Here is a 57,671-nt window from a genome sequence, read left to right as displayed (position 1 = left end):
AAACCTCCTTTGGTTGAGGCAAGCAAATTTCCTGAGAAAACCCTCTCCAAATCTCCTGTAGCCCTACTCCCTCTAAACTATTCACTTCCAGAAATCCCAAGAGAATTTCGGGGCGTTTGGATCGCCACAGTGGTCAATATTGATTGGCCAGAAGCAGGCACAGACCCCTGGCCAAAGCAAAAGAGCGATTTTATAGCGCTCTTGGATCATTACAAAAAGCTCAATTTCAATGCTGTCATCGTCCAAGTTCGGACTGCGGGAGATGCTTTTTATCCCAGTCGCTATGCCCCATGGTCTCGCTATTTGACCGGTAAGGAGGGAAAAGCTCCAAATACTACAGAAAACCCTCTCACTTGGATGATCAAGCAAGCCCATGACCGGGGCTTAGAATTTCATGCTTGGCTCAACCCCTATAGAGCCACCTTCGATGACAAAACCAATCTACTCAGTTCGGAGCATGATTTCAACCTCCACAGAGACTGGATGCTTAAATACGGAAGCAAATACTATTATGATCCGGGAATGCCTGCTGTCAAGGAAAAATTGGTAGCCGTCATCAAAGAGTTGGTGGAAAATTACAGCATCGACGCTATTCATTTTGACGATTATTTTTATCCCTATAAAATCGGAAATCAGGTTTTTCCAGACCAGAAAAGTTATACTCAATACAAAAAACCTGGACAATCCCTTGAGGACTGGCGCAGGCAAAATGTCAATGAACTGATTCGGGCTGCCCATGAGGTAATCAAAAACACCAAGCCTTGGGTACAGTTTGGCATTTCCCCATTTGGAGTATGGAGAAATAGCGACAAAGACCCCAAGGGCTCCTCTACTCGGGCAGGACAAACCAACTTTGATGATCTCTATGCCGACCCACTGGCTTGGATGCAAAACGGCTGGATCGACTACCTCATCCCTCAAATCTATTGGAGCATGGACTACGATCTTGCGAGCTATCAGAAGCTCAATGACTGGTGGTCAGCCAACAGTTTTGGCACCAATGTCTACATCGGAAATGGTCCCTACAAGATTCGCGATAATGCCGACAAAGCCTGGGAAAATCCCCGGGAGATCAACAATCAGGTTAACTACACTCGCACACTCCCCACTATTCAAGGAAATGCCTTTTTCTCTGCCAAATCTCTCTTTTCCAAAAATCAGGACGTGGCCAATCTACTTCAGGAGGAACTGTACGATAGACCCACTTTACCTCCGGCTTTTGAGCCAAAGATGACCTCAATCATCGAAACACCCTCTGTATTTCAAGTGGAAGCTACTCAAGATTGGACTAGAATCACGTTGGAAAAACCACTGGACCCGGCCATTCGCTATGCCATGATTCAGGGTGCAGATGAGTTGACCGATTTATCCGATGCAGAAATCCACACCGTCTGGGTCGGTGGCACACGTGCCCGTCAGCTTGAGGTAAGTAGTTTGCATACCAATTATTTGGCCGTAAGATGGATCGATCATTACGGTCGCATAGTACAAACACAGGTTTTTCAAACTCCAAAAAAGACTCGTCCATGAAAGACATGCTTGTGAGGCTTTTGAATCTTCCCGATTGTAGTGAAGAAGCTCATAAACTCCTCAAAAAGGAAAACATACATTTTCGCAAAGCAATTGCGCCCGAAAAACACCTGGTCTGCACTTGGGTACTCGAGCAATTTGGGGAGTATTGGAAATCCGAAGTCGAAGTGGCCTTTTCCCGCCAACCGGTCTCCTGCTGGATTGCTCAGCGTGAAAATGAGATTTTGGGTTTTGCCTGCTATGAAAGTACCGCTCGAAATTTCTTTGGTCCTACCGGCACCTTAGAATCGGAGCGTGGAAAAGGAATCGGTAAAATCCTTCTGATCAAATCCCTAATGTCACTCAGAGAAATGGGCTATGCCTATGCCATCATCGGTGGGGTGGGGCCTGCCGAATTTTACACCAAAGCTGTGGGAGCCAAGCTGATTGAAGGATCAGAAATCAGCCTCTACCAGCATTTACTACGAAAATCATGATCCAAAAATCCCCTAAAAACCCATGGATCTGGGTTCCATCCCTTTATCTCACCGAGTCTTTACCCTATGTCATTATCATCACGGTTTCGGTAGTGATGTATAAAAGTCTGGGCGTTTCCAATGCAGACATCGGTCTTTATACCTCATTTCTCTATTTACCCTGGGTGATCAAACCGATCTGGAGCCCGATTCTGGAGCTTTTTGGAAATAAAAAACAATGGTTTTTAAGTATGCAGCTGATCCTTTCTCTTGTCTTTCTGGCGGTAGGGCTGACAACGGGAGTCAATCAGTTTTTCCTGATTACACTTGCTTTTTTTTGGATGGGAGCCTTTGCCTCCGCCACTAATGATATTGCCTCAGATGGATTGTATCTGATTGCATTAAAACCCGATCAACAAAGCTTTTTCGTAGGAATGCGAAGTACTTTTTATCGAGTGGGAATGATCACTGGACAAGGCTTGATCGTAATATTTGCAGGCTATCTGGAGGAGGAATTTGGAAATCCAGCCCAAGCCTGGTCCTGGACCATGATAGCGGTATCAGGACTCATGCTCCTGCTTACAGGGATCAATTACCTCGCCACTCCGAAAGTGATCGAAGCGCGAATCGCAAAAGTAGACCGACCTAGCTTTGGAAAGGTGTTCGAGACTTTTTTCACTAAGAAAAATATCGGTTTGTCGCTAGCATTTGTACTTCTCTACCGATTGGGTGAGTCTCAGCTGGTCAAAATGGCCTCTCCCTTCTTTCTGGACACAAGAGAAGTCGGCGGCTTGGGACTTAGTGTGACTGAAGTCGGTTATTTGTATGGAACTTTAGGCGTGATAGCCTTATTGGCAGGAGGTATTATTGGGGGAATTTTGATTTCCAGAGATGGTCTAGGCAAATGGATGATTCCTATGGTCATTGCTATCAATGCCCCCAATCTCGGCTATGTGCTGCTCTCTTGGGTTCAGCCAGAATCCTTTATTTTCCCAGCCACTGTAGTTCTTATCGAGCAACTCGGTTATGGGTTTGGCTTTGCAGCCTATATGGTATTCCTCATTTATTTGGCCGAAGGACTATTCAAAACTGCGCATTACGCTTTAGCTACGGGTTTTATGGCATTGGGAATGATGTTGCCAGGAATGATTTCTGGCTACATGCAAGAGTGGTTGGGCTATCCTGGCTTCTTTGTCTGGGTGGTGATAGCCACGATTCCCAGCTTTGTGATGGCTTTTGCGGCGAAATACCCAAGGGAGTTTGGGAAAAAGGTTTCTTGATTTACGAATTACGATTTACGAGGTACGATTGCTTGTCAGGCTGAGCGGAGTCGAAGCCAATTAAACTTAGATTCATTTGCTATATTTAGGCGGGAGTGCAGACACTCCCTTAGGCCTTATTACACCATGAATAAATCCCAAAAAATCGCCCAATGCTTTTCTCCTGCAGCTTTCATCCATGATTCAGAAGAGAATTATCAGGCTATAGAAAAATTGATTCAAGAGCAGGAAATCGGCGGCTTGACTTTTTTCCATAGCCGATATTCTGCAGCGGCTAATTTTGAAAAACGAGCAGAATCACTGAAAACCGAAGGTACTTTCGAGAAACTCGTAGAGCTGATCAATCGCTATCAAGCCCATTCCAAAATACCATTGTTGATCAGCATTGACGGGGAATATGGTCTCGCAATGCGGATCGAAAAAACACCTCAATATCCTTTTGCAATTACATTGGGAGCGTTGAAAAAAGATCCTGAAAAATGGGTGAAAGAAGTCGGCTATCGAATGGGCATGGATATGAAGCGGTCCGGAATTCACTTGAACTTGGCTCCCTGCGCTGATGTGAATACCAATCCGGAAAATCCCGTAATTGGCTATCGCTCCTTTGGAGATGATGTAGAGAAAGCCGCCAAACTTTCCTTTGCAACTTATTCTGGAATGAAAAAAGCGGGGATTGGAGCCTGTTTGAAGCATTTCCCCGGACATGGGGACACAGCTGTGGACTCGCATTTAGGATTGCCGATTTTACAAAAATCTAAAGAGGAACTCAAGGCAGAAGAACTCTTGCCCTTTCAATATGGAATTGATCGCGGCATAGAAATGATCATGGTGGGCCACTTAGCCGTACCTGCGCTGACTGGAGGAAAAGACATTCCTGCCAGCATCAGTCGCGAACTGATCACCAATTTGCTCAAAAATGAAATGGGATTTAAAGGGCTCGTGATCTCCGATGCGCTAAATATGAAAGCTGTGGCCAATCTCTACCCCAAGCCTGGAGAGCTTGAATGGCAGGCCTTTCATGCCGGAAATGATATTTTGTGTTTTTCTGATCATGTAAAGGAAGGGATTGAAAAAATCGGCCAAATGGCTTCAGATGCGGAAGTCGATGAGGTTTTTGGAAAAGTGATGGACTTGAAAAAGCGATTGGGTGTGATGGAAAGCAAGTCTATTGAAGTTCCTGCCTTCGATTGGGAAAGTCATTCCCAACTCCAAAAGGATCTGGCAGAAAACTATGTGTCGGTGATTTCAGGGGAAATTAATCCCGCTGAACTTAAGACTTTGGCAGAAGGCGGAAAGCTGGGTTACCGGGAATTTTTCACCCAAAGCCCAAGTCACTTTTCGCAAGAGCTCAATTTATCATCCTTGCCAATCGACCAAGCTGAAAAAGTAATTTTAGGCGTTTTTGTCCCAAGTCACAAGCCTCTAAATCAGTTTGGAATGGATCAGGCTGTACTGGACGAAATCAAGGCATTGGAAAAAAGTAAGCCTTGTATTTTGGTTCATTTTGGAAATCCTTTGGCCTTAAAGCACCTAGGAAAATTGGAAGATTTTCAAGCGGTGATTTGCGGATATCAGGCCTTTGAGGAGGTGCAAAAAGTGGTAGTCCAAACCCTCCAAGGGCTTTAGATCCCTTGGAGGGTTGGAGAGTTTTGTTTTAAAATTCCCCCATTCTTGTAGGACTTTGCTCCAGGGAATTGTAATTTGAAAATCAACTCTTTGAACACATTTTTATGAGCAAAAAATTCCGAAGGCCAGGAGTTTACATCAAGGAAATCAGCACCTTGCCTAAGACAATCATTCAAGTCCCTACTGCCCTACCTGCCTTTATTGGCTACACAGAAATAGCGATTCACGAGGGACAATCAGCCTTAAACACACCAGTTAGGGTAAATTCCCTCGCAGAATATAAAGCTAAGTTTGGTGAAAATTACCAACCGATTTTCGAACTCCTTCCGGCAATAGCTGATGATCCTCACCCGATCATTATTGATGGGGTATCAAAATCTATCATCCTAAAAGCCAATCAAAAAGCCTACCTGTACCTCAGCGTACGGGATTTCTTTTACAACGGAGGTGGGAGCTGCTACATCATTTCCGTCGGAACCTATGCTGATCAGAATGAAGTCTTGATCAAACGAGAAGAACTCTTGGGAACAGCTTCGTCAACTCCAGCAGGGATAAAGGCATTAGGAGCTGAAAAAGAACCCAGTTTGGTATTGATTCCAGATGCTGTCGAGCTTGGAAATGAGGCTTTCCCGGTATATCAAGAAATGTTAAGAACATGCGAACAAGACCAAAAACGATTCGCCATCATGGATATTCCTGATGGGTTTTTAGAGCGGACAGCTGAGAGGGATATCATCGAAGAGTTCCGGACAGGGATCGGAAATCAGCATTTGAGTTTTGGAGCGGCCTATTATCCTTGGCTAAATAGACCTGCAAGTGATTTTAACCTTAGCTACAAAAATTTAGACTCCTCGATCGCCTTAGATGAGATTTTACTTGAACCAGCAGCGCAGCAATTTTTGAGTAGCAATACTAAAACTGACCCAAATTTTCACAGATCCTTGGAAATCCTGAGCCCCACCTATAAATCAATCCTTCAAGGAATGGCAAAAAAATTAAGTGCTTTCCCCAGTTCAGGAGCCGTTTCCGGAGCCTACAGCATGACGGATACTAGCCGGGGCATATGGAAAGCGCCCGCCAATGTTTCTCTATCAGGTTTTACAGAACCCTCTATTACAATCAATTCTTCTCAACAGGAAGATTTAAACGCAGGTGGTTTATCGGGGAAATCCATTAACGCCATCCGACTTTTTACAGGAAGAGGAGTCCTAATCTGGGGAGCCAGAACTCTCGCAGGAAATGACAATGAGTGGCGCTATGTGCCGGTCCGTAGAACAGCCATCATGATTGAGCAATCCATCAAAAAAGCTTTAGGAGATTGGAGCGTCGAAGCCAATAATTCCAGCACTTGGAACGCCGTGAAAATGAGTTGTGAAAATTTTATGGTAGCACTCTGGAGACAAGGAGGACTCGCCGGAGCCAAAGCCGAGGATGCCTTCTTTGTGCGTGTTGGATTAGGTCAGACCATGAGTCCACAAGATATCTTAGATAATCTATTAAAAGTAGAAATTGGTATAGCCATGATTCGTCCTGCTGAATTTATTGTCATTAGGATTAGTCAAGTGATGGATTAGGTTATTTTAATTGGGTTTCGATGTAAAAAATTATGCTCTTATTCGAAACTTCCTCGAATTAACTCCCTAAAAAATGACAAAACCCTCCAAAGAATTACATCCTTGGAGGGTTCTATTTTTTACTCCTCTACCGAAAATCTATACTCAATCTGATGCTCGTATTTTTCGCCTGGATTTAAAACTGGGCTGGGAAAGTTTTCATGATTGATCGCATCGGGCCAGTTTTGAGAAAATACCTTTTCCCATTTGCTAATTGGAAAAGTTTAAATCAATTACTTTGAGAAATGTATCCAAGTGATTACATTTACGTATGTTTCTTCTGGAGAAAACCCCGGAATTCGATAAATGGCTTAAAAAACTAAAGGATAGAAAAGCCAAGGCTAAAATCCTCTTGAGACTACAACGAGTGGAAGCGGGGAACTTAGGAGACATTTCCGCTGTGGGTGAAGGAATAGAAGAATTTCGGGTCCACTATGGTCCGGGATACAGAATTTATTTTAGAAGACAGGGAGAAAGAATTATACTCTTACTTATTGGCGGTGATAAGAGTTCTCAAGAATTTGACATCAAAAAAGCGAAGTCCCTCTGGAATCAATAAAAGGAAAACTAATATGAACACCACAAAATTTGAAATTGCAGAGTACCTCCATGATGAAGAAATTGTCCATGAGTACCTGAATACCGTGCTCGAAGAAGGAAATGCTCAAGAAATTGTCGTCGCATTGGGGCATATTGCTAAAGCCATAGGAATGACCCAAATTGCTGAACGAACCGGACTTAGTCGACCAAGTCTCTACAAGGCCCTTTCTCCTAATTCCAAACCTCAGTTTGATACAATTTTAAAAGTAATTCGAGCAATTAGGGAGAAATTGCAATTGAAGACAAGTCTGTGATTTTTTCAAACTTAATTCGGAATATGCCCGAATTTTCACCTATAAGAACAAAAGCCTCTCAGGGATTTTACACCTTAGAGGCTTCTTTTCTTTACTCCTCTACCGAAAATCTATACTCAATCTGATGCTCGTATTTTTCGCCTGGATTTAAAACTGGGCTGGGAAAGTTTTTATGATTGATCGCATCGGGCCAGTTTTGGGACTCAAGACAAAATCCCCAATGCTTATCATAGATTTTGCCGTCCGCACCTGCAAAGTCAGACAGAAAGTTTCCCGTGTAAAACTGCACTCCCAAATTGTTTGAATACATATCCAGCACCCGGCCGGATTCAGGATGACGAACGCGCACGAAGTGTTTCATTTCATCTGATTTTTCCATTTTCATCACCATGTTGTGATCAAACCCTTCTCCATTGGTAGCAATCTGATCCCCCAGAATTTTGGGACTACGAAAGTCAAAAGCGGTACCTGTTACATCTTTTACTTCGCCCGTGGGAATCAACCCTTCATCGACAGGGGTATAGGCATCTGCCCAAAACTGGAATTCATGATCCAGAACATCCCTTTTCACTCCACCTAAGTTAAAGTAAGTGTGATTGGTCAGATTGACTATCGTTTTTTGATCTGTCGTCGCTTCAAAGCGAATTCGAAGGGTATTATCATGGGTCAACTCAATCCACTGCGTAGTCTGCAAAGTCCCAGGATACCCTTCCTCACCGTCAGGACTAGTATAGCTCATTTTTACTCCAATTACTTTCTCATCAGAATAAGGCTCGGACTGCCATACTTTCTTATTAAACCCTTCTGATCCTCCATGTAGATGATTTTCTCCGTTGTTTTGTGCCAAAGTGTAAGTTTGATCATCCAGTTCAAACTCTCCCTTGGCAATTCGGTTGGCCACCCGTCCAGCTGTAGCACCGAAAAATGGATTTTCCTTGGTCAAAAATTCCTCTACCGTATCAAAGGTTAAGGTGATATTCTCTTGATTTCCGTCTTTGTCCGGGGTGATGATTTTGGTGATTACCCCTCCATAATTAGTGAGCTCCACCTGCATGTTACCGTTATCCAATAGGTATTTGGAAACAGATTCACCTTGGTGCTCCGTGACTTTTTCTGCTTTGATCATAAGTTTGATTTCTTCTTTAATAGGTTCTTGTGTAGGTTTCTGAGTACAGGACCAAGCCAGTAAAAGCAAAAGACCTGTATTAACAATTAATTTGATTTTCATAGGGTTTTGGGTTATTTACAGCTTCGTATTTAAAAAAAAACAGCAAGTCGGTTTTTCTAAATTCTATTGTCAATCTTACAGCTTTTCATTAGCCAAGCAGCTTTGAGTTTTACACTTCTCCAGCCGGGTGTCATCAGGTACAGCATTTAGAAAAACCTTATTTCCGTTCATGATTTTTTTCAATTCGATCCAGTTCTTCCTGTAGCTTTTCCCCAGTGATCCATTTTCCCCCTATGGCCAACCCCAGTGGTTTTTGCATGGTCTTGAGATTCTCTAATGGGTTTTCCTTCACCATCACAAAGTCGGCAGACATCCCTTCCTTGATCATTCCCCAATTTGCCTCCGCATTCATGTACTTGGCGGGCTCTACTGAACCTGTCTTCAAAATTTCATAATTTGACATTCCTGCCTCAGACATCAACTCGATCTCATGATGAATAGAGAAGCCGGGCACATTGAATACTTGAGGTGAATCCGAGGCCATGATCATCGGCACACCAGCTCGATGAAGCTCCATGAATAGACGATTTCGGAAAGCCAAATAAGGCGCTACAAATTCCCGGTCCAGCATCCCTGCCCGTTCCAATTGTTTTTTGGTATTTACCCATTGCTGAATCAGCGGACCTGGCAAATATTTCATCTCGGGAGCCAGACGAAATTCATCTGCTGGAATGTAACCGAAATATCGATCAAAAAGCGTCAGCGTTGGCGCAATATAGGTTCCCTGCTGAAGGGTTTTAACGATCAAATCGGGAAGTTTTTCCATCAGCACTTGATCGGCTAGTTTTAAATTAAACGGTCCTGAAGTAGTCGGATCGATCTCCAAATCATCAGGTAAAAGTCCCTCGAGGTAGCCGTCCATGTGTTCCACAGATTTAAACCCCGATCCCAGGGCATTTTCAATTCCCACCGCCAATGGAACGTGACCACCGAATGGAATATTTTCTTCTTTGGCCGTTTTTGCGATTTCCCACATCTCATCCAATTCCACACCGGGATGGATTTTCAAATGATCGTATCCTGCTTTCTTTTGATCGATCACCATCTGAGCAGCTTGCTCTGGACTGCTGACCGAGTTGCCATTAAAAGATGGTCCAGCTATATAAACCCTTGGCCCTTCCGTTTCCCCTGATTGTACCATCCTTTTCAGTTCCAAATGGCTGGGGTGGCCTAGCATACTCCGAATCCGCAATACTCCATTAGCCAAGTACAACCACATGGATTCTTCCTGAAGCTGGGTACTTCCATCATTGGCAACTGGTAGATGTGCATGAAACTCTGCCAAGCCGGGAAAAATGTAAGCTCCGTTTCCATCGATTACCTGATCGGCACTCATTCGGGGAGTCTGAGCGGTAAGCGGGATGATTTTTTGAATTTTCCCTTCTGAAATATAGAGCGCTTGATCCTTCAATACCTGATCATTTTCCATGCTGATCACATGGACATTGGTTACCAAAAGATCTTGAGCTTCCACAGCAAAAGCCGAATAGAAAATCAACAAAAGAGAAATTACATAGTATCGCATAGTTAGGTGATATTGGGTGCGCAATGAATTTCGCCCTTTCATTTTTCGAAACCAATCCGGTGGTGGAATTTTTTGAATGGAAAGAAAAAGATCAACAGTAGCTGAGATATTTACGCCTCCTTCGAATCCCACTGAGTATGGTAAAACTTCCCACTTGGATCATCCTTGCGCTTATAAGTATGCGCCCCGAAATAATCCCGCTGAGCTTGAATCATGGAGGCACTCGATTCGGCAGTAATTCTACCCAAAATATAATTGATCCCGGCACTCATCACCGGCAGGGCAAATCCATGTGAAATACCCAAACCAACGAGTTCAGCCAAAGCTTTTCTGTCCAAGATCACAGAATCTTTGATTCCTTCGATTTCAAAAAAGGAATCAATATAGTTTTCAGAAATCTGCTCCATCAAACCTGATCGGATAATACAGCCATTCGTCCAAATCCTGGCGATTTCGTGAAAATTAAGTCCCCAATTTTTTTCCTCGGATACACTTTTCATCAAACGAAACCCCACTTCATGATTGATAATTCTAGCCAATGAATAGGCTTTTTTAATTTTGGGGAGCCAAGCCTCCAAAGAGTCCTTGATCGGTAAAAAATCATGTTGCAGCGTTTCAGCAAGCGCCATTCGCAAGGCCTTAGATCCAGAGACTCCTCGTGCATTTACGGCCTCGGATAAGGGACTGTAAGGGATCCCAAACTCCAAAGCTGTCGTGATTGACCAGCCTCCCGTTCCTTTTTGGCCCGCCTGATCCAAAATTTGATCCAAAACCAATTCTTCATTTTCCTTAAAAAGTAAAATATCAGCAGTGATTTCCAGCAAATAAGATTTCAAATCACCTTTATTCCAATCCGAATAAATCGCCGAAACTTCTTCCGGAGTACACCCAAAACCAAATCGAAGGATATGGGTCAATTCTGCTAAAACCTGCATCTCTCCATATTCGATAGAGTTATGCACCATTTTGATAAAATGTCCCGATCCACCAGGACCGACATAAGTGACACAGGGTTTACCCTTTTTATCCTTTGCTGAAATCCTTCCCAAAAAATCCTCCACCATGGCATAGCCTTCAGCATTTCCTCCCGGCATGATCGAAGGCCCTCTTCTAGCTCCCTCCTCACCTCCAGACACTCCCATAGGGAGAAAGTGCATTCCTGCTTCCTGTAGCCTTTGGACTCTTCGCTCAGAATCTTTATAAAAAGAATTCCCGCCGTCTATCATGAGGTCACCTTTATCAAGTTTGGACAAAAGCACATCCAATTGATGGTCTATTGCTGTCCCTGCAGGTATCATCATCAATATTTTTCGAGGTTTTTCCAAGGAGCCCAAGAAAGCTTCTAAATTCTCAAAAGCACGCATATTCGAAAACTCCGGATGCTCTTCAAGAACTTTCTGGGCCACTCCTTCTTCTTTGCCTTCTACATAGCGATTATAGACGGAGACAGGGACTCCCTTTTCCGCCAAATTTAAAGCTAGACTTTTTCCCATCACCCCCATTCCAATCACCCCTATTTTCATATGCATAGGATTTGATAGTAGGTAGTGAATGGCTGATGAAAGCATTTCCTCTGGAGACTGATCGATCGAAAGATGAAAACCATAAGCGGGATTCTCCCAAGTAGCCAATTGGGAATCCAGCATCTCTGCTTTCATGTAGTGATTCTTTCTTGCCAGCATCCTAGCCCATATCAGCTCTCTATCACCTTTCAGATGAATCCATCTCAAATTTTCTGAAGCAGACAAAAGCTTCCTGTAAGATTCTTTGAGGGCAGAGCAAGCCAATACAGCGCCTCCAGTTTTCTCAGATTCCTCTAGTTTTTTGGCTAATGCCAAAAGCCACGGCCTACGATCCTCATCATTCAGAGGCGTACCCTGACTCATTTTTGCGATGTTTTCGGCCGGATGAAAATCATCCGCATCAAAAAATGGAAGATGAAAACGCTCAGAAAGTGCTGTTCCAAGGGTAGTTTTTCCGGTACCGGATACCCCGGTGACGATGATTATCATGATTAGGCTGGGTTAGGATAGGTTGAGATTTTAAAGATATACTGTCCAATGGTAATGAAAAAATCACAAGGGATAATTGTAAGATTCTGTAATTTAGGCAGGATGAAACAGGAGACAGTATTCCTATCGGATCAATTTTATTCCAAACAGGTCAGAGAATTGCATTTTCGGCATTTGCGCTTTGAAAATTCAAGCGCCTCTATCCGATCTTGCGCGGAGCGTATGGCTCGCGAGCAAGTCAGTTGTCTTTTCATAGGAGAGTCTTCCCAGCAAATCCAAGGATACATCACCGACATTACACTCCGAGACCGGGTGTTGGCAGGGGGAATTTCTCCCGAAACACCCGTATCTCAAATTATGGAATACAACATGGTGTCTATTCACCCTGACTCCAGCTTGGTGGAAGCATTGATGCTCATGTTTCGAACCAAATCCCGCTATCTTTTGGTCAGAGAAAATGAGCAGTTTATAGGTTGGATTAGCCGAACCAAAGTATTGACCGAGCAAAGCCAAGGACCTTTCATGTTTATCCAATCAGTCAAAGAAGCCCGTCAAATCCCCGAGCTGAAAGGAAAATGGGATCGTATGCCCGAAATCATCGACTTGCTACTCAGTAGAGGTATGAGGGCCGGTATCGTGAACCAGATAATTAGTACCGTTGCAGACACTATCACTCAGCGGGTAATCGAAAGAGTGATCAAGGAAATCGGCCCTGCTCCAGCGAAATTTGTCTTTTTTGTGCTCGGCAGTGAAGGAAGAGGAGAACTCACACTCAAGACTGATCAGGACAATGCCATCATCTATGAAGACAAGGCCAACGAGCAGCGGGAGATGGTTCGGGCCTATTTTTTGGATTTTGCCACTCGGGTATCCACCGCACTTGACCAAATCGGAATCGATTTTTGCGAGGGAGAATTGATGGCCATGAATCCCAAGTGGACCCATTCGCTTTCTCACTGGAAGCGGAACTATGAGCAGTGGATTTCAGATGCTTCACAAGAAACCGCTATGAACTACACGACTTTTTTTGATTGCAGGGCGATTTATGGAGAAGCGGATCTCCTCGAAGAACTCCAGATCCATATGGGCAAGCTATTGGAAAAGGCCTCGGAGCGCTTTTATATCAATCTAGGACATAATGCATTACAGTTTGAGCCTCCCCTCACCTTTTTTAGAAATATTAAAAGCGAAAAAATCGATGGTGAAAATCAAATTAACATCAAACAAATCATGAGGCCTATCGTGGATTTGGCTCGCGTCTATGCCTTGAAATATCAAATATTTGAAACGAATACAGTAAAAAGAATAGAACTGCTTCGTCAGCGAGGTGTATTTTCGGATTCGGAAAGTCAGGAGTTGATTCATGCCTTCAACTACCTGATGTCGCTTCGCTTAGAAAACCAATCCCAATTGATTTTGACAGAAAATAGTAAACCCAAAAACTACCTCAAACTCTCAAGTCTTACCAAAGTACAATCGGTCACACTTACTGAGATTTTTAAAGTTATCCGGGATTTCCAAGCTCGGATCAAGTTAACCTTTACCAGAAGTCTATAAATTTTAGAGATAGACGGTACTTTATTAAATTTTTTATAAAAGTTGTTTTTTATTACGTAAAGTTTTTTAATTTTGTTAGAACAAATAAATTGCAAAAAAGCAGGTTGTTTTCAATAGATAATTTTACAAATAGTCTTATTGTAAGTCAAATGTTAGATTTTAACCGATTGCTTGATTCTTTTTATTTGGTAAATGCTCAAAAAAATAGTAAATCTTACAAACCTTAAACTGTCGATCCAGTATGCTCAGTAAGTATCCGCTCTCGGAAGTAGAACATAATTTCCTTCAGGAATCTGGCGTTGAGAAAATCAGCACCAAGATTCCCTACCTTATGGTGGACAATTTTCCCAAGCTTGGACTCCTGACCGCCTGTCGGTTTCTAGAATGGGCTGCCGCCAATCCGGAGGGAGTAATCAGCTTACCTACTGGTAAGACTCCCGAGTTTTTCATCAAGTGGACGCAATACCTACTGGAAAACTGGGATAGCAAAAAAGGAAAAGATATCCGGGAGAAATACGGAATGGGGTCAATCAAAAAACCGGTACTCAAAGACTTGACTTTTGTACAGATTGATGAGTTTTATCCAATTTCTTCTCAGCAGCACAATAGTTTCTTCGACTACGTCAATAAGTTTTACATTCAGGGATTTGGCTTATCCAAGGAAAAAGCCATCCTGATCAATTCTGATGAAATTCCTTTGGCCGAAGGCAAGCATTACAGCGAGATTTTCCCTGACTTGAAGGTAGATTTATCCTTAAGATTCAGAGAGCCGCAAAATGAACTGGAGAAACTACAACAAGACTCCATTTACAAAATCGATCAATGGTGTGCCGATTACGAGAAAAAAATCCGTGATCTGGGCGGAATTGGTTTTTTCCTTGGCGGAATCGGACCTGATGGTCACATCGCTTTTAACACCCGAGGCTCACACATTTATTCTGTGACCCGCCTGACTGAGACAAATTTTGAAACTCAGGCAGTAGCTGCCGGTGATTTGGGTGGTATTGAAGTTTCAGCCAACCGACTCGTCATCACCATAGGACTTGACACTATCGTGTACAATCCCGATGCAGTAGCCATCATTATAGCTGCAGGAGAGGCCAAAGCAGGGATTGTCAAAGACTCCCTAGAGACTTCTCTAAACAATGTCTATCCTGCCACCGTCCTACAAAAACTGAAAAATGGTAGATTCTACCTAACTAAAGGCGCTGCGGTAAAATTGACCGATTCGATGGACTCTTACTATCAAAAGGGGGAGTGGTCCTTTGAAAAAACCGAGCGGGCGGTCATTGATCTTTGCAAGAAGCTCAACAAATATGGGCATCGACTGAAGCTAGAGGATTTAAAAAAAGATCGCTATTGTAAACTGATCCCCGATCTCTCCGAAGAGACGGTCAATCAAGTCATCCAAAGCGTAGACAGTAAACTCGCCAAAGGTTTGGAGCCCGAGCGAAATGAGGTTCTGCTCCATACAGGACCCCATCACGATGATATTTCATTGGGGATTTTACCCCATATCACCAATCAACTCAATGAGCCATCTAACGAAGCCCATTTTAGTGTCTTGACCTCTGGCTTTACCGCAGTCACCAATACCTTTGTGATTGATACCTTGCAGCACACCAAGAAGCTACTGGATGACAATAAAATCCAGATGGTCAATTACGAGGATTTCTTTAGCGTAGGCTATGGTCTTAAAACCGACAAAGACGTCTATCATTACCTGACAAATGTGGCCTCTGAAAATGCAGGTGCACGGAAGCGGGGACTCTGTCACCGGGTGGTACGGGCCTTGGTGATCATCTACGAAATCAAAAACAAAACCCAGCTTCGCGAGACGATCAACGATGTGATCAGTATCCTACGAAGAAGCTATGATGGTGAGAAAAACCCTGCCAAAATCCAGAAGCTCAAAGGTATGATCCGAGAGTTTGAGGAGGAGTTGGTTTGGGCGCACTTCGGAGTACAGGTCAAAAATGTGCACCACCTACGATTGGGCTTTTACACAGGAGATATTTTTACTGAGCAGCCTGACAAAAAAAGAGATGTGGAACCGATCGTGGAAATGTTTAGAAAAATTAAACCTACAAAGATTAGTTTAACGCTGGATCCAGAAGGTTCGGGACCCGATACCCATTACAAAGTATTGCAGGCGACGGCCGAAGCAGTCCGAAAGTGGAGTGAAGAACATGATACGAGCAAACTCCGAATCATAGGATATCGAAATGTGTGGTTTAAATTTGAACCCCATGAAGCCAATGTCATCGTCCCTGTTTCACTCGGAGACATGTCAGTGATGGAGGATTCCTTTGCCAACTGCTATCTCAGCCAGGTCAATGCTTCATTCCCAAGTTATTCGCACAATGGGAAGTTTAGCACAGTAGCCAAGAGAACTTGGGTCGGTCAATTAAATGATATTCAGCTTTTGCTAGGTAAAAACTACTTCTACCTTCATGAGCGCGCAAAAGTTCGCTCTAGTCATGGCTTGATTTTCTTCCGAGACATGAATGTAGATGAGTTTTTGGCCACAGCCCGTGAATTAGAAAAATCTATAGAAGGAATGCTCTAAGGCAAAAACAAGATTACAAAAGATCGGGAAACCTTTAATTGAGGTTTTTTGGTTTTGCTCTCAAACCTATTTAACAACAACCAACCTAACCGACGCGAATGGAAAAGGCCATTTTGGGAATTGACATCGGTGGTACCGGCATCAAAGGCGGAGTACTCATCAAAGGCCATTTGGAGGATATCCGGTCTATTCCTACCCCGGCCCATGAAGACAAGGAACATATTCTAGAAACGATAGCCATTTTTATCGAGTCTTACCTAGACTATGATCTTGCCGGCATTGGTGTGGGTATTCCTGGATTGGTCAATGTGGAAGAAGGCATCGTTTTAGGCCTTTCAAATATCCCTGCCTTCCAACATGTAGAGCTGGGAAAATTTCTTAAAGAGCGATTTGCGAAACCTGTATTTATCAACAATGACGCGAATTGCTTTGCACTTGGAGTTCATAAGTTTGGGGTAGGACGAAAATTCAAAAATCTCATCGGAATCACCTTAGGTACGGGGCTTGGCGGGGGAATAGTCATCAATGGACACCTCTATTCTGGGGTAAACTCAGCCGCTGGAGAATGGTGCAGTGTACCCTACTTAGGTCACAATTTTGAGCATTATTGCAGTGGTAAATTCTTCCTAAACTATTATCAAAGCAAACCTAAATCCCTAGCAAAAAAAGCCCTCGCAGGGGATGTCTATGCTCAAAAAGCTTTTGACGAATTTGGACATCACCTGGGAGAGCTCTTCAAGCATATTCTCTACACGATTGCGCCAGAGGCCATTATTCTAGGCGGATCGATCCGGAAGACCTTCCCACTATTTAAGGGAGCTCTTTATAAAAATCTTTCCACTTTTGGCTATCCAACCGTGTTGGAAAATTTTAAAATATTGATCTCAGAACTTGACGAAACGGCTATTCACGGTGCTGTAGCCCTTGTTGAAATCGAAGAAGAAACAGTTAATAGTTAAGAATAAAGTTGGTTTAGTAGATTCAAAAAGGCGATCCAAAATCTGGGTCGCTTTTTTAGTGCTCTTCTTGCATCTTTTCTAAAAAGCCCTTCTTCAACAGCATCTCGCGATCAAAAAGTAAAGGATAATTTGTCCTTCCCCTAACAGGCCAATTATTCAACCAAGTGCTACCATCATGCAAACCCCAAAAAGTGACCCTGCTGATTTTGTCCGAATGCTTTTTGAATAGCTTAAATAGGGAGGCGTATCGGCTGACTAATTGGTCCTCTATCTCTGCAGGTAAGGCATCCACATAGGAGTTCCACCCAGGAGAATCCGCATAGGAAATTTCCAAATCCGCCCCCTCAAAATCACTAGGTCGCGGCAACACATCCACATCGAGCTCCGTAATCATGACCTGAAATCCCGCCTGATGGATTTCCTCGATGGCTGCTTCGATCTGATCAAGGCTTGGAAAGTCCAATCGATAATGTCCCTGCATCCCGATCCCGTCAATCCGGATCCCCTGACTTCTGAGCATTTGAGCCATATTGAGTATGGCTTTTCGTTTTTCTGGTTTCCATACATTGTAGTCATTATAATATAATTCAGCTTGTGGATCCACAGCATAAGCTTTTTTAAAAGCATGAGAGATATATTCTTCCCCCATGAGTAAGTACCAATGCGTTTTGCGCCAGCTCCCGTCATCTTCAAAGGCCTCATTGACCACATCCCAACCGTCGATTTGGCCTTTGTATCTACCGACCACCTCTTGGATATGACTTTCCATTCGTGCTTTTAGTGCCTCCTTGGAAAGGAAAGTTCCTTCCTGATTCCTAAACACCCAATCCGGTACCTGCTGATGCCAGACCAAGGTATGCCCGACAATAAACGCTCCCATTTCCTCCCCTTTTTTCACATAATTATCCCCGAACTCAAAGGCAAATTCCTCCTCCTGAGGATGCACATTAATCCACTTGAGTCCATTTTCGGAAGTAAGGGAGTTAAAATGAAGACCTAGCAGAGAATCAGCTGAAGCCATACTCCCATCGACTTGCCGTGCATTGACTGCCGCTCCGATAAAAAAATCAGATTGAAATTCATCCTTTAGTCCCTGCTCCCTAGGAGCTTGGAAGGCAACTGCACCTAGGAATATAAAGGCGATTAAAAATCTAGAATGGTTCATTTTTAGGATTTTATAGGTTTGAATAAAGATAAAAAGACATGGCTTTATTCCCTATATTTTTTGATTAAAGGACCTTTACTTAATTTGAGCATCAATCCACCCTTGAAACCCAATTCTCTCATGAACCCAAACCAATTAACGGTAGCTCTTGCCCAAATCCCATCTGTATGGGCCAATAAGAAAGCCACTTTGCAACTGGCCAAAGAGCGTATCACTGAGGCGGCAGCAAAAGGGGCAGAATTGGTGATATTTGGGGAAGGCTTTGTTCCAGGTTATCCTTGGTGGCTTTCTATCACACATGCCAGCGCTTGGGACGAACCCATCCAAAAAGAGATTTTTGCCCACTATGCCAGTCAGGCCATACAGATCGAAAAAGGAGACCTGAAAGAAATCCAGCAGCTCGCCAAAGAAAAAAGTATCGCCATCTACCTCGGGATCATCGAGCGACCTACCGATCGTGGCGGACATAGTTTGTACTGCACCTTAGTTTATATCGATCCAAAAGGAGAGATTCAGTCGGTCCACCGCAAACTACAGCCTACTTACGACGAGCGATTAGTTTGGGCGCCAGGTGACGGTAATGGCCTACAAGTTCATCCACTCAAAGCCTTTATTCTAGGAGGTTTAAATTGCTGGGAAAACTGGATGCCACTTGCCCGCACGGCACTTTATGGCTTGGGTGAAAACCTCCACATCGCAGTTTGGCCCGGAGCAGTTAGAAATACCGAGCTGATCACCCGGATGATTGCTCAAGAGAGTCGGTCATTTGTGATTTCTGTTTCCAGCTTAATGCGAAAGTCTGATTTCCCAGCAGACACACCACATTTGGAGTATATTTTAAAGGAATCCCCAGAGCTATTGGGGAACGGAGGCAGCTGCATCGCGGGTCCGGATGGCAAGTGGATTTTGGAGCCAGTTGCTGAGCAAGAAGGACTCTTGATAGAAACCCTAGATTTCAACCGAGTCCTGGAAGAGCGTCAGAACTTTGATCCTGTGGGACATTATTCCCGGCCAGATGTATTGCAGCTTCGGGTTAATAGGGAAAGGCAGGGAAGTGTCCAGTTTGAACTGTAATAAATGCTTGATTAATTTACGTAGCTATCAACTTTCTCCTTTACACCTTTCTGAAGCAATTATATTTAAACGGCCTTTCCTCTTCCCCTATCCTTCAATTCGATATCTGTCAAATCAGCTATTTTAATCTTCTTTCCTTGCTCGATACTGTTGCGGGCTGCTATTCCAACCAAAATCGACATGGCGCCATCTCGACTTCCTGCAGATTGACGCCAGGGATCTGCCATCTCAGGGTCCTTAAAGAGCTTGTCCTTTAGCCGGGTATCTCCCCCACCATGTCCTCCTCCGCCATGCGGAATAACGATCTCCTCCCGTTTTCCAAAATTCTTAGTCAGGTGAATTACATCTTCCCTAGCTTCCTCCCAGGGTTGGCGCTCCTTGATCCAGGCTTCTAGTCGGCCCTTGGTTCCATTGAAAGCTATCCTATATCCTTCATAAGGCGAATAAGTAGTCAAAGAATAACTCACCTGTACATCATTTTTATACTTTATTTGCACGGCCATTTTATCGTAGATATCCACATCCTCACGAAAAACACAGCCATCTCGATCGTAGCCATCGTATTCCCGATTGTCTACATAGAGTTTTCTCAAGTGCTCGTTTTTGGTAATATCCCAGAAGAAATCACAAGAAGAGGTATGAGAACATTCCCTGCAATTAGTGGCTCGAAAAGGTCCATTTTTCCCATAAAACTCAAGTTTACCATGCGCAAAAACCTCCTCTGGATCGGAATCAATCCACCAATTGAGCAAGTCAAAATGATGCGTGGATTTATGGACTAAAAGCGTACCTCCATACTCTTTTTTGCGATGCCAGCGACGAAAATAATCCGCTCCATGATAGACATCGAGATACCAGTGAAAATCCACTGAGGTCAATTCCCCGATTTCTCCCGCTCTCAAAAGTTCATACAATCGCTGCCGATGAGGAGAGTAACGATAGTTAAAAGTCACAATGAGCTTTTTTTCACTTTCCCGCTCTGCATCCAAAATGGCTTGACACTTGACTTCGTCTGTGGTCATAGGCTTTTCTGAAATTACGTTCATTCCAGCCTTTAATCCTGCTATAATATACTCATGATGCGTACTGTCCATCGTCGTCACGATCAGCACATCTGCGCCAGATTCCTGAATCATTTGCTGCCCATCAACATATAGTGGACAGTCTACTCCGATAAATTCTTTAGCATAATTCAACCTACCCGCATTGGTATCCGCTAATCCCACAAACTCCACTTGCTCGGAATACTCCCGCACTACATCCCTTCCAAACATGGTCGTCCCACGAATTCCCGTTCCGATCAAGGCAACTTTCATTTTTTCTCCAGGTTTATTAAAAATAGAAAGTGCTTCAGCCACAGGGTGGATAAAAAAACTACCTGCCAAAAGGCTTCCAGAAAGTGCTATAAAATCTCTTCGTGATTGCGCTTCTTTTGAATTCATTGTTTTTTGGGTTTGAAAGGTTTGATTATCAAGATAATGAATTCATCCAAAAATCAGGACAGAAATTACGGAATCGATTTTTGAGAGTATTTCAAAGAAATCAATATTATACCCGCATTTGGCGTATTTTTGATCCATGAGTCAACCAAATCAAGCGCGAACCATATCCCTGAGTGGATTATTCCGGATTAGCCGTCCGGTTAATTTACTTTTAGTGGCGTTTACGCAACTGATGACTGCTTTCTTTTTGATCGAAACCAGTCGGGGAGGAGTCCCCGTACTTGAAGATTTTCGACTTTATTTATTGGTGCTTTCCACCGTCATGATCACAGCCGCCGGCTATATGATCAACGACTATTACGATGTCAAAATTGACTATGTCAACCGTCCCGAAGAGGTCATCATCGGAAAAGGAATCAAGCGTAGAGTGGTGATTTTTCTTCATACAATCCTCAATTTCTCGGCGATCGGACTAGGCTATTTAGTTGCTCCTAGAATCGCTATGGTCAATTTCTTTGCCGCATTTTTGCTTTGGCTCTACAGCAATCGCCTCAAAAGGGAGCCCTTTATCGGGAATCTCAGCGTAGCCTTTTTGACGGGATTATCTGTCTACCTAGTCGCTATGTATTATCAAAAAAATGAGCTTTTGGTGATTACTTATGCCATTTTCGCCTTTTTCCTCAACCTCATCCGCGAAATCATCAAAGACATCGAAGACCGGGACGGAGATCGTAAACACGGCTGCAGAACCCTACCCATTGTCATCGGATTTCGTAAAACCAAGCAAGTCGTATTTGTGGTTGCGATCTGTTTTGTTTCAGCTATTTTAATTATCACTTTCGAAATCAATAAACCGGAGCTCTTCTACTATTTTGGTGGTTTAGGCTTGTTTTTCCTGTGGTTTATGAGAAAAGTCTATGTTGCCGACCGCAAATCTCATTTCAGTCAACTCAGTACTTTTGCTAAGCTTTTGATGTTAGTGGGTACGCTCAGCATGGGATTTCTGTAAATCAATAAAAAACCAAAGAAACAGGCTGTTTTTTAGAAATACGATTCCATTATTCTACTTTTGTTAGAATAATTTGAAAATTTATGCTTCCTAGCAAAACAATCGTTATCAAAATCGGATCTAATGTCCTAACCCAATCCGACGGACTCCCTGACATCAACCGAATGGAGCACCTTGTCGATCAGGTGATGCGATTGAAAAAAGCTGGAAAAAAGGTTGTCCTCGTCAGTTCAGGGGCTGTAGCCTTTGGACGCCAAAAAGCAATACTGCCCGAAAAACTGAATCCTGTTTTCAAAAAACAGATTTGGGCCTCCACGGGACAGATTCACTTGATCAACCAATACCAACATCTTTTTGAAAAGTCCAGGCAAACCATCGCGCAGATTCTCGTGACTAAGGAGGATTTCAGAGATCGAAAGCATTTTCTCAATATGAAAAACTGCATTGAAGCCTTGCTACAGCAGGATATCCTCCCCATTGTCAATGAAAATGACACCGTCACCATCACCGAGCTGATGTTTACCGACAATGACGAACTTGCCGGTCTGACCGCTGCGATGATCAATGCAGACACCTTGATAATTTTAAGTAACGTGGACGGGATCTTTACTGGAAATCCAGAAAACTCCGCCTCCCAACTCATCGAAAAAATACAGGCAAATATGCCCGAGATCAACCAATACATTGCTGCCAGCAAGTCCTCCTTTGGCAGGGGAGGCATGCTGACCAAATATGCTATGGCAAAGAAGTCCGCTGATTTGGGGATTCAGGTGCTAATCGCCAATGGAAAAAGGGATGGAGTACTCGACGCCTTTCTGGATAAGAGTTTGCGCTGCACTTGGTTTGAGCCCAAAAAACAGAAACAAGCGCCCAAGAAATGGTTGGCCCATGGGAGTCACTATTACAAGGGAGAAGTTTTTATCAATTCAGGAGCAAAAGAGTCGCTCACCTCTACGGTAATCCGAAGTCTTCTCCCTATTGGGATTTTTCGAATCGAAGGCGAGTTTTCCAAAGGAGACATTCTACTGATTCGCGATGAAAAGGGCGAAAAAATCGGACTTGGCAGGGCTGAATATTCTTCTAAATCTGCCTTGGAAAAAATCGGAGAGCGCCAGCAAAAAGCCCTCATTCACTACAATTACCTTTACCTATTCGATCATGAATAACTATAGTCAACTCTTTAAGCGGACCAAGGAAGCTGCCCGGAAACTCATTCGAGTCAGCGAAGATCAGATTGGGGAGGTATTGGCTCGTTTGGCGGAACTACTGGAGGAAAAAACCTGGTACTTGCTTGAGGAAAATCAAAAAGACCTGGATCGCATGGATGTAGATAATCCCATGTATGATCGCTTGGCTTTGACGGAGCAGCGCATCCGAGGTATCGCTGATGAGATTCGTGCTGTAGGACAACTTCCTAATCCTTTGGGAATTCGTCTCGAAGAAAAAGTCCTTTCCAATGGGCTCTATCTCGAGAAAATCACCGTGCCGCTAGGTGTCTTGGGAGTCATTTATGAGGCCCGGCCCAATGTCACACTCGATGTCTTTTCATTGGCACTAAAATCAGGCAATGGACTGATTCTAAAGGGAGGTTCGGACGCTGAGTTTTCTAACAGAGCCATCATTCAGCTCATTCATCAGGTCTTGAGGGAGTTTGAATTTCCAGAACAGGCTTTCCTTCTGCTTCCTCCGGATCGGGAGGCTACCAAAGCCCTTTTGGAGGCAGTAGATGTTGTAGATGTCATCATTCCTAGAGGATCTCAGGGGTTGATTGATTTTGTACGGCAAAATGCCAAAGTTCCTGTCATCGAAACCGGGGCTGGGATCGTACATACTTATGTCGACGAGTCCGCGGATTTAGAAAAAGCCCAAGCCATCCTCCTCAATGCCAAAACCCGCCGGCCTAGTGTTTGTAATTCCTTGGATTGCCTGATTATTCATTCAGCTCATTTGCCGAATTTGGAGCAACTCATTTCGCCCTTACTTGAGGCAGGAGTTGAAATTTTTGCAGACTCAGTAGCTTTCGAGGTATTGAAATCCCACCCAGAAATCTCCCTAGCTACTGCAGATCACTTTGGGACTGAATTTCTAAGCCTTAGGCTTTCCATCAAAACCGTAAAAATTCTGGAGGAAGCATTGGATCATATTTCCCGCTATTCATCCAAACATTCCGAAGCCGTCATAGCAGAAAATCAAGGCGTGATCGACCGATTCTTACTGGAAGTGGATGCTGCTGCAGTGTATGCAAATTCCTCTACTGCCTTTACCGATGGGGCACAGTTTGGACTCGGTGCTGAGATCGGAATCAGCACTCAGAAGCTCCATGCCCGTGGCCCGATGGGATTGCGAGAACTGTGCAGTTACAAATGGTTGATCCGAGGAAATGGACAAATCAGAGGCTGATTTGACCGCCATCAAAAAGAAAAACAAATCTTTTTATTAACATAAAAGAAAACATGAGCTTGCCTGATTTTTCTTATTTTCGCCAATTAAGAAACTGAAAATATCCCTTGAAACGACTCGCAATTCTAGCTTCCGGCAGCGGCTCCAATGCCGAAAAAATCATGGAATATTTCCGAAATTCTCCTAAGGGAAAAGTTGCTCTGATCGCTTCCAATAAATCGGATGCTTTCGTGCTTGAGCGAGCCAAAAAATTTAGCGTACCCACTTTTACTTTTACAAAAAAGGAAATGGAAGACGGAGACTTGCTCCGGAAGCTTCAGTCCGAAAAAATCGACTGGGTGATTCTCGCGGGTTTTTTATTAAAAATACCGGTAGCATTGATCCGAGCTTTTCCCGACAGAATGGTCAATATTCATCCTGCCCTTTTGCCGAATTATGGTGGCAAGGGAATGTATGGTATGAAAGTTCACGAGGCCGTAAAGGCCGCAGGAGATACCCAAACTGGGATTACAATTCATTTGGTGAATGAGAATTACGATGAGGGAAGAATAATTTTTCAGGCAGCTACACCAATTTTGCCGGAGGATAGTCCGGAGGATATTGCAAATAAAGTCCATGCACTGGAGCACAGGTATTTTCCAGAGGTGATCGAGAGTATGATTTAAAAATCTCATTCCCATTTCTAGGCAGTTACTTGTGTGGATAATTTGAGGCGCTTCGAGTCATTTTTCCTACCTTTGCACCTTCTTAGAACTTCACACCAATCCATTCCAATAATGGCTGTCAAAAAAATTCAATCTGCCCTAGTATCAGTCTTTTACAAAGACAATCTCGAACCTATCATCGCCTTGCTTAAAAAGCACGGGGTAAAAATTTATTCCACCGGAGGCACCCAAAAATTCATCGAAGAACAAGGTGCTGAAGTCATCCCAGTAGAAGAATTGACTTCTTATCCTTCCATTTTTGGAGGAAGAGTCAAAACCCTTCATCCCAAAGTTTTTGGAGGAATTCTTTACCGAAGAGAAAATGAAGGAGATGTATCTCAGGCAGCTGAATTTGATATTCCGGCCATTGACTTGGTGATTGTGGATTTATATCCTTTTGAGGAAACAGTTGCCTCTGGGGCTTCAGAGGCTGAGATCATTGAGAAAATTGATATCGGAGGGATTTCTTTGATCCGTGCCGCTGCCAAAAACTTCAAAGATGTCACCATCATCGCTTCCAAAAATCAGTATGCGGAATTAGAGGCTAAATTGGAAGCACAGGATGGCGGTACTACTTTGGAAGATAGAAGATACTTCGCCGCACAGGCTTTCCAAGTTTCTTCCAATTACGATACCCATATTTTCAACTACTTCAATCAGGCAGAAAGTATCCCTGCACTGAAAGTTTCGGAAAGCAGAGCCAAAGCGCTTCGCTATGGAGAAAACCCCCATCAGTCTGCACATTTCTACGGGGACTTGCAAGGGCTTTTTGACCAATTGAATGGCAAGGAACTTTCCTATAATAATCTGGTGGATGTGGATGCGGCTGTTAATCTTATTGCCGAGTTTCCAGATCAGACCGCTTTTGCGATTCTGAAGCATACTAATGCTTGTGGCTGTGCTACAGCTGATTCGGTAAAAGAAGCCTATCAAAAAGCATTTGCCGCAGATACGCTTTCTGCATTTGGGGGAGTTTTGGTAACCAATCAAACAGTAGACAAAGCTGCTGCCGAAGAGATGCATTCTTTGTTTTTCGAAGTGTTGATTGCACCGGATTTTACCGAAGAAGCTTTGGAGGTTTTGAAAGGTAAAAAGAACAGAATCCTGCTTCGCCAGAAAATGGCCTTGCCAGGTACTAAAATGATCAAAACCCTATTAAACGGAGTGATCGAGCAGGATAAAGATTTGGCTACCGAAACCAAAGAAGATTTCAAAGTAGCCACCAAAAAAGCTCCAAGCGAAAAAGAAATGGATGCTTTGGTCTTCGCTGCCAAAGTCTGTAAGCATACCAAGTCCAACACAATCGTATTAAGCAACGACAACCAATTGTTTGCCTCCGGCGTAGGACAGACTTCCCGAGTGGATGCCTTGAAGCAGGCGATTATCAAGGCCAAGGAATTTGGCTTTGACTTGAAAGGTGCCGTCATGGCATCCGATGCATTCTTCCCCTTTCCTGACTGTGTAGAAATTGCTGATCAAGAAGGAATCACCTCGGTCGTTCAGCCGGGTGGGTCGATCAAAGATCAGGACAGTATTGACTATTGCGATGCCCATGGCATGAGCATGGTCATGACGGGTGTGAGACACTTTAAGCACTGATTGACTGACCTTTGAGGTTTCAATAACCTCGAAGGTTTTATCTCATAATTTCAAAAACCTCCGGTTCCATTGGGATCGGAGGTTTTTTTTTGGAAAAACTGGATAAATCGGGACTGTAAAATCATCCTTCTATACTTTTTTAACAGAGTGATCGTTTTTGATCTGATTTCATTATTTTTATTCACTGCCTTGTCTTTCAGGAAATCAAATGAAAACACAACAACTTTACCTTCTCTTTTTACTAGTGCTTTGTTCTTGCTCTATCACCGGAGAAGAGGAACCAGAAGAATTCGTAGAAATCCTTCCCGAAATCTCTGTTTCCCAACTTCAGAAATTAGCGGTCAATTTTGATAGTAAGGCAACTCGCATTACCAAATATCAAGGAAGTAGCCTAATTTCCATTCATGACAAATATTACGATGCTTCCGGCAAGGACTTATTTGATATCTACCTAAATAACCCGTCTTCGGACACTTCTAGCCTTGTACTGTATACTTACGAGAATAATCGGCTGCTCAAAAAAGAGGTATTTCCATTTGACGGAGAAAAATATATTTTTGGAGATGTTTTTACCTTCCACTATGACTCCTCAGATAAATTAATCCAACAAAAGCGGGGTAACACAATTTATTTCAACTACGAGTACAACGAGCAAGATCAAATGGAAAAGATAATTTTCGGTCCGCAGATTTCTTTTCAGGAGGGATATCAATTCTTTTATGATGATCAAAACCGCATCCAGCGCCAAGTATGGATGGTTTTCACACAGCCAGAATCCCCTATTCGAGATTGGCACTATGTCTATGATGAGGCAGAAAAATTGATCTACAAATCAATTCCCACAGCCCCAGATGGTGAGTTGACCCCCATGTTTGAGTACAGCTATGATGCTCAGGGCAGGTTGATCAAGGAGCTGGAACGATATCCAGAATTTGGTTTTCAGGAACACTTTTCGACTATTTACCAATATCAAGAGTAAGGCCTTGGACTCTTAATTTTCTCTGAAATTACCCCACACAATTTGATCAAAATTGGCAGCATCCTCAGTTTCAAACTTCCATCTCCCCTATTTTCGTCCTATTTTGCGAATTCGTTGAAACCAGATTGTCCACAAATCGTATTTCGTCATTCGTAATTAGTACTTTTGAAGACTTATGAAGTCGCAAAACCTCAAACTTTACAATACCCTATCGCGGGAAAAGGAAGAATTTCAAGCCATCAACCCACCATTTGTCGGCATGTATGTCTGTGGGCCCACGGTCTATGGAGATGCTCATTTGGGGCACGGTCGACCGGCTGTCACCTTTGACACGGTCAATCGATACTTGACCCATCTTGGCTTCCGCGTCCGCTATGTCCGAAACATTACCGATGTGGGGCACCTTACTGGAGATGCTGATGAGGGCGAGGACAAAATCGCTAAAAAAGCCAAACTCGAGCAGCTCGAACCCATGGAAGTAGCCCAGCAATACACGGACACCTACCATCGAGATATGGCTCTACTCAATACTTGGAAACCCAGCATCGAGCCCCGCGCTACCGGCCATATTCCGGAGCAAATCGCATTAGTAGAAGCTATTCTAGCCGAAGGACTAGCCTATGAAGTAGATGGCTCGGTTTACTTTGATGTACTCAAGTACAACGAATCCTACAAATATGGAAAACTCTCCGGTAGGGTTCTCGAAGACCTAATGAGCGGCACCCGTGATCTTGACGGTCAGGGTGAAAAGCGAAATGCTGCTGACTTTGCCCTCTGGAAAAAGGCGGCTCCAGAACACTTGATGAAGTGGAATTCTCCTTGGGGGATGGGCTTTCCCGGCTGGCACCTTGAGTGTACAGCCATGAGCTCCAAGTATCTGGGCAATCAATTTGATATTCACGGAGGAGGTATGGATTTAATGTTTCCCCATCATGAATGTGAAATTGCCCAAGGGAATGCCTGCAATCATCAAGACCCCGCCAAATACTGGATGCACAATAACATGATCACCATCAATGGACAGAAGATGGGTAAATCATTGGGCAATTTCATTACGCTCCAAGAGCTATTCACCGGAAAGCATGATCTGTTGGAGCAGGCTTACAGCCCCATGACCATCCGTTATTTTATGCTGACAGCCCATTACCGATCCACTTTGGACTTTTCCAATGAAGCCTTGAAAGCCGCACAAAAAGGTTATAAGAAGATTATCAATGGACTTCGCATTGCAAAAGCTTTGGATTATCAAGAAGATCAATCGGTAGAACTGGATCAGACTCAAATTGAGCAAATCGAGTCTGGTATCAGCAATGCTTATCGAGCTATGGACGATGACTTCAATACCGCACAAGCAATCGGTCATTTGTTTAATCTCCTAAAAAAAATCAACTCTATTTTCACAGGTCAGCTTAAATCGGCGGCCTTGGGTCAAGATGTTTTTGGAAAGCTAAAGAATACTTACATCACCTTTGTGACCGATATTTTAGGATTGGTAGAGGAGAAAAACGATGTCCAAAATGAGATGCTCGATCTGATGCTAAAGCTCTATGCTGAAGCCAAAACTGCCAGAAATTATGTCAAAGTGGATGAAATCAGGGCTGGCTTGAAGGAGATGGGATTTGTAGTAAAGGACATGAAAGATAAAATAGACTGGGCTTATGAAGAATAGTGCTTTTGGCTTGCTGCTTTTGATTGTTCTTTTTTGGGCTTGCTCAGGAGAAAAAACCTCTGAATCTCCCGAAATAGAAATCAAACCTTTTCCTGAATTCAAGGCAGACTCAGCCTATGCCTTTGTCCAACAACAAGTAGCTTTCGGACCAAGAGTTCCGGGCACCCAAGGGCATCAGGATACGAAAGACTGGATTATTTCCCAGTTGGAAAAATGGAACTGGGAAGTTCAAACCCAAGACTTCCAAACCAAAACTTACGATGGTCTCAATTGGGACTTAAGTAATATTATAGCGAGCTATAATCCACAGGCAAGTAAAAGGATACTTTTGGCAGCCCACTGGGATACGAGAAGAATAGCCGACAAAGATACCGAGCGGATCGACGAACCCATCGATGGGGCCAATGATGGGGGATCCGGTGTAGGAGTAATGATGGAAATCGCACGTGTAATTGGTTCGCAAAATATCAAACCGGATGTAGGGATAGACATTATTCTTTTTGATGGCGAAGACGACGGAGAACCAGAAAATGCTCGAGTCAGAGATAACTCCCGAATTTGGTGGTGTCTTGGTTCTCAGCATTGGTCCAAAAACAAGCATATTCCGAATTATACGGCGTATTATGGGATTTTGGTGGATTTGGTGGGAGCTAAAGGCGCTCGATTCTACAGAGAGGGATATTCAAGAAATTTCGCTTCCGGGATTGTCAAAAAAGTATGGGACAATGCCAATCAACTCGGTCACTCCGATTATTTTATATATAAGGATTCTCCAGAAATCATCGATGACCATTTCTTTGTCAATCGGGATGCAGGTATTCCTATGATTGACATTATTGAGTTTTCACCTGACCTTGGATTTGGGCGATATCATCACACACATATGGATAATATGGAACTGATTGACCGCCGATCCTTGCAAGCTGTCGGAGAAACTGTTTTATTTACAGTATATCAGGAATAAAAATTTTCATATTTAATTGCATTTCAAACAAAAAGTGAGGCTTGCGATTATCAATTTGAAAATAAATCTTCACTGTAATTGAAAAAATCATGAAGAAAGGGCATCAGGTCACCATGAAGGAAATTGCTAAAAAACTGGGCGTATCAGTTTCCACGATTTCCCGTGCATTGAAAGATTCTCCAGAGCTCCACCCTGAGACGAAGCGTAAAATAGTAGAGATGGCCAAGGAGATGAATTATCAGCCCAATCTGCTGGCCCAAAGTCTCCGAATCAGTCGAACCAAAACCCTGGGTGTCATCGTTCCTGAAATCACCTCCCATTTCTTTGCTTCTTGCATCAGCGGCATTCAGGACCACGCCAACAAGCGCGGCTACAATGTTATGATTTGTCAATCTAATGAATCCATTGATCAGGAGATTGCCAATATTAAGACCTTGGTGGCATCTCAGGTAGATGCTTTACTCATTTCGCTAAGTCGAGAAACCAATCATTACGAGCATCTGTATGAATTGTACAGCAGGGAAATCCCTTTTGTGCTTTTTGACCGAGTACATGAGGAGATCCCCGTTTCCAAAGTAACCTTTAATGATGCCGGGGGAGCGTATCAGGTTACCCATCATCTTTTGGAAATGGGCTGTAGAAATATTGTCTACGTTTCAGGTCCTGAGGATCTTTATATTTCTAAAAAACGAAAAGAAGGTTATCTCAAAGCTTTGGATGAATATGGCATAAAAGAGAACCCCGAATTGATCAAAATATCAGATTTGACAGAGGAAGGAAATATTAGAGTCGCACAGGAAATTCTCATGATGGAGCCTAAACCTGACGGAGTTTTTTGTATGATCGACCCCGTAGCAGTCGATGTACTGACATACTGGAAATCAAAAGGGGTAAAAGTCCCTGAAGAATTTGCCCTAGCTGGATTTACCAACAACCCCACCTCAGCGGTCGTAGAGCCTCCACTGACGACTGTATCTCAACCTGGATATGAAATGGGAAAACTTGCAGTAAGCCATCTTCTCGATCAGCTCGACGGACTTGCTTCTGATGACCCGATTTCCATTGTCCTCGACACCACTTTGGTCCCTAGAAAATCATCACAAAAAACCATCTAAACTTGAAAACAAAGCTATTCGAGCTTTTTCTAAAGACTTTTGAAAGTGCCCCTATCATTGCTTTTGCACCCGGAAGAATCAATTTGATCGGAGAGCACACCGACTATCAAGAGGGATTTGTATTTCCGGCTGCTGTTCAGTTTGGAATTTGGGTCGGGATTCAAAAAAACAATCTCCCCTTTTCTCGATTGTATTCTTTGGATTTCGATGAGGAGTTCACCTTTGACTGGAAAAGCTTTTCTCCCAAAAAAGGGCATTGGAGCACCTATGTCATGGGTTTTTTAGCTCAACTGAAGCAGGCAGGTTATCCTTTCGAGGGATTTGATATGATGATTGGTGGAGATATTCCCGTCGGTGCGGGACTTTCATCCTCTGCGGCCTTATCGGTATCTATAGGAACAGCTCTTTCGGAGCTTTTTGATTTGAATTTGAGTCCCCTCTCCATTTCTAAGTACGCCCAAAATTCAGAACATCAATACGCCGGAGTCAATTGCGGCATCATGGACCCCTATGCTTCAGCCTTTGGAAAAATAAACCAAGCCCTTCTCTTGGACTGCCGAAGCAATCAACATCAGGAAATCCCTGTGGATCTTGGTGAATACTCCTTACTCTTGGTTAATTCTAATGTTAAGCATTCCCTTGCGGATTCGGCTTACAATCATAGGAGAGCTGCCTGTGAGGAAAGTGTTGAGATTTTAAAAGAGTCCTTTCCGGGTATTCAGTCACTACGGGATTTAAAAAATTTGGACTTGGAGAAAGTAGAGGAATTGCTCACAAGCTCCCTTTTCCCTAAAGCCAAGCATATCATCACTGAATGCGAACGTGTTCACACTGCCGCTCATGCGCTGGAATCCGGAAATTTAATTGAGTTTGGAAAGCTCCTGAATGCATCCCATCAGAGTCTTAGCGAGGAGTATGAAGTCAGCTGTGCTGAGTTGGATTTTTTAGCCGAAAAAGCCCAAATCTTCCCCGGAGTTTTAGGCTCCCGAATGATGGGTGGGGGATTTGGAGGCTGTACCATTAATTTGATAAAAACTACTGTCATCTCCGATTTCGAAGAAAAAATCAAAACCTCCTATTGTGATCAATTTGGAATGGAGCCAACCCTCATCCAGGTTTCTATCAGCGAGGGAGCGAAAATAGTTACTTAAAAAGTACTGCTTTAAAAAAAGAAAAGTCCAACCCTGACGCCTAATTCAGAGTTGGACTTTTTTTTTAAAAAAAAGGTTTAGTCTTTCTTAAATCTTGCTACCCTCTCGTCTGCAATCTTCCCTGACCAATTCATTCCAAAGGCAAAATCATAGGCATTTCCCGCTTCATCTATATGAACTTCCATGTCATGCGGCATATCTTCCAGCTGGGTTTCTACCGTAGCCATAGAAGCAGGTAACTGAATCGGCAACAAAGCAGAGGGCTCGTATTTTCCTGTCAAAAGCTCAAAAATCACCTGATCTTGTACTCCAAAATGGAAGAAGATACCATCCACTTCTGACTCAAATTCACTCATCACCATCGGGTTTGCGGCCGTTATCACCACGATAACGGGTTTACCATCCAGCTGAGCTTTGGTATCTAATATCGACTTTAAATCCTGAGCATTTGCCGTTTCGACTGTCTTTCCTCGATAGCTTCTATTGGTGATAGTTGGATCCACGACAGGATCGCCTGCCGCCAAGCTTTTCTCCCTTGCGAGTTCAGCAGTGTAAGGTTCATATTGAAGCGAAATTGGCACATACCCATTTCCTCCATTTGCTCTATCTTCCGGGGCGTAGCCAGTTCCTGACTCAGGGCTACTCGCAAAAACAATGGCTAAGTCAGCCTCCTGGGGAGTATCCACCAATTCTACGTAGTTAGAAGCTATACTAAGGTTGACCGGATCTACCCACTTTGCCTCACTTTTCACTCCCCACCAATTGGTGGTAGAGGGAATGTATTTCTTGGGAATGAAAACTTTTTTCTTCTCTTGAAGAGGGAGTACTTTACTTTCATTTTTTAACAAAACCACCGATTTGATCTGCGCCTCAAAACCTTCTTTCATCAGATCGGGATTCCCTACAAATTCCTGACTAATCTGTGCATCCAAATAGGGGTTTTCAAAAAGTCCCGCATTGAAGATGTTTCGAAGTAGGCGAACGGCTGATTGCTCGATATGAGCTCTAGCAGCCTCTTTCCCCATTTCTTTTTCCATCATTTCGAAAGCTTCCAAAACAGGAATTTTATCATTATTCCCTCCAAACTGATCTACTCCTGCCATCAGGGATTGATAGTGACGCTCTACAATGGTTTTTGCCTCTAGCCCCCATGGTTTGCCTGCAAAAACCTCCACGCTCGGTCCTTCATTACCTGTCACGCCCCAGTCGGTGCATACCACTCCATCATAGCCATAGGTAGTTCGCAGTAAGTCAGTGATTAGGTACTTGGAGTATCCATTGGCAACAGAGTCTTGTCCTACCGATATGGTATAATATGGCATCACCGCCGCAGCAGTTTTGGTAGGGCCTTCCAGTTTGAAAGCACCTTCGGTAAAGGGAACAAGGTGCTCCTCAAAATTATCCCCAGGATAAACCGCAAACTTTCCATAGGCAAAATGCCCATCGCGGCCACCTTCTTCAGGCCCACCACTAGGCCAGTGCTTTACCATGGCATTGACACTGTGAAATCCCCATCCATTGGCGATCTCTGAATCTCCCTTGGAAGTCTGAAAACCATCTACATACGCTCTTGCAAGAGCTGCCGAAAGCTGGGAATCCTCTCCAAAGGTACCTTTAATGCGGTTCCAGCGAGGCTCAGTCCCCAAGTCAATCTGAGGAGAAAGTGCTGTAGAAATCCCCAATGCTCGGTACTCCATAGAAGCTACTGCTCCAAAGCGCTCCACCAAAACTGGGTCAAAAGTTGCCGCTAATCCAAGCGACTCCGGCCACATGGAAATCTGTCCTCCAGCACCCGCATTATATTCTGTACTGGCAACAGGCCCATGCCGGGGATCAGAACTATTATTGGCAGGAATACCCAGCCCAAGACCTTCGACAAAGGCCTGAACACGGTTATTCCACTCAGCAGCTACTTGCGGACTCTCCACCCGAGTGAGTAATACATGGCGTAAATTATCTTCTTCAAGAAATTTCTTTTGCTGATCGGAAATACTCGATGAGGGCATCCCACTTTCGCTTAGGGGTTTCCCTCCGTAGGTACCCGCTCCAAAACCTACCGGATTGGCAGGGATCGATTGATGAGAACTATACAGCATCAAACCGGCGATTTGCTCTTTGGTCATTTGAGAGGCCAAGTTTCTAGCTCTATCTTCAGTAGAAACTCTCCAGTCTTCATAAATATCCAGCTGACTATTTTGATTCAAGTCTTTAAAGAAAAGTCCCTGATCCTCGATGAGCTGTAAGCCTGATTTGGGAGAGTAACCTAAGGTGGCTCCCGCTGACTGAGTTAAAATTATTGTCCCGTCATTAAGCACTGTTTCATCAAGTTGATTTTGGGTGCAGCTCAGCATTAAAATCAACAAAAACAGGACGTTGGTATAGGTAAGAAATGCTTTCATAATCGGATAAAATGATAGGTGTCCAAATGTTCTCTTCACAATATTGAACAATTATTGTTTCATTTTGAAAAAATAGAGCGCTTTATCATTAAAAATTACCGAATTTCAGTTACTTAGCGCTGCAATTTTAATAAATGACTAATTTGTCAAAAAATTACCATAGTATGAATTTCTTCAAAAACCTAAAAAACCTATCCTTCCTGCTGATCATCACAATGGTCTTTGGGGTTTTGGTTTCTTCTTGCTCAAACAAGCGAGAAGGTGATCCAAAAGTCCTCGTTTTCCATAAGACAGCAGGATTCTATCATGAATCCATTCCACAAGGAATCGCAGCTATCGAAAAGCTCGGTGCCGAAAATGGATTCGAAGTTGATGCCACTGACGAAGCGTCTGATATCAACGAAGAAAATCTTGAAAAATACGCTGCAGTCATCTGGCTAAGCACCACAGGCGATGTATTGGATCAGTTTCAGGAAGCTGATTTTGAGCGATACATTCAGTCTGGTGGTGGCTTTGTAGGAGTGCACGCAGCGGCAGATACTGAATACGAATGGGGCTGGTACAATAAGCTAGTTGGTGGATACTTCTCTGATCATCCCGGTATCAATGATCCTCATCCAAACGTACAGCCTGGAGTCATTACCAAAACAGGTGAAAGCCATCCATCTGTAGACTTTTTACCTGAATCTTGGGAACGCACGGATGAGTGGTATTCCTACAAAGAGGTAAATCCAGATACCAAAAAACTACTTATGCTAGATGAATCTTCCTATCAGGGAGGTTTGGACATGGGCGAGCACCCCATAGCATGGTATCATGATTATGATGGAGGTCGAGCTTTTTATACAGGAGGCGGGCATACTAATGAATCTTACCAAGAGGAAAATTTCCTGAAACACCTACTTGCAGGTATTCAATACGCAATCGGTGGAAATGAAAAACTTGACTACGCCGCTGCCAAGTCCAAGCGAGTGCCTGAGGAGAATCGTTTTTCTAAAACTATGCTTTCTGTCGGAGAATTTACCGAGCCCACCGAATTAACGGTTTTGCCAAATTTGGACATCTTGGTTTCACAACGTCGAGGTGAGATTTTGTTCTGGAATGAAAAAGAGCAAAGTCTCAAGGAAGTAGCTAAACTCGATGTGTACTGGCAAAGTGGCGTGCAGGGAGTCAATGCAGAAGAAGGCTTGATGGGTATCCAAAAAGATCCGAATTATGCAAAAAATAACTTTGTCTTTGTTTACTATTCACCTACGGGAGATGAAGAAATCAATAGACTTTCACGCTTTGTGTTCAAAGATGGTGTTTGGGATATGGATTCAGAAACCATCATCATGGACATTCCTTCAGATAGATACATTTGCTGTCATACGGGAGGCTCCATTGCCTTTGACAAAGACGGCAACCTCTACCTTTCTCTCGGAGACAACTCCACACCATTCAATCAAAATGAGTCCCGATATACATTAAATGGATATGCGCCATTGGATCCACGGGACGGAAGAAAGCAATGGGATGCACGAAGAAGCTCCGGTAACTCCAATGATCTTCGTGGGAAAATCCTGAGAATCAAAGTAGCTGATGACGGTAGCTACACTATTCCTGAAGGAAACCTCTATGCAGAAGGTACAGAAGGCACTAAACCTGAAATCTATGTACAAGGAAACCGAAACCCTTATAGGATATCTGTAGATCAAAAAAATGGTTTCCTTTACTGGGGTGAAGTAGGCCCGGATGCCAGAGCCGATTCTATGGATTTCAAAGGACCAAAGGGATACGATGAAGTCAATCAGGCAAGAAAAGCCGGAAACTTTGGCTGGCCTTATTTTGTGGGTGATAATTATGCCTATAGAGAATTTAACTATGAGGAGGGAGAGACCGGTCAGGCATTTGATCCTGCCAAGCCGATCAACAATTCACCGCATAATACAGGTTTGAAAGAATTACCAGCAGCACAACCTGCTTTCATCTACTACCCTTATGATAATTCTCCGGAATTTCCTCAAGTAGGCACAGGCGGAAGAAATGCTATGGCAGGTCCTGTATACTATTCCGACTTGTACCCAAGCGATACTAGATTCCCAGACTATTTCGATGGTAAGCTGTTCATTTACGATTGGGTACGAGGATGGATCAAAGTGGTCACTATGGAAGAAAATGGTGACTTCTCCAAGATGGAACCATTCATGCCAAGCACCAAATTCAACGCGCTAATCGATATGGAAATGGGGCCTGACGGAAAAATGTACATTCTCGAATACGGGAATGGATGGTTTAGCAAAAACGCAGATTCAGGACTTTCTAGAATTGACTTTATTGCCGGCAATCGTCCACCAGCTATCACTGCTATTTCTGCAGACAAATCCTCAGGCAGTCTTCCCTTGACCGTTACCTTTACTGCTGAGGCATCGGATCCAGAAAATGACCCTATTTCATACACATGGGATCTTGGAAACGGGAAAACAGAAACTACCACTGAACCTCAGGTTACGGCGACCTTTGATCAGATTGGAGAGTTTGAGGTACAAGTAAGTGCTGCAGACCCAGCTGGATTAAGTAGTGTAGGTCCAAAAACATCGGTTTATGCTGGAAACGTAGCACCTGATGTAAGCATTGCTGTAATCGGAAATCAGTCCTTCTATTTCCCTGGAAAAAATGTTTCGTACGAAGTGAAAGTCACAGATCAAGATCACCCTGAAATAGATCCTGCTAACCTTTATGTTGCGGCGGATTATATCGAAGGACTGGATCAAGCGGAAGCTGATATGGGACACAAAGTTATGAGTGAGGCGATGACTGGAAAAGCATTGGTTCAATCCTTGACTTGTAAAACTTGTCACAAAGAAGATGAGGCTTCCATAGGTCCTGCTTACACGGCTGTAGCTGAAAAATACCGTACAAGACAAATCAATTACCTCAAAGAAAAAATCAAAAATGGAGGTGGAGGCGTCTGGGGTGAAACCGTAATGCCAGCAAATCCTGACTTGAAAGAGTCCGATCTCAATGCCTTGGTTGCTTATATTTTCTCATTGAAAGGAGAACAAAAACCAAGTCTTCCTGCCAAAGGATCACTTAACCCTACAATGGGTAAAACTCCTTCTCCTACAGGTGCTTTGATCATCAATGCATCCTATACCGATCAAGGAGGAGATAATGTGAAGCCACTCGGCGGAGGCACCTCCTTAGTATTGATGCCAAATACCGTGGACCCAGGAATGGCGATAGAATTGGATGGTTATACAAGCATGTCCTTTGACGGTAGAAATCTTTTGATGGTTCCAAGTTCAAAATCATCTTTTGCACTTCCACAGGTAGATTTGACAGGAATAGGTTCAATTACCTTCACTGTTGCATCCCCTGAACCGATTGAGACTCCTGTTGACTTCGAGGTAAGAAGTGGAAGCATTGACGGGCCTATCGTAGCTCAAGGAACCTATACCCAAGGTCCAGCTGTAAAAGATCCAAATGTCCCAGTGATGTTTGCTCAAGCCACAATCCCTGTGACCACGGAGAGCACTAAGCAAAAGCTCTACGTAATCAGTGCCCCGCAGCAAGGGGAATTAGGAACCTTTATCATTGCAGGAATCACCTTCAATGCTAAATAAACTAGCTTAACCAATCACGAAAGCCGGGCCAAAAGGGTCCGGCTTTTTTTGTTTTAGCGAAAAGCATATTACAATTGGAACCTTTGAAATAGGACTCTTGCAAAAGTCAAGTTCTTTTAAATAATCTATACAAGTTAGTTTCCTTTTTTAAACTCCAAATAAACTAGGAAGCCAAAGCGTAATCTGAGGGAAAAGCATGATAAGGATCAGTGCCAAAACCATGGCAAAGAAAAAAGGTAATAATGGCTTGATGACTTTCTGAATACTCGTCTGAGCTACTCCTACCCCGATAAATAAAATAGAACCTACTGGAGGAGTACAGAGTCCGATACATAGATTCAGTACCATCATAATCCCAAAGTGTACCGGGTCCACTCCTAACTCCACCACCACAGGAAGAAAAATGGGGGTAAAAATCAAAACGGCTGGTGTCATATCCATGAATATCCCAACGACTAATAAAATCAGATTAATCATAATCAAAATCACGATGATGTTGTCCGAAAGGGAAAGTAAGGAATCAGAAATCTGCTGAGGAATCTCCTCCACAGACATCACCCAGGACATTGCCATGGAAGTGGCAATCAGCAACATGACTACCGCTGTGGTTTCTGCTGATTTAAGCAGGACTGCAGGCAAGTCCTTTACTTTCATCTCTTGGTAGATTAATGAAAGCCCCAAAGCATACAACACGGCAATAGCCGAAGCCTCTGTAGCGGTAAATACTCCCGCTACGATTCCTCCTATCACCACTATCAGGAGAAATAAACTGGGTATGGCTTTCCAAAAAGTGCTGAACACATGCTTGAAAGAAGATGCTTCACCTGCTGGTAATTTTTTGATTTTCACCATAATAGCAGCAGTGATCATCAACATCAGTCCTACCAATAACCCCGGTAAATACCCGGCTACGAATAAAGCTGCAACAGACACTCCTCCCGAAGCCAAAGAATACACAATCAAAACATTGGAAGGAGGAATAATCAATCCGGTAGTCGATGAAGTGATATTCACCGCAGCCCCCAATTCTTTGGGATAACCTTCCTTTTCCATTCGCTTACCAAGAATCCCTCCCATGGAGGATGCTGCCGCCACTGCCGAACCCGCAATTGCCCCCATCAGCATGGCCGCGATTACATTGACATGAAGTAATCCGCCCGGTAATTTTCCTGTAAGCGCTTTCGCAAAATCAATCAAACGCCTCGCAATCCCTCCACTATTCATCAGCTCTCCAGCCAGAATAAAAAAGGGAATAGCTAAGAGTGAAAAACTATCCAGTCCAGTCCCCATTCTCTGAGCGATGGTAGTCATGGCCGGCAGTGAAGCCACGGTCACAAGCAAAGTCAATAGACTGGACAAACCCAAACTCCAAGCTACAGGCACTCCTATACCTAGAAAGAAGATGAAGGAAAACACCAAAACCAAAATGCTAATCGTCTCCATTTTATAGGGGATTTGTGTTTTGAGTCAATTTTCGAATATCCAAAATCTGATAAAAAATAACCAAAAGACCACTCAACGGAATAATTCCATAAACATAGGCCAAAGGGATCCGCAAAGCTGCTGAGGTTTGATCCAAGATAAACGTGATGTACACCAGATTGGCTCCACCAATCACCATGATCAAAAGGGCAAATGCTAAAATCAATAGCCGAATTACTATTTGAATGCTAACTCGGTTTTCATTACTCAACTTTCCCTGAAAATAATCGATCGCCAAATGTTCATTTTTGCCAGCGACATAAGCAGCCCCCAGCATTCCTATCCAAATGAGCATATATCTCGCTAGCTCATCGGTGAAGGAGCTCGGATTATTGAGTAAGTACCTTGAGGCTACTTGCCAACTCACATTTACCACCATCAATCCCATCAACACGATGAGCATCCATGAGATAACCTGATCAATTTTTTGACGAAAATGAAATAAACTCATATCTCCATTGCTTAATCAACTCCCTGAATCGCTTCTATAATTTTATAAATCTCCGGTTGCTCGATCTTCATCTGTTCATACATGGATGATACACCTTCCCTGAATTTCGACTTGTCTGGATAGCTAATCTGAACGCCGGCCTTTTCTAAGGCTCTAAGTGAATTCTCGGTAGATTCTGCCCAAATTTTATATTGAAGCTCTGAGGATTCGTCAGCCGCTTCTTGAACCCACCTTTGTTCTTCATCACTCAATGACTCCCAGACCTTAGTACTGATTAGTACTACATCAGGAAGTACTGTATGCTCATCAATGCTGTAGAATTTACAGATTTCATAATGCTTGGAAGTGTAGAGGCTAGGCGGATTATTTTCAGCACCATCGACGATACCCTGCTGCAGGGCACTATAGAGCTCACCATAGGCTACAGGAGTGGGAGATCCTCCCATGGCTCTCACCATATTGGTAGCCATATTACTTTCCATAACACGGATTTTCAGCCCTTTCAAATCGGCCGGACTTTCGATGGGTTTTTCCTTGGAATAAAAACTCCGCTTCCCCCCATCGTAATAGCAGAGTCCTCTCAGCCAGTATTTTTCAGGGTCTAGTAACAATTGTTTACCTATTGGCCCATCTAGCACACGCTTTTGGTGAGCATCATCACGAAAAAGATAAGGCATACCAAAAACTTGCATGGTAGGCGCAAAACCTTCCAATGCCGCAGCCGAAACCTTAGTCATCCCCAGACTACCAATCTGAAGCAGTTCTAAAAGTTCGCGCTCCGTCCCCAATTGCTGATTGGGGTAAACTTTGATTTGCAGTTTTCCGTCGGATTTTTCCTCCACACGCTTCGCCAAAAAAACCATAGCCTCATGGACCGGATGAGAAGTCACCAAAGCATGGCCCATTTTGATTTCTCTGACTTGCAGTACTTCTTGGCAGCCGGATAAAAACAGCCCAAGACACAAAAAGGAGAAAAGGATGAAATTTGATTTTGGGTTCATAGTCAATCGACTCAATTAGACAATAATAAGATATTCCCTTTACAAATGCCCAGCTATTTACGGAATCGATTTTCTTTGATCAGGCGGTGAAAATACCAGCATTTCGATATCTAGCAGCTCTTTCCCTTTCTTCAAGCAATCAGTAAGTACCTTCATTCCCAAAAATGAAATTAACTTAGCTGAGCAAATCAAATCTATATGAGCAGAAAGATTCTTCAGATCCATCCCCTAGACAATGCCATCGTAGCACTGACTGACTTAGAAAAAGAGGAGGTTTTTGAGTTGAACGGAAAGACTATTCAACTCCTCGAGTCCATTCCTGCCAAACACAAATTCTGCATACAGGATCTTGCTCCCGGTGACCTAGTCATCATGTATGGGGTAACTGTCGGAAAAGCCCAATCCTTCATTTCAAAAGGAGCCCTGCTCAATACCATCAACATCAAACATGATTCGGCTGACTTTGAACTTACACCTGGAAAATATACATGGACTCCCCCCGATATTTCAGTCTTTGCAGAAAAGACTTTTTTAGGCTATCACAGGGAAGACGGACAAGTAGGAACTGCAAATTATTGGGTGGTCATCCCGCTGGTATTTTGTGAAAATAGAAATGTAGAAACCATCAAAGAGGCCTTCTTGGAGGAATTGGGCTATGCTAAACCTAATCCTTACAAAAATTTGGTTCGTCAACTCGTCCAGCAAACTCAAACCAAAGAGGCTGCGGCCGAGCAGGTTTTAGAAAGAATTAAAACCACCCCAGCAAATCGGGTATTTGAAAACATAGATGGAATCAAGTTCCTTACTCACCAAGGAGGATGCGGCGGTACCCGGGAGGACGCCGAGATGCTTTGTCAACTACTCGCCGGATACATTCACCATCCCAACGTAGCTGGAGCGACAGTCTTAAGTCTAGGTTGTCAGCATGCACAGGCGAATATTCTCCAAGAGAAACTGAGGGAGCTGAACCCTGATTTTAAAAAGCCTCTTTTGATATTTGAGCAACAGCAATCAGGAACTGAGGAGCAATTACTCTACCGGGCCATTACAGATACATTTCAACATCTGAATCAGGCCAATGCCATTTCCCGAAAGCCTGCCTCTCTTTCAAAACTCCGAATCGGTCTGGAATGTGGAGGATCGGATGGCTTTTCTGGCATTTCTGCCAATCCTGTCTTGGGACATGTCTCAGACCTTCTTACTGCTCTGGGAGGTAGTGCCGTGCTTGCTGAGTTTCCCGAACTTTGCGGAGTAGAACAAGAATTAATCAACCGCTGTGTCGATGAACAGAAGGCAGCAAAGTTTACCCAACTCATGCGGGCGTATTCAGCATCTGCAGAAGCAGTCGGATCTGGATTTGATATGAATCCCTCTCCAGGAAATATCCGAGACGGTTTAATTACTGACGCCATCAAATCCTGCGGAGCTGCAAAAAAAGGAGGTACTTCGCCCGTCACTGATGTACTCGATTATGGAGAATACATCCAAAATCCTGGCTTAAACCTACTCTGTACTCCGGGAAATGATGTGGAAAGCACCACAGCCCTCGCTGGATCTGGTTGTAATATTATCCTATTCACCACGGGGCTAGGTACTCCTACCGGAAACCCTGTCAGCCCCGTAGTGAAAGTATCGACCAATAACCGGTTGGCAGAACGGATGCCTGACATCATTGATTTCAATACTGGCCCTGTGATCTCAGGGGAGAAAACCATCGAAGAAATGGGGGAAGAACTCTTTAAAAAGATTATCCGAATAGCTAGTGGAATCGAATCTACCAAAGCTATGGATCTCGGACAAGACGATTTTATCCCATGGAAAAGAGGAGTATCACTTTAATTTTTTGAAATGGAATCAGAAGAAAACATAAAAATACTCCAATTCGGAAATGGAAATTTTCTTCGGGGATTTGCGGATTGGATCTTTCAACAATTGATTGATCAGCAACTTTTTGATGGCGGAATTCACAGTGTTCAAATTCACAATCCCAAACTGGATAAGCGAATGCTCGCGCAAAAAAATCAGTATCATGTCTGGATTGCGGGTCTGGAAAATGGCGAAAAAGTAGACCGTATTGATCTAGTCAACTGCATTAAAAAGTACAGCTCCATCTTTGATTCTTATTCAGACTATTTGAAAATCGGAGAGAATCCGAGTCTATACTATGTCATTAGCAATACCACCGAAGCGGGGATCGTGTTTGACCCCGAGGATGATTCCTGCTTGGAAATTCCAAAAAGCTTCCCCGGCAAACTGACAGCACTGCTTTACCGCAGATTTGAGTTTTTTCATGGTAATGTAGAAAAGGGTTTGCAGATTTTACCTTGTGAGTTGATAGATAAAAATGGATCGCAACTTAAGAAATGTGTACTTTCCTACATCCAACTCTGGCAGCTGCCCCATGCCTTTGGACAGTGGATAGAAGACTCTTGCTCCTTTTACAATACTCTGGTGGATCGAATTGTGCCGGGATTCCCTCAAGAAAAGATTAAAGCGGTTGAGCAAAAAATCGGAAAGCCGGATCAATTACTAGTAATGGCTGAGCCCTATTATCTTTGGGTGATCGAAGGGGCTGAAAAACTTCAATCCGAAATCAACTGGAAAAAGGCTGGCTTAAATGTCAAATTTGTCGAGGACCTTTCCTCCTACCGCACTCGTAAAGTAAGAATTCTCAATGGGGCACATACCGCCTTGGTCCCTTATGCATACCTTAAAGGATTTAGAGATGTGCGGACTGCTGTAGAAAATCCCGAGATCCACCATTTTCTGAGAAGCATCATCTACGAAGAAATCATTCCTACGATAGATTTTCCATTAGAAGAACTTCGAGAGTTTGCAGACTCGGTGTTGGAGCGCTTTAAAAATCCACACATTGATCATAAACTACAAGCTATTGCCTTAAATAATATTTCAAAATTTAGGGTAAGAATACTTCCTTCCATGGTTGATTATTACAACAAAACCGGAAGGCTTCCCGAGCAACTTACTTATTCATTTGCCGCACTTCTGATTTTCTACAAAGGAGTCTTTAAAGGAGAAACGCTTCCAATAAAGGACGAAGAGGAAATAATACGGTTTTTTGAAGAGTCCTGGAATAAGCCTGATTTAGACCTGACTGTAGATAGTATATTGGCAAATGAGAAAATCTGGGGAAAAAATCTGACGCATCTATCGGGGCTTAAAGTAGAAATAATCAATGCTATGGATAGAATTCTACTAAATTGAATTTATCAATTGAAATAATCAAAATTAGACTTGGACAAACTAGTTCACTTCCCAAAAAGAGACTTAAAAAAGTAGCGAGCAAGGGTCAGGTAATTTTTAAAAATCAATTTTCCATTTTCGATTTTGAGGAATTGATTGTCGTTTTGAAAAAAAATAATATCCTGTTCTAATCTACTGATTTGCTCTTCATTGGATAAGAGTAACTTGAGGTAAGCAAAAGGAATATAAAGGGCAGACTTACCCCTAATTTTCACCTCCAAAACATCTAGTTTTTTAGAAGTAATAACTATTTGATGTTCCTTGGAATCCAGAGATAAATCTGCCGATATATTCAATTTTTTCATTCTTTGGAACCTATTTCCCGTCCGACGTACTGATGCTCACTTTACCATTAATTGTCCATTCTGCTTTTTCTTCTGAACCTACTTTTTTTGGTACTCCTACAATAAGACCTTTGAAATCATAGTGAATTACTGCATTTCTTCCAGTCAGTTTATCAAAAAGCCCAATGGCCAAGTCTGGCCAACTTTCTGTGTTTTCTGTTTCTTTACTCATGGTTTTTAGTTTAAAGTTCATCTTTCTAACACACCACAAAAGCCATTGTTTACAAAAACTTAGATTCCCCAGTATTATGAAAATCAACCCTTACGTTTTGAATCCTTTATTTTTTGCTTGCCAATACCAATGGATCCTGTCTAAGTAATCCTACAAGAGCGCGGTACAATTCGGGAAATTCACCCTTGAATTGCTTTGGTCTTTCAAAGAAGTTTTCAAGGGCTACAGCAAAAAACTCATGCTCATTCTCCGCAGCTCTTTTTCTAAAAAAATCAGATACCCCCGTTCGGATCCGGTTAATTTCCCGATGAGCTATCTCTTCGTATTGCTGCCAAATCTGAGGATTTAGGAAGTTAAATTCATCATTGCTATGGATCCAGTTTTCCAGTTTCAAGGCATGGGCAACCTCATGAATACCGAGATTCACCCCATCTTCTTTGTCTAGAAAGCCCTCAATGAAACAAGGCCAAGAAAGTACAATGATACCTAATCTCGGATTGACTTCTCCACGATGATAGGTTTTTGAAATGGTCGAAATATAACGATCAGGGTAAAGCAGGATTTTGCTAAAATGGCTCAGAGTGACGCTGGGAAGACCGAAGGTTACCTGCACAATCGTCGCTCCAATAAGGATTTTCATTTCAGGAGAAATTTCCTTTAGTCCGCCTCTGGGAAAGAATTTTTTGGTGGTGAGAACATAAGTAAGCTTTTTGCGAAACTCCTTCTGATGCTCTGGCTTTAAGGCTCTGTAATAGCGACAAAGATCTTCCAAAATCAAAATTTCGGATTGGGATAATCTGTACCTAAAAATCCAAAGTCCAAAACGATGAATAGAATTGGCAACAAAACTTAATATTTGGATGCTAAAAGGCATATAAAAAAAGCAGCCCTTGAGAAGAGCTGCTTAATTCTAAGTTTAACGGGCGTAATTGACAGCTCGCATCTCTCGAATCACCGTAATTTTGATCTGTCCGGGATATTGCATTTCTTTTTCGATTTTTTGTGAAATATCGAAAGAAAGCTTTCCTGCAGTCTGATCATCCACATTATCAGCATCGACTAATACTCGGAGTTCGCGCCCTGCTTGCATTGCAAAGCATTTATTCACCCCATCAAAGCTCAAGGCAAGCTCTTCTAGCTCTTTCAGACGCTTAATGTAGCTGTCCATGATTTCTCGACGAGCACCTGGTCTTGAGCCAGAGATGGCGTCAGAGGCCTGCACAATCGGGGAAATCATTGAAGTCATCTCAATCTCATCATGGTGCGCTCCGATCGCATTACAAACTTCAGGATTCTCCTTGTATCTCTTGGCTAGCTCCATACCTAGAATCGCGTGAGGAAGCTCCTGCTCTTCATGCCATACCTTTCCTATATCATGAAGCAGGCCAGCTCTTTTGGCGAGTTTGGCGTTTAGTCCCATTTCGGCAGCCATAGTAGCAGAAAGTTTCGCTACTTCTCTGGAGTGCTGCAGGAGATTCTGACCATAAGAAGAACGGAACCTCATCCTACCGACCATCCTGATCAATTCAGGATGTAATCCATGTACTCCTAAATCAATACAGGTTCGCTCTCCGATTTCGACGATTTCTTCTTCTATATTTTTCTCCGTTTTGGCGACAACTTCCTCGATACGGGCGGGGTGAATTCTTCCGTCCTGTACTAAACGGTGAAGAGAAAGCTTCGCTATTTCACGTCTTACCGGATCAAATCCAGAAATAATGATAGCCTCCGGCGTATCATCCACTACGATTTCTACACCAGTGGCTGCTTCCAGAGCACGGATATTTCGACCTTCTCTACCGATAATTTTTCCTTTGATATCGTCACTTTCAATATTGAAAACGGATACGCAGTTTTCAATTGCATGCTCGGTAGCCGTACGCTGAATGGTGTCCAGTACGATCTTTTTAGCCTGCTTGGTAGCAGTAAGTTTGGCCTCATCGAGAATATCCTTGATTTGTGAGGATGCCTTAGTATTGGCTTCTTCGGTGAGCATTTGAATCAATTGCTCACGCGCTTCCTCTCTGGTCAAAGCCGCGATTTTTTCAAGATCTGCTATTCTCTGATTGGTGATTCGGTCCAGCTCCTCTTTTTTAACCTGGACTGAATGGAGCTGAGCATTAAGATTTTCCTTTTTACTATCCAGTTCGGCTTCTTTTCGTTTTACTTGCTCTAGCTCCTTGGATACTTGCTGCTCTCGCTGCTTGACTTTATTTTCATTAGTGATGATGATGTTCTTTTTGTGAGACATCTCCTCATCAAAATCAGCCTTGATTTTCAGGTATTTTTCTTTGGCTTCAAGGATTTTATCTTTTTTCAGGGATTCTGCTGAGATTTCAGCTTCTCTGAGTATGGATTTGACCTTTTCTTTGGCTTCTTCCTCGAGTTTTTGATTTTTATTTTTGATCAATACGCCCGCAAGCGCCGCTCCTGCTCCAAGCCCCACTAGGCCGGCTAGGATAATATATAACACTTCTCCCATAGGTATTTTGGTATAAATAAGACCTGTAGGAATCCAAAAAAATTCGGAAAATCAGTGGTATCTCAACAATTATATCGCTTTAGAAAGTATGGAATTGATCTGTGCAAGACTACTTTTGATGTGCTCACTATCCTCGGCATTGACCTCATTGGTCTCCAAGGACTCGACCATGCAGTCGAATGCCACCATAGCTAGAAGATCCTGATTATCATCCAGTCCAAATTCAGATTTATACTTTCTCAGTTTCTCATTAATCAGCTTGCCTGCGTGGCGGATTTTTGATTCATCCTCCACCTTCACACGCATAGGGTACTCTCGGTCCCCGATTTTGATTCGAATGGCAAGTGTCTCCATATCACTCGGATAAGTAGGTGATCAACTGATCGATTTCTTGTATATAATTATTGATTAAGTCACTCATTTCGGCCGAATCCTCGGGATTCACCGGTCGGTTGTCTACAATGTTACTAATTTTAATTTTATTTTTAAAATGATCGATTTCCTGCGCTTTCTTTTCCAAAATGGCATTGACTTCTGCCAAATTTTCTTTCAACTGCCGATTTTCTTCCTGAAGCTCCAGCAATCGCATACTCGCCTGTCGGGCTAGTTTTTCTAATTTTTGCAGTTCCTCGTGAATCATTTACTACATTCGGATAAGAGCTCCCACTTCATTTTGAAAGCCATTAATCAATTTACTCATTGTTTTGTCAATTACCTTATCGGTCAAGGTATTTTCTTGATCTTGTAGGTAAAAACTCAAGGCATAGGCTTTTTTACCTTCTTCGATTTTATCTCCCTGATACACATCAAAGACTCCGACACGCTGAAGTAATTTTCCTCCCGCTTTGATGGCGATCTGCTTCACCTGATCATAGCTAACCGACTTGTCCAGTACCAATGACAAGTCTCTTCTTACCTCCGGAAATTTAGATATCTCTTGATAGCGCTTCAGTCCGGAAGCTTTTTTGCAAAGTAAATCCCAATCCAAATCTGCATACCAAACCTCTTGACGCACTTCAGCCAACTTTAATAGCTTCTCATCCACTAAGCCAATTACTCCTAGCTGTTTCGTGCCCAACTTCAGGCTTAGCCCATATGCGAAAGGACTTGACTCCATCATTTCAACTTCACCGATCTGAATATTGAGTTTTTCTAAAATTTGCTCAACCGTAGCATATAAATCTGCGAATCCAAAGGGCTTGGCAGGCTCGATCCAGCTCTCTGCAGAACGATTTCCAGAATGAAAAATTGCCAATCGGCGTCCCTCTTGATAACCTTCTTCACCTTTTTGGTAAATTGTCCCAAACTCGAAGAATTTCAAATCAGTCTGTCGTCTATTGATATTATGCGCCAAAACCTCCAATCCGCTAAAAAGCAAGGTTTGCCGCATCACACCTAAATCCTCACTAAGCTTATTATAAATTTCTACATTTAGCATAGAATCCAAAAAGCCGGATTTCTCTACGTAGGAAGGTTTAGTCAAACTATTCGTGATCATTTCTTGATAGCCCTGCGCACCGAGAAGTTCTGAAAGCCGGTACTGAAGCTTATTCAAATCTTTCAAGGGATGCTCAGCCAAGTAGTCTGTTTTCAAATTTTCAGAAAGTTCTACTTGCTGAAAACCATAGATCCTTAGCACCTCTTCGATAATATCTGCCTCCCGGATCACATCTACCCGGTAGGGCTTTACAATAGCTTTGAATCCCAATTCAGTCTGATTTTCTACACGAATATCAAGTCCTTCAAGGATTGATTTGACCTGGCTAGGCTCGATCTTTTTGCCAATTAAACGATTGATATGACCGTACTCTACCTCGATTTCAAAGTCGGCAACAGGATTAGGATAAAGATCTATGATTTCTGAACTCACCTTACCTCCAGCGATTTCCTGAAGTAGTTTTACGGCCTTTTTTAGTGCATAAACAGGCATATTGGGATCTGTACCCCGCTCAAAACGGAAAGATGCATCCGTCTTCAAGCCATGAAACTGAGCTCCTTTTCTGATGACATCAGGAGAAAAATAGGCCGATTCCAAGAAAATAGAAGTCGTCTCATCGGATACGCCCGAACCTTTTCCTCCGAAAATCCCTCCGATGCACATCCCCCCTTCTTCATCACAAATCATCAACTCTTCGCCAGAAAGTTTTCTTTCTTTTTCGTCCAGCGTGATAAACTTAGCATCTTTAGAGAGCTTCTTAACGATGATTTTGTCACCTGAAATCTTGTCGGCATCAAAGGCGTGAAGCGGCTGACCCAAGTCATGCAAAATGAAATTGGTAATATCGACCACATTATTGATCGGCTCTAGGTCAAGTGCGCGTAGAAAATCCTGAAGCCACTGAGGGGAAGGAGCTATTTTTAAATCAGAAATAACAATCCCTGCATATCGGGGACAATCAGCAGCATTTTCTACAGACACCTCAATTTTTTTTCTCCCCCCCTCTATCTCTAATTCAGGAGTCTGATCAATGCATAAAGGTCTACCTAGTAGCGCTTTTAAATCCCGAGCTACGCCTAAATGAGAGGCAGCATCGGCTCTATTTGGAGTCAATCCGATCTCCAAAACATAGTCTCTGGTAACTGGGATAAGTTCAGAAGCAGGAGTCCCATTGGGCAAATCCGTATCCAATACCATAATGCCATCATGACTAGTACCTAGACCCAGCTCATCCTCGGCACAGATCATTCCTTCGGAAACTTTCCCTCGTATTTTGGCCTTTTTGATCGAAAAGGAATCTCCCTCCATGGGGTAAAGGGTGGCGCCAACTGTAGCAACCAGTACCTTTTGACCTGCGGCTACATTTGGCGCGCCACAGACAATCTGAGAAGGTTCATCGGCACCAATATCTACCGTAGTCAAGCTCAATTTATCCGCGTCAGGGTGCTTTTCGCAAGTCAGCACTTCTCCGATAACGATTCCTTCCAAGGCCCCGGGAATCGAAACAAACTCTTCGATTCCTTCCACTTCCAGACCTGACTGGGTAAGTAGAGCAGCTATCTCATCAGGAGTTTCTGTAAGTGCAATGTATTTTTTTAATCGGTTGATTGAAATTTTCATAGTAAATAGCAATTCGGCGCGCTCGGCACCTTATCTAAAGAAAAAGGGTTCGAAAACCCTTTTTTATACATAAATGATCACAAATTTAATGCTTTTAGACGAGGCTAAAGCCTATTCTTTATAATTTTTCTCCCCTGCTTCAACTGGAATCTCGAGCAGGTTTTCTTTAGGAGGCAAAGGGCACGCGTAATCAGGATTATAAGCGCAATAGGGATTATAGGCAAGATTGAAATCAATACTTATACTATTTTTGCCATCTTGTCTTGCATTGATGTAGCGACCTCCACCATAGGTTTCTCCCCCACTGGTATCATCCGCAAAGGCCAAAAAGAAATTACGCTTGTCTGCCTCATTCATTGCTTGGAGAAGTAGGAGCCGGTTGGTCTTTCCTCCGAGTTCAAACTCCGCAAAAGCATACTCAATATATCGCTCCTTGGTTCCGTCAGTCATGGGGAGCTCCCGGACTTTTTTTTCTTCAATGGGAAGCAGTCTCGCCCTCACTTTATATTCAGGATTGATGGGGTAAAAATTCAACTCCTTAAAATCCCGCTTTTGCTCATCCGTCAGGGGCGAATCTATATTATATCGGACAAATTTAAACTGACGGTCTCGCTCGGCCTCGATTTTCTCAATATAGGTCTCCGGATCTTCTGCACTCGTCAAAGTATACACCACTGCAGCTAAAATAACCACAGAGACAAAGATTAATATGATTTGGTTGGTTTTCATGGGTCAAGATGGATTTCCTCTACTTCTGTTTTCAACAGCAGGATAGTTCAACTATTGTTCAAAAATACAACCTATCCCCGATCGGCACTATTTCTAATCCTCTTTTATCTATAAAATGCCTTCATCGGCGAAGCTAAAATAACCCGTATCTGTAAAAATCACATGATCAAGCACTGGCAAGTCCATCGCTTTACCTATCTCTGAGAGTCTTTTGGTCAGTCTGCGGTCTTGCTCAGAGGGACTGAGGCTACCACTGGGATGATTGTGCACTAGGATAATCGACTGAGCATGATGGTCTAAGGCAGATTTGAATACAACCTTAGCATCCACCACCGTCCCCGATGTCCCTCCCTGAGATATCCGCTCTTTTTTGATTACTTCATTTCTGCGCGTAAGCAAAAGCAGGTAAAAATGCTCCACCAATTCATCGTAAAGCTCAGGCTTCATCAGTTCATAGACGTCTTTGGAACTAGAGATTTTAAAACGCTTCCTCGGCTCAAGTTCCTTTCTTCTGCGCCCCAACTCCAAGGCACTGACAATACTGATGGCCTTAGCCTCTCCGATTCCTTTGAATTTTTTGAGATCCTGAATACTCATGCGAGCCAAGGCTGCCAAATCATGATTAACCGAGGCTAAAATATGCCTAGATAGATCGACTGCACTGATGCTGGGCGTACCCGACCCAATCAAAATCGCAATCAATTCTGCATCGGTGAGTGAGCTTTTCCCGCGAAGCAGAAGTTTCTCCCGAGGACGGTCTTCCTCAGCAAGTTGAGAAATCTTGATCGAAGTAGTTTGTTCCATACCTAAAAGCAAAAAGTCAAACTAAATCTACTAAAAATCAAGCATAAAAAAAACCCCGACAAGCAGGGTTTCCAATAATTCTATGTAAGAAAATAGATTACGCTAAAGCGTTAACGAATTTGGCCAATCTAGATTTCTTGTTGCTAGCGTTATTTTTGTGAATGACGTTTTTCTTAGCAAGTTTATCTAGCAAAGAAGATACTTTCACATAAAGCTCTTGAGCTTCTACCTTATCAGTAGTCGCCTTCAATCTTTTGATAAATGTTCTGGTCGTCTTAGCCTGATATCTGTTTCTCAAACGCTTCGCTTCGTTGGCACGAATTCTTTTCAGAGCTGATTTGTGATTTGCCATATCTTGATTTAAATAAAGTTCTTTTTGTTCCCCTATACCGAATCGGAGTGCAAAGTTATTGTAAATAATTAATTCTGCCAAAGGATTTAACAACATTCCTTTCGGCTGAGGTATTTTTGATCAGTAAGAATTTTTATCAAACCCCTAATCAGGCACAAATATAGCGGTAAATTTGACTTTTTATAGTTGAAAATTCTGAATAAATTGAGGAATGAGATTTTTGAACCTGTTATTTTTTTCTTGGGCTTTTCCACTATTACTCCCCATGACTTGGGGATTTTATGCGCACAGCCTGATCAACCGGATGGCAGTCTATTCTTTGCCACCCGATATGATTTCATTTTATAAGCCACATATTCAATACCTTACCGAGAAAGCAGTCAATCCCGACCGACGTAGGTATGCGGTAAAGGGCGAAGCCGAAAAGCACTACATCGACCTTGACACTTATGGGGATTCAGCCTTACAAATACTGCCTGTTTTTTGGTTTGATGCCGTAGAAAAGTTTGGAGAAGACAGTCTGCGTGCCCATGGTATAGGCCCTTGGGCGGCCTACCTTAATCTAATCAGCCTGACCAAAGCTATGGAAGAAAAGAACGGCGAGGCCATCCTCCGGCTTTCTGCGGATTTGGGACATTATTTGGGAGATCTGAATGTCCCTCTTCACACGACTAAAAACTACAATGGACAGCTGACCGGTCAGGAAGGCATTCATGGTTTTTGGGAGAGTCGTATTCCCGAACTTCTTGCACAAAATTTTTCACTCTGGACCGGAAAAGCCGAATACATCAGTCAGCCTCAGCAGGCTATCTGGCTGGCAGTGGCAGAGGCACACGCTCAGGTAGATTCTGTTTTGTTTTTTGAAAAAGAGCTAACTGCACAATTCCCTGAAGATCGAAAATTCAGCTTCGAGGAGCGTAATCGACTGACAGTACGTGTCTACTCTAGAGAATTTACAGAAGCCTATGCCAAGGCCCTAGATGGCATGGTGGAGCGACAAATGCGAAAGTCCATCAAGATGATCGCCGACTTTTGGTACACTGCCTGGATCAATGCCGGACAACCCGATTTAAGCAAACTTGAAGGAGCAATTTTGGTTGAGGAAGACTGGGATGCCGATCCGGACTTGAAGGTAAGAGAGCATTAATTCAGTAGGCAGAGATTACGAAATTCGACAAATAAAAATTAAAATAGATTATCGAGATTTAATAGCATTTCAAAAAGCATTCAAACTGGCTATGCGGATTTTTGAAATCAGCAAAACTTTTCCAAAGGAAGAAATTTATTCGTTAACAGACCAAATCCGAAGATCGAGCAGATCTGTATGTTCTTGTATCGGAGAAAGTTACCGAAAACGACGCTACCCAGCACATTTTATATCCAAATTAAGTGACTCTGATATGGAAAATACGGAAACCCAAATCTGGCTTAATTTCGCATTTGCTTGCAATTATATAGATGAAAATATCTTTTCAGAACTTGGCCAAGAAGTGATTGAAATAGGAAAACTTCTCAACTATATGATGGCTAACCCTGAAAAGTTTGGTTCCAAATAGGCATAAGCAAAACCGAATGTGTTTTAGGACCTGCCTACTGCCATTGCCAACTGGCAACTTTTCAGATTTCTGATTTCAAATATTGCCTGATTGTCTTCCCAAGCCTCAAAAACGTATCCTTAAACACTTCCTCATTTTCTTCCAAAAGTGTCACTCGAAAGCCTCTTAAATCCGAGCAAAAAGAAGAGATGGGCACCACGCAGATTCGCTCTGCAGCCAATAAATAATAAACAAAACGCTTATCTAAAGGCATCTCCGGATCATTCAGCCAAGTATCCAACAAGCCTTTCAACTTTTCATCTTTAATTGGCAAACTCTGATCAGGGGTCAATAATTTTTCGTCAAAAACAATGGTATTATAAAATGCACCTTGAGTAGGATTGAATTTGATCCCTTCGATATCCCCCAAAATCTCTCGCATCCAGTCACTTCGTTTTCCAATATGGGCATTAGCCTCTGCACGATAGCTTTGATAAGCGGGATGATTCATGATTTTAGGTATGGCCAACTGGGGCAAAATCGTCGAACACACCTCGATCATTTTGGCATTTTCGAGAGTTTGGCAAAGCTTGGAAAACTCTCGGGAAGCTTCCCGATTGTAAAACTCCATCCAGCCACAGCGTGCACCCGGCCATGGGAATTCTTTGGAAATTCCTTTCAGGGAAATTGCGGGACGATCACCAATCACCTCTGACAAAGCAATTGCCTCGATACCGTTGTAGGTGATATTCTGGTAGATTTCATCCGCGATCAATAACAAATTGAACTCCTCAGCTATTTTGACGAATCCCTCCAAAACTTCCTTGGGGTAAACCATGCCGGTAGGGTTATCTGGGTTGATGATCAGAATACCAACGATGGAAGGATTGTACTTTACCTTCAGATAGAGATCCTCCATATCAGGTAGCCACTGATTGTCCGGATCGAGTTTGTATGTGATAGGCGCAGCATTGGCATGAGCGGCCTCTGCAGAACTGTGCGTAGAATAAGCGGGCGATGGACCTATAATTCGTGCTGTAGGAATCAGAAACTGATACAATTTGGCGATCGCATCCCCCAACCCATTGAAAAAAAGAATGTCTTCAGCAGTAATCTGACTTCCTCCTTTTTCATTATTTAATTCTGCTAAAAACTGTCGGGTTTCCAATACACCTTTAGAATCTGCATAGCCATAGGTTTTGTCTTTTTTGAGCAAATCGGCAATAATTTCTTTCATCCAATCGGGCACTTGATTGCTCTTTTGGATAGGATCGCCGATATTTTCCCAGGTGATGGGATAACCAAGGGCCTCGATTTGGCGGGCTTTTTTTACGATTCCCCGGATTTCATAGGAAAGTTCCTCTGCTCCAGGTCTGAGGAGTAACTGTCTCATAGGTCAATAGGCTGGTTTGGAAAAATTTTCGATACAAATAAAAGGAAAAGAGCGGCCAAAATTCATAAAGAGTCAAAAAAGCGATCATTTATAGGCAACCCATCCTAAAATCAAGAATTTTTTACCCTCGAAATCTTAAAATCCCAAATATCACCTGAATATTTCCAACTTGCTTTTCTTCTTCTCGTTCTGCTTATTTAAACTTACTAAACGGTCAACTCCCTCCTAAAACCCTTTCCAGTGATAAGCATTTTGATCAGATTAATACTCTTCCTCCTTTTTTTAGGTTTGATTGATTGGTATTCGTATCAAGCCTTTAAAACCGGCTTTTCTTCTCAAAACTGGATCAAATATTCCTTTTGGGCTTTTTCGATTCTCGTTTATCTTTTTGTTGGCTATGTGTTCCTGACCTTCGAGAGAGGAGCGATCAATCTTAGCTTTGGCCGAATGGTTTCTTTATTGATTCTCTCCCTCATCCCAAAGCTGATCATTCTCGCTTTTCTTTTTGGGGAAGATATTCTGCGGTTGTTATCGGGAGCTTTTCAGTCCTTAGCGGGAGGCAGGGAAGGTGATTTTTTACCCGAACGTAGAAAAATTATCAGCCAAACTGCCTTGATTCTAGCAGCCGTTCCTTTTTTGGGGATCTTACATGGAGTGCTCATCGGCAAATACCGCTACCGAGTGGTCAAACATAGCTTGGAATTTGATGAACTCCCGGAGGAGTTTGACGGATTTACTATCACACAGATTTCAGACATTCACTCAGGAAGTTTTGATAACAAAAAGAGGCTGGAATACGGCGTGGACCTGATCAATCAGCAAAATTCGGATGTCATTCTCTTTACCGGGGATCTGGTCAACAATCAAGCAGCAGAAATGGAGCCTTGGATCGAGACTTTTAAGAAACTGAAGGCTTCAATGGGTAAATATTCTATTCTCGGCAATCATGACTATGGAGATTACATGTCCTGGCCGAGCCGTGAAGCCAAGTTGCAGAATATGCAGCGACTTTTTCAAGTCCATGAGGAATTGGGTTTTAAGTTGTTACGAAATGAAAGCCTTCCCATCCAAAAAGGAGAGGCCAAGATCGACTTGATCGGTGTAGAGAATTGGGGCAAAGGTTTTGCCCAGCATGGGGACTTGGAAAAAGCAACAGCCAATCTTACTTCTGAAAGTTTCAAAATCCTGATGAGTCATGACCCCTCCCATTTTGACGAGCAGGTGAAAAAATTCTCGCAGTTTATCCATTTGACCCTGAGTGGGCATACGCATGGGATGCAGTTTGGAATAGAAATCCCAGGATGGATCAAATGGAGTCCCGCTTCCCTCCGCTATCCCAAGTGGGCAGGACTATACAAAGAATTAGGCCGCTACCTCCATGTAAATCGGGGCTTTGGATTTCTTGCATTTCCGGGCCGAGTAGGGATTTGGCCGGAGATTACGGTGCTGGAGTTAAGAAGGAAAAAGTCCTAATCTTAATTTCAATAATTGCTTTAAAAGCTTGTATTTATGATACACGATATCTTGTAATGTGAATACAAAATTTTGAAAATAATTGAAAATCAGTAGTTTGCTTGGTCGCTTTTCTTTCTATTCCTCATCCCCTCCACAAAAAAAGCGATTGCTGCTCATGCTATAATTACTCTCAAAACCCAATTTAGCATCGGAAAAAGGTCCAAGTATTTTACCAAGAAGATCAACAGGATCAATCCGAAAGGTATCCCGTAAAGTCGATCGATAGGATTATCAAAAAATATCTCATTTTCATAAAGCTTAAGTTATTACTTTTCTTGGCTCTATGTGGAATATAGTGGGTAGTCGAATTTGAGTTTCCCAGCAATGAAATAAATCATGTTAATGTAGTTGTCAATGTTCCTGTACCCTCTGGCTCTTTTTTTGGCTAACTGTATTTTGGAATTAATGCCTTCGAGGACTCCGTTGTTTAAATTGGTTTCTGTATAGCTTACAATTCCGAACCAATGTGCCTGTATGGTTTTGGCCGCCTCCATGAACGGGAATATCTTGGATTCTTTTACAAGGTCACACCAATAGGAAAGGTATGCAGCAGCCTCTTCTTTGTCCTTAAAGTCCCAAAACTCGTTGAACAGTTCTTTGAGCCTA

General features: G+C 43.0%; 48 protein-coding genes (1 of these 48 running past the window's edge). 27 read left to right on the top strand and 21 right to left on the bottom strand.

The window, feature by feature from the left end; genetic code table 11:
• The 7 genes from BLQ57_RS12115 to BLQ57_RS12085 form a co-directional block, all read left to right on the top strand.
• A protein-coding gene (locus tag BLQ57_RS12115) for a glycoside hydrolase family 10-like protein (RefSeq protein ID WP_087939660.1) crosses the window boundary here: on the top strand, positions 1–1,530 show its 3' portion. The gene continues 114 nt to the left of window position 1, outside the view; the window shows 1,530 of its 1,644 coding nt (coding positions 115–1,644); its start codon lies beyond the left edge, outside the window; the stop codon is at positions 1,528–1,530.
• Positions 1,527–2,006, top strand: a complete 480-nt coding sequence (locus BLQ57_RS12110; protein ID WP_087939661.1) for a GNAT family N-acetyltransferase — start codon at positions 1,527–1,529, stop codon at positions 2,004–2,006. The genes BLQ57_RS12115 and BLQ57_RS12110 overlap by 4 nt, the downstream gene beginning before the upstream one ends.
• Complete coding sequence (locus BLQ57_RS12105) at positions 2,003–3,265, top strand: MFS transporter (RefSeq protein ID WP_087939662.1); 1,263 nt, start codon at positions 2,003–2,005, stop codon at positions 3,263–3,265. Before BLQ57_RS12110 ends, BLQ57_RS12105 begins: the two co-directional genes overlap by 4 nt.
• Before the next feature lie 126 nt (positions 3,266–3,391).
• Complete coding sequence (locus tag BLQ57_RS12100; RefSeq protein WP_087939663.1) at positions 3,392–4,891, top strand: glycoside hydrolase family 3 protein; 1,500 nt, start codon at positions 3,392–3,394, stop codon at positions 4,889–4,891.
• 104 nt (positions 4,892–4,995) lie between these two features.
• Positions 4,996–6,465, top strand: coding sequence for a phage tail sheath family protein (locus tag BLQ57_RS12095; RefSeq protein WP_087939664.1), 1,470 nt, complete (start codon positions 4,996–4,998; stop codon positions 6,463–6,465).
• Positions 6,466–6,775: 310 nt separating this feature from the next.
• A complete protein-coding gene (locus tag BLQ57_RS12090; RefSeq protein WP_087939665.1) occupies positions 6,776–7,063 on the top strand; it encodes a type II toxin-antitoxin system RelE/ParE family toxin in 288 nt (95 codons plus the stop codon).
• A gap of 13 nt (positions 7,064–7,076) precedes the next feature.
• Positions 7,077–7,358 (top strand): addiction module antidote protein, encoded by a 282-nt coding sequence (locus tag BLQ57_RS12085; protein ID WP_087939666.1) that lies wholly within the window; start codon positions 7,077–7,079, stop codon positions 7,356–7,358.
• A gap of 91 nt (positions 7,359–7,449) precedes the next feature.
• Here BLQ57_RS12085 and BLQ57_RS12080 read toward each other — a convergent pair whose 3' ends face one another.
• From BLQ57_RS12080 to gndA, 3 genes are all read right to left on the bottom strand, one after another.
• Positions 7,450–8,586: an aldose epimerase family protein gene (locus BLQ57_RS12080; RefSeq protein WP_205635624.1), complete on the bottom strand. Its 1,137-nt coding sequence runs from the start codon at positions 8,584–8,586 to the stop codon at positions 7,450–7,452.
• Between the two features lie 157 nt (positions 8,587–8,743).
• The gene (locus BLQ57_RS12075; RefSeq protein WP_087939703.1) at positions 8,744–10,111 is read right to left on the bottom strand and encodes an amidohydrolase family protein; all 1,368 of its coding nucleotides are present in this window, start codon (positions 10,109–10,111) and stop codon (positions 8,744–8,746) included.
• A 110-nt stretch (positions 10,112–10,221) separates the two neighbouring features.
• Positions 10,222–12,123 carry an NADP-dependent phosphogluconate dehydrogenase gene (gndA, locus tag BLQ57_RS12070; protein ID WP_087939667.1) on the bottom strand — a complete coding sequence of 634 codons (1,902 nt, stop codon included), beginning with the start codon at positions 12,121–12,123 and terminating at the stop codon, positions 10,222–10,224.
• 102 nt (positions 12,124–12,225) lie between these two features.
• On the opposite strand from gndA, the gene BLQ57_RS12065 reads away from it, so the two are divergent.
• The 3 genes from BLQ57_RS12065 (at position 12,226) to BLQ57_RS12055 (ending at position 17,208) form a co-directional block, all read left to right on the top strand.
• Positions 12,226–13,680, top strand: a complete 1,455-nt coding sequence (locus tag BLQ57_RS12065; protein ID WP_087939668.1) for a DUF294 nucleotidyltransferase-like domain-containing protein — start codon at positions 12,226–12,228, stop codon at positions 13,678–13,680.
• Positions 13,681–13,921: 241 nt separating this feature from the next.
• On the top strand, positions 13,922–16,249 hold the full coding sequence (locus tag BLQ57_RS12060) for a PIG-L family deacetylase (protein ID WP_087939669.1): 2,328 nt from the start codon (positions 13,922–13,924) through the stop codon (positions 16,247–16,249).
• Positions 16,250–16,347: 98 nt separating this feature from the next.
• The gene (locus BLQ57_RS12055) at positions 16,348–17,208 is read left to right on the top strand and encodes an ROK family protein (RefSeq protein WP_087939670.1); all 861 of its coding nucleotides are present in this window, start codon (positions 16,348–16,350) and stop codon (positions 17,206–17,208) included.
• A 55-nt stretch (positions 17,209–17,263) separates the two neighbouring features.
• Here the strand turns inward: BLQ57_RS12055 and BLQ57_RS12050 are convergent, their stop codons facing one another.
• Entirely contained in the window at positions 17,264–18,373 is a 1,110-nt protein-coding gene (locus BLQ57_RS12050) for an endo-1,4-beta-xylanase (protein WP_087939671.1), read from the bottom strand.
• Between the two features lie 120 nt (positions 18,374–18,493).
• Here BLQ57_RS12050 and BLQ57_RS12045 point away from each other — a divergent pair, with 120 nt between their 5' ends.
• Positions 18,494–19,447 (top strand): carbon-nitrogen hydrolase family protein, encoded by a 954-nt coding sequence (locus BLQ57_RS12045; RefSeq protein ID WP_087939704.1) that lies wholly within the window; start codon positions 18,494–18,496, stop codon positions 19,445–19,447.
• Positions 19,448–19,512: 65 nt separating this feature from the next.
• Here BLQ57_RS12045 and BLQ57_RS12040 read toward each other — a convergent pair whose 3' ends face one another.
• Complete coding sequence (locus tag BLQ57_RS12040) at positions 19,513–20,889, bottom strand: Gfo/Idh/MocA family protein (protein WP_087939672.1); 1,377 nt, start codon at positions 20,887–20,889, stop codon at positions 19,513–19,515.
• A gap of 136 nt (positions 20,890–21,025) precedes the next feature.
• On the opposite strand from BLQ57_RS12040, the gene BLQ57_RS12035 reads away from it, so the two are divergent.
• The 10 genes from BLQ57_RS12035 to BLQ57_RS11990 all read left to right on the top strand — a co-directional run bounded on the left by BLQ57_RS12035 (position 21,026) and on the right by BLQ57_RS11990 (position 32,479).
• A complete protein-coding gene (locus BLQ57_RS12035; protein ID WP_087939673.1) occupies positions 21,026–21,898 on the top strand; it encodes a geranylgeranylglycerol-phosphate geranylgeranyltransferase in 873 nt (290 codons plus the stop codon).
• 83 nt (positions 21,899–21,981) lie between these two features.
• A complete protein-coding gene (gene proB, locus BLQ57_RS12030) occupies positions 21,982–23,064 on the top strand; it encodes a glutamate 5-kinase (RefSeq protein ID WP_087939674.1) in 1,083 nt (360 codons plus the stop codon).
• Positions 23,057–24,298, top strand: coding sequence for a glutamate-5-semialdehyde dehydrogenase (locus tag BLQ57_RS12025; RefSeq protein ID WP_087939675.1), 1,242 nt, complete (start codon positions 23,057–23,059; stop codon positions 24,296–24,298). The genes proB and BLQ57_RS12025 overlap by 8 nt, the downstream gene beginning before the upstream one ends.
• A 107-nt stretch (positions 24,299–24,405) precedes the next feature.
• Positions 24,406–24,963: a phosphoribosylglycinamide formyltransferase gene (gene purN / locus BLQ57_RS12020; RefSeq protein ID WP_087939676.1), complete on the top strand. Its 558-nt coding sequence runs from the start codon at positions 24,406–24,408 to the stop codon at positions 24,961–24,963.
• Between the two features lie 111 nt (positions 24,964–25,074).
• On the top strand, positions 25,075–26,601 hold the full coding sequence (purH, locus tag BLQ57_RS12015; RefSeq protein ID WP_087939677.1) for a bifunctional phosphoribosylaminoimidazolecarboxamide formyltransferase/IMP cyclohydrolase: 1,527 nt from the start codon (positions 25,075–25,077) through the stop codon (positions 26,599–26,601).
• A 208-nt stretch (positions 26,602–26,809) separates the two neighbouring features.
• Positions 26,810–27,580 (top strand): hypothetical protein, encoded by a 771-nt coding sequence (locus tag BLQ57_RS12010; protein WP_087939678.1) that lies wholly within the window; start codon positions 26,810–26,812, stop codon positions 27,578–27,580.
• A 175-nt stretch (positions 27,581–27,755) separates the two neighbouring features.
• On the top strand, positions 27,756–29,249 hold the full coding sequence (gene cysS, locus BLQ57_RS12005; protein WP_087939679.1) for a cysteine--tRNA ligase: 1,494 nt from the start codon (positions 27,756–27,758) through the stop codon (positions 29,247–29,249).
• Entirely contained in the window at positions 29,239–30,213 is a 975-nt protein-coding gene (locus tag BLQ57_RS12000; protein ID WP_087939680.1) for a M28 family peptidase, read from the top strand. Before cysS ends, BLQ57_RS12000 begins: the two co-directional genes overlap by 11 nt.
• A gap of 77 nt (positions 30,214–30,290) precedes the next feature.
• Positions 30,291–31,328: a LacI family DNA-binding transcriptional regulator gene (locus tag BLQ57_RS11995; RefSeq protein ID WP_262481079.1), complete on the top strand. Its 1,038-nt coding sequence runs from the start codon at positions 30,291–30,293 to the stop codon at positions 31,326–31,328.
• Positions 31,329–31,330: 2 nt separating this feature from the next.
• Positions 31,331–32,479 carry a galactokinase gene (locus BLQ57_RS11990; protein ID WP_087939682.1) on the top strand — a complete coding sequence of 383 codons (1,149 nt, stop codon included), beginning with the start codon at positions 31,331–31,333 and terminating at the stop codon, positions 32,477–32,479.
• Positions 32,480–32,556: 77 nt separating this feature from the next.
• Here BLQ57_RS11990 and BLQ57_RS11985 read toward each other — a convergent pair whose 3' ends face one another.
• A complete protein-coding gene (locus BLQ57_RS11985; RefSeq protein WP_205635625.1) occupies positions 32,557–34,878 on the bottom strand; it encodes a glycoside hydrolase family 3 protein in 2,322 nt (773 codons plus the stop codon).
• Positions 34,879–35,042: 164 nt separating this feature from the next.
• On the opposite strand from BLQ57_RS11985, the gene BLQ57_RS11980 reads away from it, so the two are divergent.
• Positions 35,043–38,483 carry a ThuA domain-containing protein gene (locus tag BLQ57_RS11980; protein ID WP_087939683.1) on the top strand — a complete coding sequence of 1,147 codons (3,441 nt, stop codon included), beginning with the start codon at positions 35,043–35,045 and terminating at the stop codon, positions 38,481–38,483.
• Positions 38,484–38,630: 147 nt separating this feature from the next.
• On the opposite strand, the gene BLQ57_RS11975 is transcribed toward BLQ57_RS11980, so the two are convergent.
• The 3 genes from BLQ57_RS11975 to BLQ57_RS11965 are packed head-to-tail and all read right to left on the bottom strand — an operon-like array spanning position 38,631 to position 41,417.
• A complete protein-coding gene (locus tag BLQ57_RS11975) occupies positions 38,631–39,926 on the bottom strand; it encodes a TRAP transporter large permease (protein WP_087939684.1) in 1,296 nt (431 codons plus the stop codon).
• Position 39,927: 1 nt separating this feature from the next.
• A complete protein-coding gene (locus BLQ57_RS11970) occupies positions 39,928–40,416 on the bottom strand; it encodes a TRAP transporter small permease (protein ID WP_087939685.1) in 489 nt (162 codons plus the stop codon).
• An 11-nt stretch (positions 40,417–40,427) separates the two neighbouring features.
• Positions 40,428–41,417 carry a TRAP transporter substrate-binding protein gene (locus tag BLQ57_RS11965; protein ID WP_087939686.1) on the bottom strand — a complete coding sequence of 330 codons (990 nt, stop codon included), beginning with the start codon at positions 41,415–41,417 and terminating at the stop codon, positions 40,428–40,430.
• A 198-nt stretch (positions 41,418–41,615) separates the two neighbouring features.
• On the opposite strand from BLQ57_RS11965, the gene BLQ57_RS11960 reads away from it, so the two are divergent.
• Both BLQ57_RS11960 and BLQ57_RS11955 read left to right on the top strand, forming a co-directional pair.
• Positions 41,616–43,256 carry a UxaA family hydrolase gene (locus BLQ57_RS11960; RefSeq protein WP_087939687.1) on the top strand — a complete coding sequence of 547 codons (1,641 nt, stop codon included), beginning with the start codon at positions 41,616–41,618 and terminating at the stop codon, positions 43,254–43,256.
• A 9-nt stretch (positions 43,257–43,265) separates the two neighbouring features.
• Positions 43,266–44,642: a tagaturonate reductase gene (locus tag BLQ57_RS11955; protein ID WP_087939688.1), complete on the top strand. Its 1,377-nt coding sequence runs from the start codon at positions 43,266–43,268 to the stop codon at positions 44,640–44,642.
• A gap of 44 nt (positions 44,643–44,686) precedes the next feature.
• Here BLQ57_RS11955 and BLQ57_RS11950 read toward each other — a convergent pair whose 3' ends face one another.
• From BLQ57_RS11950 to rpsT, 10 genes are all read right to left on the bottom strand, one after another.
• Positions 44,687–44,986 carry a hypothetical protein gene (locus BLQ57_RS11950; protein WP_087939689.1) on the bottom strand — a complete coding sequence of 100 codons (300 nt, stop codon included), beginning with the start codon at positions 44,984–44,986 and terminating at the stop codon, positions 44,687–44,689.
• Between the two features lie 10 nt (positions 44,987–44,996).
• Entirely contained in the window at positions 44,997–45,197 is a 201-nt protein-coding gene (locus BLQ57_RS11945; RefSeq protein WP_087939706.1) for a hypothetical protein, read from the bottom strand.
• A 106-nt stretch (positions 45,198–45,303) separates the two neighbouring features.
• Entirely contained in the window at positions 45,304–46,071 is a 768-nt protein-coding gene (locus tag BLQ57_RS11940; protein WP_087939690.1) for a zinc-dependent peptidase, read from the bottom strand.
• A gap of 42 nt (positions 46,072–46,113) precedes the next feature.
• Positions 46,114–47,679, bottom strand: a complete 1,566-nt coding sequence (rny, locus tag BLQ57_RS11935) for a ribonuclease Y (RefSeq protein ID WP_087939691.1) — start codon at positions 47,677–47,679, stop codon at positions 46,114–46,116.
• A 69-nt stretch (positions 47,680–47,748) separates the two neighbouring features.
• On the bottom strand, positions 47,749–48,033 hold the full coding sequence (locus BLQ57_RS11930) for a cell division protein ZapA (RefSeq protein ID WP_087939692.1): 285 nt from the start codon (positions 48,031–48,033) through the stop codon (positions 47,749–47,751).
• Between the two features lies 1 nt (position 48,034).
• Positions 48,035–48,319 (bottom strand): hypothetical protein, encoded by a 285-nt coding sequence (locus BLQ57_RS11925; protein WP_087939693.1) that lies wholly within the window; start codon positions 48,317–48,319, stop codon positions 48,035–48,037.
• Between the two features lie 3 nt (positions 48,320–48,322).
• On the bottom strand, positions 48,323–50,737 hold the full coding sequence (gene pheT / locus BLQ57_RS11920; RefSeq protein ID WP_087939694.1) for a phenylalanine--tRNA ligase subunit beta: 2,415 nt from the start codon (positions 50,735–50,737) through the stop codon (positions 48,323–48,325).
• A gap of 111 nt (positions 50,738–50,848) precedes the next feature.
• Positions 50,849–51,466 (bottom strand): DUF1684 domain-containing protein, encoded by a 618-nt coding sequence (locus BLQ57_RS11915; RefSeq protein ID WP_087939695.1) that lies wholly within the window; start codon positions 51,464–51,466, stop codon positions 50,849–50,851.
• A 108-nt stretch (positions 51,467–51,574) separates the two neighbouring features.
• Positions 51,575–52,270 carry a RadC family protein gene (gene radC, locus BLQ57_RS11910; protein WP_087939696.1) on the bottom strand — a complete coding sequence of 232 codons (696 nt, stop codon included), beginning with the start codon at positions 52,268–52,270 and terminating at the stop codon, positions 51,575–51,577.
• Between the two features lie 97 nt (positions 52,271–52,367).
• The gene (gene rpsT / locus BLQ57_RS11905; RefSeq protein WP_087939707.1) at positions 52,368–52,622 is read right to left on the bottom strand and encodes a 30S ribosomal protein S20; all 255 of its coding nucleotides are present in this window, start codon (positions 52,620–52,622) and stop codon (positions 52,368–52,370) included.
• Positions 52,623–52,833: 211 nt separating this feature from the next.
• Between rpsT and BLQ57_RS11900 the strand changes: the two genes are divergently transcribed.
• Together BLQ57_RS11900 and BLQ57_RS11895 are read left to right on the top strand one after the other, a co-directional pair.
• Positions 52,834–53,769 (top strand): zinc dependent phospholipase C family protein, encoded by a 936-nt coding sequence (locus tag BLQ57_RS11900; protein WP_087939697.1) that lies wholly within the window; start codon positions 52,834–52,836, stop codon positions 53,767–53,769.
• A complete protein-coding gene (locus BLQ57_RS11895) occupies positions 53,765–54,178 on the top strand; it encodes a four helix bundle protein (protein ID WP_317042228.1) in 414 nt (137 codons plus the stop codon). Before BLQ57_RS11900 ends, BLQ57_RS11895 begins: the two co-directional genes overlap by 5 nt.
• 61 nt (positions 54,179–54,239) lie before the next feature.
• Here BLQ57_RS11895 and BLQ57_RS11890 read toward each other — a convergent pair whose 3' ends face one another.
• Positions 54,240–55,550, bottom strand: coding sequence for a pyridoxal phosphate-dependent aminotransferase (locus tag BLQ57_RS11890; protein WP_087939699.1), 1,311 nt, complete (start codon positions 55,548–55,550; stop codon positions 54,240–54,242).
• A gap of 240 nt (positions 55,551–55,790) precedes the next feature.
• Here BLQ57_RS11890 and BLQ57_RS11885 point away from each other — a divergent pair, with 240 nt between their 5' ends.
• Positions 55,791–57,023, top strand: coding sequence for a metallophosphoesterase (locus tag BLQ57_RS11885; RefSeq protein ID WP_087939700.1), 1,233 nt, complete (start codon positions 55,791–55,793; stop codon positions 57,021–57,023).
• Between the two features lie 323 nt (positions 57,024–57,346).
• On the opposite strand, the gene BLQ57_RS11880 is transcribed toward BLQ57_RS11885, so the two are convergent.
• The coding region (locus tag BLQ57_RS11880; RefSeq protein ID WP_139162721.1) for a transposase at positions 57,347–57,671 on the bottom strand (325 nt) is incomplete at its 5' end.

Origin of the sequence: Algoriphagus faecimaris (assembly GCF_900101705.1) — a bacterium.
Classification (GTDB): domain Bacteria; phylum Bacteroidota; class Bacteroidia; order Cytophagales; family Cyclobacteriaceae; genus Algoriphagus; species Algoriphagus faecimaris.
The sequence above is the reverse complement of the archived record's forward strand: the minus strand, read 5'-3'. Positions and strand labels throughout refer to the sequence as shown.

Bases quoted from the DNA above. Each gene is read 5' to 3' on its own strand.
- BLQ57_RS12110 (WP_087939661.1), top strand. From the start codon at position 1,527: ATGAAAGACATGCTTGTGAGGCTTTTGAATCTTCCCGATTGTAGTGAA.
- BLQ57_RS12105 (WP_087939662.1), top strand. From the start codon at position 2,003: ATGATCCAAAAATCCCCTAAAAACCCATGGATCTGGGTTCCATCCCTT.
- BLQ57_RS12100 (WP_087939663.1), top strand. From the start codon at position 3,392: ATGAATAAATCCCAAAAAATCGCCCAATGCTTTTCTCCTGCAGCTTTC.
- BLQ57_RS12095 (WP_087939664.1), top strand. From the start codon at position 4,996: ATGAGCAAAAAATTCCGAAGGCCAGGAGTTTACATCAAGGAAATCAGC.
- BLQ57_RS12090 (WP_087939665.1), top strand. From the start codon at position 6,776: ATGTTTCTTCTGGAGAAAACCCCGGAATTCGATAAATGGCTTAAAAAA.
- BLQ57_RS12085 (WP_087939666.1), top strand. From the start codon at position 7,077: ATGAACACCACAAAATTTGAAATTGCAGAGTACCTCCATGATGAAGAA.
- BLQ57_RS12080 (WP_205635624.1), bottom strand. From the start codon at position 8,586: ATGAAAATCAAATTAATTGTTAATACAGGTCTTTTGCTTTTACTGGCT.
- BLQ57_RS12075 (WP_087939703.1), bottom strand. From the start codon at position 10,111: ATGCGATACTATGTAATTTCTCTTTTGTTGATTTTCTATTCGGCTTTT.
- gndA (WP_087939667.1), bottom strand. From the start codon at position 12,123: ATGATAATCATCGTCACCGGGGTATCCGGTACCGGAAAAACTACCCTT.
- BLQ57_RS12065 (WP_087939668.1), top strand. From the start codon at position 12,226: ATGAAACAGGAGACAGTATTCCTATCGGATCAATTTTATTCCAAACAG.
- BLQ57_RS12060 (WP_087939669.1), top strand. From the start codon at position 13,922: ATGCTCAGTAAGTATCCGCTCTCGGAAGTAGAACATAATTTCCTTCAG.
- BLQ57_RS12055 (WP_087939670.1), top strand. From the start codon at position 16,348: ATGGAAAAGGCCATTTTGGGAATTGACATCGGTGGTACCGGCATCAAA.
- BLQ57_RS12050 (WP_087939671.1), bottom strand. From the start codon at position 18,373: ATGAACCATTCTAGATTTTTAATCGCCTTTATATTCCTAGGTGCAGTT.
- BLQ57_RS12045 (WP_087939704.1), top strand. From the start codon at position 18,494: ATGAACCCAAACCAATTAACGGTAGCTCTTGCCCAAATCCCATCTGTA.
- BLQ57_RS12040 (WP_087939672.1), bottom strand. From the start codon at position 20,889: ATGAATTCAAAAGAAGCGCAATCACGAAGAGATTTTATAGCACTTTCT.
- BLQ57_RS12035 (WP_087939673.1), top strand. From the start codon at position 21,026: ATGAGTCAACCAAATCAAGCGCGAACCATATCCCTGAGTGGATTATTC.
- proB (WP_087939674.1), top strand. From the start codon at position 21,982: ATGCTTCCTAGCAAAACAATCGTTATCAAAATCGGATCTAATGTCCTA.
- BLQ57_RS12025 (WP_087939675.1), top strand. From the start codon at position 23,057: ATGAATAACTATAGTCAACTCTTTAAGCGGACCAAGGAAGCTGCCCGG.
- purH (WP_087939677.1), top strand. From the start codon at position 25,075: ATGGCTGTCAAAAAAATTCAATCTGCCCTAGTATCAGTCTTTTACAAA.
- BLQ57_RS12010 (WP_087939678.1), top strand. From the start codon at position 26,810: ATGAAAACACAACAACTTTACCTTCTCTTTTTACTAGTGCTTTGTTCT.
- cysS (WP_087939679.1), top strand. From the start codon at position 27,756: ATGAAGTCGCAAAACCTCAAACTTTACAATACCCTATCGCGGGAAAAG.
- BLQ57_RS12000 (WP_087939680.1), top strand. From the start codon at position 29,239: ATGAAGAATAGTGCTTTTGGCTTGCTGCTTTTGATTGTTCTTTTTTGG.
- BLQ57_RS11985 (WP_205635625.1), bottom strand. From the start codon at position 34,878: ATGAAAGCATTTCTTACCTATACCAACGTCCTGTTTTTGTTGATTTTA.
- BLQ57_RS11980 (WP_087939683.1), top strand. From the start codon at position 35,043: ATGAATTTCTTCAAAAACCTAAAAAACCTATCCTTCCTGCTGATCATC.
- BLQ57_RS11975 (WP_087939684.1), bottom strand. From the start codon at position 39,926: ATGGAGACGATTAGCATTTTGGTTTTGGTGTTTTCCTTCATCTTCTTT.
- BLQ57_RS11970 (WP_087939685.1), bottom strand. From the start codon at position 40,416: ATGAGTTTATTTCATTTTCGTCAAAAAATTGATCAGGTTATCTCATGG.
- BLQ57_RS11965 (WP_087939686.1), bottom strand. From the start codon at position 41,417: ATGAACCCAAAATCAAATTTCATCCTTTTCTCCTTTTTGTGTCTTGGG.
- BLQ57_RS11960 (WP_087939687.1), top strand. From the start codon at position 41,616: ATGAGCAGAAAGATTCTTCAGATCCATCCCCTAGACAATGCCATCGTA.
- BLQ57_RS11955 (WP_087939688.1), top strand. From the start codon at position 43,266: ATGGAATCAGAAGAAAACATAAAAATACTCCAATTCGGAAATGGAAAT.
- BLQ57_RS11950 (WP_087939689.1), bottom strand. From the start codon at position 44,986: ATGAAAAAATTGAATATATCGGCAGATTTATCTCTGGATTCCAAGGAA.
- BLQ57_RS11945 (WP_087939706.1), bottom strand. From the start codon at position 45,197: ATGAGTAAAGAAACAGAAAACACAGAAAGTTGGCCAGACTTGGCCATT.
- BLQ57_RS11940 (WP_087939690.1), bottom strand. From the start codon at position 46,071: ATGCCTTTTAGCATCCAAATATTAAGTTTTGTTGCCAATTCTATTCAT.
- rny (WP_087939691.1), bottom strand. From the start codon at position 47,679: ATGGGAGAAGTGTTATATATTATCCTAGCCGGCCTAGTGGGGCTTGGA.
- BLQ57_RS11930 (WP_087939692.1), bottom strand. From the start codon at position 48,033: ATGGAGACACTTGCCATTCGAATCAAAATCGGGGACCGAGAGTACCCT.
- BLQ57_RS11925 (WP_087939693.1), bottom strand. From the start codon at position 48,319: ATGATTCACGAGGAACTGCAAAAATTAGAAAAACTAGCCCGACAGGCG.
- pheT (WP_087939694.1), bottom strand. From the start codon at position 50,737: ATGAAAATTTCAATCAACCGATTAAAAAAATACATTGCACTTACAGAA.
- BLQ57_RS11915 (WP_087939695.1), bottom strand. From the start codon at position 51,466: ATGAAAACCAACCAAATCATATTAATCTTTGTCTCTGTGGTTATTTTA.
- radC (WP_087939696.1), bottom strand. From the start codon at position 52,270: ATGGAACAAACTACTTCGATCAAGATTTCTCAACTTGCTGAGGAAGAC.
- rpsT (WP_087939707.1), bottom strand. From the start codon at position 52,622: ATGGCAAATCACAAATCAGCTCTGAAAAGAATTCGTGCCAACGAAGCG.
- BLQ57_RS11900 (WP_087939697.1), top strand. From the start codon at position 52,834: ATGAGATTTTTGAACCTGTTATTTTTTTCTTGGGCTTTTCCACTATTA.
- BLQ57_RS11890 (WP_087939699.1), bottom strand. From the start codon at position 55,550: ATGAGACAGTTACTCCTCAGACCTGGAGCAGAGGAACTTTCCTATGAA.